At 69.6% G+C, this 57,671-nt stretch carries 44 protein-coding genes and 1 tRNA gene (1 of these 45 cut by a window edge); 24 read left to right on the forward strand and 21 right to left on the reverse strand.

The genetic code is table 11. From position 1 onward, the window contains the following. Positions 1-157: 157 nt before the first annotated feature. Entirely contained in the window at positions 158-1,207 is a 1,050-nt protein-coding gene (locus ACFVU2_RS05800; RefSeq protein WP_387872038.1) for a LacI family DNA-binding transcriptional regulator, read from the reverse strand. A 166-nt stretch (positions 1,208-1,373) separates the two neighbouring features. On the opposite strand from ACFVU2_RS05800, the gene ACFVU2_RS05805 reads away from it, so the two are divergent. Together ACFVU2_RS05805 and ACFVU2_RS05810 are read left to right on the forward strand one after the other, a co-directional pair. Further along, positions 1,374-7,151, forward strand: coding sequence for a GH92 family glycosyl hydrolase (locus tag ACFVU2_RS05805; protein WP_387872040.1), 5,778 nt, complete (start codon positions 1,374-1,376; stop codon positions 7,149-7,151). Continuing rightward, positions 7,151-7,558, forward strand: a complete 408-nt coding sequence (locus ACFVU2_RS05810) for a hypothetical protein (RefSeq protein ID WP_387872041.1) — start codon at positions 7,151-7,153, stop codon at positions 7,556-7,558. The genes ACFVU2_RS05805 and ACFVU2_RS05810 overlap by 1 nt, the downstream gene beginning before the upstream one ends. A gap of 24 nt (positions 7,559-7,582) precedes the next feature. On the opposite strand, the gene ACFVU2_RS05815 is transcribed toward ACFVU2_RS05810, so the two are convergent. Further along, on the reverse strand, positions 7,583-9,286 hold the full coding sequence (locus ACFVU2_RS05815; protein ID WP_387872043.1) for a cytochrome c biogenesis protein DipZ: 1,704 nt from the start codon (positions 9,284-9,286) through the stop codon (positions 7,583-7,585). A 134-nt stretch (positions 9,287-9,420) separates the two neighbouring features. Here ACFVU2_RS05815 and ACFVU2_RS05820 point away from each other — a divergent pair, with 134 nt between their 5' ends. The 4 genes from ACFVU2_RS05820 to ACFVU2_RS05835 all read left to right on the forward strand — a co-directional run bounded on the left by ACFVU2_RS05820 (position 9,421) and on the right by ACFVU2_RS05835 (position 12,394). Further along, positions 9,421-10,083 carry a fasciclin domain-containing protein gene (locus ACFVU2_RS05820; protein WP_387872045.1) on the forward strand — a complete coding sequence of 221 codons (663 nt, stop codon included), beginning with the start codon at positions 9,421-9,423 and terminating at the stop codon, positions 10,081-10,083. Between the two features lie 117 nt (positions 10,084-10,200). Beyond that, positions 10,201-10,821 (forward strand): SagB/ThcOx family dehydrogenase, encoded by a 621-nt coding sequence (locus tag ACFVU2_RS05825; protein WP_387872047.1) that lies wholly within the window; start codon positions 10,201-10,203, stop codon positions 10,819-10,821. 66 nt (positions 10,822-10,887) lie between these two features. Next, the gene (locus ACFVU2_RS05830) at positions 10,888-11,529 is read left to right on the forward strand and encodes a DedA family protein (protein ID WP_387872049.1); all 642 of its coding nucleotides are present in this window, start codon (positions 10,888-10,890) and stop codon (positions 11,527-11,529) included. A 64-nt stretch (positions 11,530-11,593) separates the two neighbouring features. Continuing rightward, the gene (locus tag ACFVU2_RS05835) at positions 11,594-12,394 is read left to right on the forward strand and encodes a hypothetical protein (RefSeq protein WP_387872050.1); all 801 of its coding nucleotides are present in this window, start codon (positions 11,594-11,596) and stop codon (positions 12,392-12,394) included. Positions 12,395-12,446: 52 nt separating this feature from the next. On the opposite strand, the gene ACFVU2_RS05840 is transcribed toward ACFVU2_RS05835, so the two are convergent. Together ACFVU2_RS05840 and ACFVU2_RS05845 are read right to left on the reverse strand one after the other, a co-directional pair. Then, positions 12,447-13,445, reverse strand: coding sequence for a sensor histidine kinase (locus ACFVU2_RS05840; RefSeq protein WP_387872052.1), 999 nt, complete (start codon positions 13,443-13,445; stop codon positions 12,447-12,449). Continuing rightward, positions 13,442-14,107 (reverse strand): response regulator transcription factor, encoded by a 666-nt coding sequence (locus tag ACFVU2_RS05845; protein ID WP_387872054.1) that lies wholly within the window; start codon positions 14,105-14,107, stop codon positions 13,442-13,444. Before ACFVU2_RS05845 ends, ACFVU2_RS05840 begins: the two co-directional genes overlap by 4 nt. A 135-nt stretch (positions 14,108-14,242) precedes the next feature. Here ACFVU2_RS05845 and ACFVU2_RS05850 point away from each other — a divergent pair, with 135 nt between their 5' ends. Both ACFVU2_RS05850 and ACFVU2_RS05855 read left to right on the forward strand, forming a co-directional pair. After that, entirely contained in the window at positions 14,243-15,019 is a 777-nt protein-coding gene (locus ACFVU2_RS05850; protein WP_387872055.1) for a hypothetical protein, read from the forward strand. Positions 15,020-15,054: 35 nt separating this feature from the next. Next, complete coding sequence (locus ACFVU2_RS05855) at positions 15,055-15,729, forward strand: phosphatase PAP2 family protein (RefSeq protein WP_387872056.1); 675 nt, start codon at positions 15,055-15,057, stop codon at positions 15,727-15,729. A gap of 24 nt (positions 15,730-15,753) precedes the next feature. Here ACFVU2_RS05855 and ACFVU2_RS05860 read toward each other — a convergent pair whose 3' ends face one another. After that, positions 15,754-16,296, reverse strand: coding sequence for a putative immunity protein (locus tag ACFVU2_RS05860; protein ID WP_387872057.1), 543 nt, complete (start codon positions 16,294-16,296; stop codon positions 15,754-15,756). Between the two features lie 267 nt (positions 16,297-16,563). On the opposite strand from ACFVU2_RS05860, the gene ACFVU2_RS05865 reads away from it, so the two are divergent. Continuing rightward, positions 16,564-17,397 carry a hypothetical protein gene (locus tag ACFVU2_RS05865; protein WP_387872059.1) on the forward strand — a complete coding sequence of 278 codons (834 nt, stop codon included), beginning with the start codon at positions 16,564-16,566 and terminating at the stop codon, positions 17,395-17,397. Here ACFVU2_RS05865 and ACFVU2_RS05870 read toward each other — a convergent pair. The 4 genes from ACFVU2_RS05870 to ACFVU2_RS05885 form a co-directional block, all read right to left on the reverse strand. Next, positions 17,394-18,707 (reverse strand): DUF1254 domain-containing protein, encoded by a 1,314-nt coding sequence (locus ACFVU2_RS05870; RefSeq protein ID WP_387872061.1) that lies wholly within the window; start codon positions 18,705-18,707, stop codon positions 17,394-17,396. The two genes, ACFVU2_RS05865 and ACFVU2_RS05870, sit on opposite strands and share 4 nt — an antisense overlap. A 70-nt stretch (positions 18,708-18,777) precedes the next feature. Beyond that, the gene (locus ACFVU2_RS05875; protein ID WP_387872062.1) at positions 18,778-20,253 is read right to left on the reverse strand and encodes a deoxyguanosinetriphosphate triphosphohydrolase family protein; all 1,476 of its coding nucleotides are present in this window, start codon (positions 20,251-20,253) and stop codon (positions 18,778-18,780) included. A gap of 62 nt (positions 20,254-20,315) precedes the next feature. Next, positions 20,316-21,440, reverse strand: a complete 1,125-nt coding sequence (locus ACFVU2_RS05880; RefSeq protein WP_387872063.1) for a magnesium and cobalt transport protein CorA — start codon at positions 21,438-21,440, stop codon at positions 20,316-20,318. Positions 21,441-21,449: 9 nt separating this feature from the next. Beyond that, positions 21,450-22,238 (reverse strand): SDR family NAD(P)-dependent oxidoreductase, encoded by a 789-nt coding sequence (locus ACFVU2_RS05885; protein WP_387872064.1) that lies wholly within the window; start codon positions 22,236-22,238, stop codon positions 21,450-21,452. Positions 22,239-22,257: 19 nt separating this feature from the next. On the opposite strand from ACFVU2_RS05885, the gene ACFVU2_RS05890 reads away from it, so the two are divergent. From ACFVU2_RS05890 to ACFVU2_RS05900, 3 genes are all read left to right on the forward strand, one after another. Further along, a complete protein-coding gene (locus ACFVU2_RS05890; protein WP_387872066.1) occupies positions 22,258-23,178 on the forward strand; it encodes an alpha/beta hydrolase in 921 nt (306 codons plus the stop codon). Between the two features lie 102 nt (positions 23,179-23,280). Further along, complete coding sequence (locus ACFVU2_RS05895) at positions 23,281-23,700, forward strand: DUF5684 domain-containing protein (RefSeq protein WP_387872068.1); 420 nt, start codon at positions 23,281-23,283, stop codon at positions 23,698-23,700. 10 nt (positions 23,701-23,710) lie between these two features. Further along, positions 23,711-24,307 (forward strand): DUF998 domain-containing protein, encoded by a 597-nt coding sequence (locus ACFVU2_RS05900; protein ID WP_387872070.1) that lies wholly within the window; start codon positions 23,711-23,713, stop codon positions 24,305-24,307. Here the strand turns inward: ACFVU2_RS05900 and ACFVU2_RS05905 are convergent. Further along, a complete protein-coding gene (locus ACFVU2_RS05905) occupies positions 24,304-25,182 on the reverse strand; it encodes a helix-turn-helix transcriptional regulator (protein ID WP_387872072.1) in 879 nt (292 codons plus the stop codon). The genes ACFVU2_RS05900 and ACFVU2_RS05905 overlap by 4 nt on opposite strands. Before the next feature lie 127 nt (positions 25,183-25,309). Here ACFVU2_RS05905 and ACFVU2_RS05910 point away from each other — a divergent pair, with 127 nt between their 5' ends. Next, complete coding sequence (locus ACFVU2_RS05910) at positions 25,310-26,329, forward strand: aldo/keto reductase (RefSeq protein WP_387872074.1); 1,020 nt, start codon at positions 25,310-25,312, stop codon at positions 26,327-26,329. A 6-nt stretch (positions 26,330-26,335) separates the two neighbouring features. Here the strand turns inward: ACFVU2_RS05910 and ACFVU2_RS05915 are convergent, their stop codons facing one another. Further along, positions 26,336-26,677 (reverse strand): winged helix-turn-helix transcriptional regulator, encoded by a 342-nt coding sequence (locus ACFVU2_RS05915; RefSeq protein ID WP_387872076.1) that lies wholly within the window; start codon positions 26,675-26,677, stop codon positions 26,336-26,338. Positions 26,678-26,759: 82 nt separating this feature from the next. On the opposite strand from ACFVU2_RS05915, the gene ACFVU2_RS05920 reads away from it, so the two are divergent. The 6 genes from ACFVU2_RS05920 (at position 26,760) to ACFVU2_RS05945 (ending at position 39,040) form a co-directional block, all read left to right on the forward strand. Then, on the forward strand, positions 26,760-27,419 hold the full coding sequence (locus tag ACFVU2_RS05920; RefSeq protein WP_387872077.1) for an FMN-dependent NADH-azoreductase: 660 nt from the start codon (positions 26,760-26,762) through the stop codon (positions 27,417-27,419). Between the two features lie 337 nt (positions 27,420-27,756). Further along, entirely contained in the window at positions 27,757-35,232 is a 7,476-nt protein-coding gene (locus ACFVU2_RS05925) for a DUF5979 domain-containing protein (protein ID WP_387872079.1), read from the forward strand. A 143-nt stretch (positions 35,233-35,375) separates the two neighbouring features. Continuing rightward, positions 35,376-36,311, forward strand: a complete 936-nt coding sequence (locus ACFVU2_RS05930; RefSeq protein ID WP_387872080.1) for a helix-turn-helix transcriptional regulator — start codon at positions 35,376-35,378, stop codon at positions 36,309-36,311. Between the two features lie 16 nt (positions 36,312-36,327). Continuing rightward, entirely contained in the window at positions 36,328-37,323 is a 996-nt protein-coding gene (locus ACFVU2_RS05935) for an aldo/keto reductase (protein WP_387872081.1), read from the forward strand. A 36-nt stretch (positions 37,324-37,359) separates the two neighbouring features. Beyond that, positions 37,360-38,355, forward strand: a complete 996-nt coding sequence (locus tag ACFVU2_RS05940) for a diacylglycerol/lipid kinase family protein (protein WP_387872082.1) — start codon at positions 37,360-37,362, stop codon at positions 38,353-38,355. Positions 38,356-38,413: 58 nt separating this feature from the next. Further along, entirely contained in the window at positions 38,414-39,040 is a 627-nt protein-coding gene (locus ACFVU2_RS05945) for a dihydrofolate reductase family protein (RefSeq protein WP_387872083.1), read from the forward strand. 24 nt (positions 39,041-39,064) lie between these two features. Here the strand turns inward: ACFVU2_RS05945 and ACFVU2_RS05950 are convergent, their stop codons facing one another. Next, positions 39,065-39,571: a MarR family winged helix-turn-helix transcriptional regulator gene (locus ACFVU2_RS05950; protein ID WP_387872085.1), complete on the reverse strand. Its 507-nt coding sequence runs from the start codon at positions 39,569-39,571 to the stop codon at positions 39,065-39,067. 109 nt (positions 39,572-39,680) lie between these two features. Here ACFVU2_RS05950 and ACFVU2_RS05955 point away from each other — a divergent pair, with 109 nt between their 5' ends. Continuing rightward, positions 39,681-40,472, forward strand: coding sequence for an SDR family NAD(P)-dependent oxidoreductase (locus ACFVU2_RS05955; protein WP_387872087.1), 792 nt, complete (start codon positions 39,681-39,683; stop codon positions 40,470-40,472). A 10-nt stretch (positions 40,473-40,482) separates the two neighbouring features. On the opposite strand, the gene ACFVU2_RS05960 is transcribed toward ACFVU2_RS05955, so the two are convergent. Then, the gene (locus ACFVU2_RS05960) at positions 40,483-42,378 is read right to left on the reverse strand and encodes a DUF2207 domain-containing protein (RefSeq protein WP_387872089.1); all 1,896 of its coding nucleotides are present in this window, start codon (positions 42,376-42,378) and stop codon (positions 40,483-40,485) included. Between the two features lie 177 nt (positions 42,379-42,555). Next, positions 42,556-42,629: transfer RNA gene (locus tag ACFVU2_RS05965), tRNA-Gly, on the reverse strand. A 262-nt stretch (positions 42,630-42,891) separates the two neighbouring features. Here ACFVU2_RS05965 and ACFVU2_RS05970 point away from each other — a divergent pair. Continuing rightward, positions 42,892-43,434 (forward strand): hypothetical protein, encoded by a 543-nt coding sequence (locus tag ACFVU2_RS05970; RefSeq protein WP_387872090.1) that lies wholly within the window; start codon positions 42,892-42,894, stop codon positions 43,432-43,434. Between the two features lie 246 nt (positions 43,435-43,680). Here the strand turns inward: ACFVU2_RS05970 and ACFVU2_RS05975 are convergent, their stop codons facing one another. From ACFVU2_RS05975 to ACFVU2_RS06005, 7 genes are all read right to left on the reverse strand, one after another. Next, entirely contained in the window at positions 43,681-45,471 is a 1,791-nt protein-coding gene (locus ACFVU2_RS05975) for an AAA family ATPase (RefSeq protein ID WP_387872091.1), read from the reverse strand. Positions 45,472-46,029: 558 nt separating this feature from the next. After that, on the reverse strand, positions 46,030-48,639 hold the full coding sequence (locus ACFVU2_RS05980; RefSeq protein WP_387872092.1) for an AAA family ATPase: 2,610 nt from the start codon (positions 48,637-48,639) through the stop codon (positions 46,030-46,032). A 627-nt stretch (positions 48,640-49,266) separates the two neighbouring features. Next, positions 49,267-49,554: a hypothetical protein gene (locus ACFVU2_RS05985; RefSeq protein ID WP_387872094.1), complete on the reverse strand. Its 288-nt coding sequence runs from the start codon at positions 49,552-49,554 to the stop codon at positions 49,267-49,269. A 719-nt stretch (positions 49,555-50,273) separates the two neighbouring features. Next, complete coding sequence (locus ACFVU2_RS05990) at positions 50,274-51,479, reverse strand: exonuclease domain-containing protein (RefSeq protein WP_387872096.1); 1,206 nt, start codon at positions 51,477-51,479, stop codon at positions 50,274-50,276. A 338-nt stretch (positions 51,480-51,817) separates the two neighbouring features. Beyond that, complete coding sequence (locus tag ACFVU2_RS05995; protein ID WP_387872098.1) at positions 51,818-52,834, reverse strand: lactonase family protein; 1,017 nt, start codon at positions 52,832-52,834, stop codon at positions 51,818-51,820. Further along, positions 52,815-53,441 (reverse strand): SGNH/GDSL hydrolase family protein, encoded by a 627-nt coding sequence (locus tag ACFVU2_RS06000; RefSeq protein WP_387872100.1) that lies wholly within the window; start codon positions 53,439-53,441, stop codon positions 52,815-52,817. The genes ACFVU2_RS05995 and ACFVU2_RS06000 overlap by 20 nt, the downstream gene beginning before the upstream one ends. A gap of 14 nt (positions 53,442-53,455) precedes the next feature. After that, on the reverse strand, positions 53,456-54,199 hold the full coding sequence (locus ACFVU2_RS06005) for a FadR/GntR family transcriptional regulator (protein ID WP_387872102.1): 744 nt from the start codon (positions 54,197-54,199) through the stop codon (positions 53,456-53,458). 117 nt (positions 54,200-54,316) lie between these two features. Between ACFVU2_RS06005 and ACFVU2_RS06010 the strand changes: the two genes are divergently transcribed. The 3 genes in view from ACFVU2_RS06010 to ACFVU2_RS06020 are tightly spaced (at most 37 nt apart) and all read left to right on the forward strand, a layout consistent with a single transcriptional unit that may run on beyond the window. Next, positions 54,317-55,294, forward strand: coding sequence for a 2-hydroxyacid dehydrogenase (locus tag ACFVU2_RS06010; protein WP_387872104.1), 978 nt, complete (start codon positions 54,317-54,319; stop codon positions 55,292-55,294). Between the two features lie 37 nt (positions 55,295-55,331). Next, positions 55,332-56,711, forward strand: a complete 1,380-nt coding sequence (locus ACFVU2_RS06015; RefSeq protein WP_387872106.1) for an ABC transporter substrate-binding protein — start codon at positions 55,332-55,334, stop codon at positions 56,709-56,711. A gap of 2 nt (positions 56,712-56,713) precedes the next feature. Then, positions 56,714-57,671, forward strand: partial view of a carbohydrate ABC transporter permease gene (locus ACFVU2_RS06020; protein WP_387872108.1) — the 5' portion only. It continues 17 nt past the right edge of the window; only the first 958 of its 975 coding nucleotides appear in the window; its start codon is at positions 56,714-56,716; its stop codon lies beyond the right edge, outside the window.

Consider the following 57,671-nt stretch of genomic DNA (forward strand, 5'->3'; position numbering starts at 1 on the left):
TGCACGTGTTCGCGCGGCGTGTCGTGACCAGTAGATCGCGAGCGGGCCTGCGCGGCGGCGTGTCGTGACCACTGGATCACGAGCGGGCCTGCGACGCGCCGCAAAACCCAGGCGCACGCGACCGGCGACCGCCCCCGACACCCACGCCCCGCGCCCCTCAGCTGCGCGGGAGCCGCTCCCCCGAGCCGCGCTGCACGAGACGGGTCGGCAGCACGATGCCGGAGGGGCCCTCGTGGCGGCGGTCCATGGCGCCGAGGGCGAGACGGGCGGCGGTGCGTCCCATCTCGACGGGATCGTGGGCGATCACGGTCACGCCGAGCACGTCGGCGAGCTCGAAGTCGTCGAAGCCGACCAGTGCCGGCCAGGCGTCGAGCTCGATCATGGCGCGCAGGGCGCCGATCGTGATGCGGTTGTTGCTGGTGAAGAGGGCGGTGGGCGGGTCCGGCTGGGTCAGCAGGGCGCGCACCTCCTCCAGGGCCGCCGTGACGTCGTGTGCGTCGTGGCGGACCCACCGTGTCGCGTCGAGGGAGGCCGCGCCCATGGCGTCCTCGAAGCCCGCGAAGCGCTCCCGGTGCGTCTCGAGGCGGGAGAGGTCGCCGACGAAGCCGATCGAGGTGTGGCCCGCGGCGATGAGGTGCTCGACCGCATCCCGCGCGCCGCGGCGGTTGTCGAGGAGCACCGAGTCGGCGTCGATCCCGACGCCGGGGCGGTCGACGAAGACGACGGGGATGCCTCGGGACTGCACGGCCGACAGGTCGCTGTGGTCGGTGATGGTGGAGACGAGGATGAGCCCGCGCACCTGGCGGTCGACGAACTCGCCGATCAGTCCGCGCTCGCGGGCCGGCTCCTCGTCCGAGCTGGCCACGGTGAGCTGAATGCCGTGCGATCGCAGTTCCTGCTCCACGCCCTTCGCGACGGCCGAGTAGAACGGGTTGGCGAGGTCGCCGGTGATGAGGCCGACCAGGTTCGAGGTGAGCCCGCGGGCCAGGAGGCTGGCCGCCCGGTTGAGCTGGAAGCCGAGCTGATGCGCGGCGTCGAGCACGCGCTCGCGGGTCGCCTCGGCGACGCGCGGTTCGCCGTTGACGGCGCGGGAGGCGGTCTTCAGGCTCACGCCGGCGCGCTCGGCCACCTGGGCCAGTGTCGGCGCGGAATGCGGGCGTTCGGACGAGTGCTTCGGGGAGGTCGCACCGGAGGGGTCCGTGGCCATGGGCGTCGCCTTCCTCGTCCAGCTGGATGCGCCGCACGGACCGGGTGTCGGAAATTCGTGCTTGACCGCGGTGACAGCGTAGGACAAAATCTACCAGTGACAGCGCTGTCACATGCGGGGTCACCAGAGTTCGATCGTTCCTTCACCAGCCAGGAGTCCAGCCAGAATGCTCCGCATTTCGCACAACCGGTCTGCGCATCGCGCCCGCCGCTCCCTTCTCCGCACCGCGGCCGTCGCGGCCGCCGTCGCCCTCGTCGGCTCCGGTGCCGGCCTCGCGGCGCTGCCCGCAGCGGCCGCGTCCACGCCGTTCCTCTCGTCGTTCGAGACCGCCGACCCGCAGCCGCTCGCGAGCGTCCCCTACGGCACGCAGACCAACGTCACCGGCAAGTCGCCGACGGGCAGCCAGTCGGCCTACATCGCCGGCGTCACCGCCTCGGCCGAGAACGCGCCGGGGGAGGCCGCGGTCAAGCTGACCGACAACAACTCCACCACCAAGTGGCTCGCCAAGGCGGCGACCGGCTGGGTGGTCTACACGTTCGCCAAGCCGACGCTGGTGACCGACTACGCGCTCACCTCCGGCAACGACTCCCCCGGCCGCGACCCGAAGAACTTCACGGTCGAGGGCTCGAACGACGGCAGCACCTGGAGCCCGGTCGACGCGCAGACCGGCCAGACCTTCACCGACCGCCAGACGACGAACACGTACCACCTGGCGACCCCGGCCACGTTCTCGCAGTACCGGTTCACGGTCACGCTCAACAGCGGCGACGCGTACCTCCAGCTGGCCGACTGGGATCTCCGCGACGCCACCCCGGGCGCGACCCCGATGCTCTCGGTCGTCGGTTCGGGCCCGACCAACGGCTACAACGCCAAGGCGGGCGCCGGCTTCAACGGCACCCATGCGCTCCGCTACGGCGGCAAGCACCTCGCCGACGGCGCCGCCGCGGCGACGAGCCTGCTCTACGACGGCGTCGGCGCGACCATCGGCGCGAAGACCGAGCTCTCGTACCTGGTCTTCCCCGATCGCGGCACCGACCTCGCCGTGCCGTCGTCGTGGGTCGCCATCGACCTCGTGCTGGACGACGGGACCACGCTGTCGAGCAAGCAGAACCTCACCGACGCCAACGGCTTCGGCGTGACGGCCCGCGCGCACGGCGAGCAGAAGTCGCTGTTCGAGAACGAGTGGAACAACATCCAGATCGACCTCTCCAGCCTGGCCGGCCGCACGGTGCAGAAGGTGCTGCTCAGCTACGACTACCCGACCGGCAGCGCGAGCACCGTCTTCTCGGGCTGGATCGACGACGTGCGCATCGGCGACGCCGCCCCGGCCGCCGACGCCTCCAGCAAGGTGAAGCTCGTCGACACCCGCCGGGGCACGCTGTCCAGCTCGTCCTTCTCGCGCGGGACGAACATCCCGGCGACCGCCTGGCCCAACGGCTTCAACTTCTTCACCCCGTTCACCAACGGCGGCAGCCAGGGCACGCTCTACGAGTACCAGCGCGCCAACAACTCGGACAACCTCCCCACCCTGCAGGCCATCGGCATCTCGCACGAGCCGAGCATCTGGATGGGCGACCGCGATCAGCTCGGCATCATGCCGTCGACCTCGAGCACTCCGAACGGCGACCTGACCAACAGGCAGCTGGCGTTCAGTCACTCCGACGAGATCGCCCGGCCCGACCTCTACAGCGTCAAGTTCCAGAACAACCTGGTCACCGAGGTCACTCCGACCGACCACGGCGGCATCTTCCGCTTCCAGTTCCCCGGCACCACCGGCAGCGTGATCGTCGACCGCGTCGGCGGATCCTCCTCGCTCAGCGTCGCCGCCGACGGCACCGTCTCGGGCTGGACCGACGGCGGCAGCGGCAGCGGTGTCAGCCGGATGTTCGTCTCGGGCGCCTTCGACAAGACCCCGAGCGCGGTCGGCACCGCCGCGGGCAGCCGCACCGGCGCCCGCTACGCGGCCTTCTCGACCACCGCGGGCGAGACGGTGCAGCTGCGTCTCGCGACCTCTTTCATCTCCGCCGCGCAGGCGAAGAAGAACCTCGACCTGGAGGTCACCGGCAAGAGCTTCGACGACGTGAACACGGCGGCCGCGAACGCCTGGAACGACCGCCTCGGCGTGATCGACGTGGAGGGTGCGACGGCCAACCAGCTGACCACCCTGTACTCGAACCTCTACCGCATGAACCTCTACCCGAACTCGCAGTTCGAGAACACCGGCACCGCCGGGGCCCCGGTCTACAAGCACGCCAGCCCCGTCGCACCGCAGACCGGCAGCGCCACCGACACCGCGACGAACGCCAAGGTCGTCGACGGCAAGATCTACGTCAACAACGGATTCTGGGACACCTACCGGACGGTCTGGCCGCTCTACTCCCTGCTCTACCCGAAGCTGACCGACGAGCTGGTCGACGGCTTCGTGCAGCAGTACCGCGAGGGCGGCTGGGTCTCCCGGTGGTCGTCGCCGGGCTACTCCGACATCATGACCGGCACGAGCTCCGACGTCGCGTTCGCCGACGCCTACATCAACGGCTCGGTCTCCACAGCGGTCGCGCTCGACGCGTACGACGCGGCCGTCAAGAACGCGACCGTGCTGGCCCCGTCGAACAACGTCGGCCGCAAGTCGCTCGACACGTCGATCTTCCTCGGCTACACGCCCGACTCGCAGGGCGAGAGCGTCTCGTGGGGGCTCGAGGGCTACATCAACGACCACGGCATCGGCCAGATGGCGGCGAAGCTCGCGGAGGACCCGGCCACCCCGGACGCCCGGCGCGAGCAGCTGAAGGAGGAGTCGACGTACTTCCTCGACCGCGCCACCAACTACGTCCAGATGTTCGACCCGGCGACCGGCTTCTTCCGGCCGAAGACCGCCTCCGGCGCGGTCTCGGGCGACGCGAGCTTCGACCCGAAGACCTGGTGGGGCCCGTACACCGAGACGAACGCCTGGAACTTCGCCTTCCACGCGCCGTTCGACGTCGACGGCCTCGCCTCGCTCTACGGCGGCTCGCAGGGTCTCGTGGACAAGCTCGACCAGTTCTTCGCGACGCCCGAGGACGGCGGCGGCGGCTCCATCCACGAGATGATCGAGGCCCGCGCAGTGCGCATGGGCCAGCTCGGGATGAGCAACCAGCCCTCGCACCACATCCCGTATCTGTACGCGGCGGCCGGTGCGCCGAGCAAGACCCAGGCGGTCGTGCGCGAGGTGCAGAAGCGCCTGTACGTGGGCAGCGAGATCGGCCAGGGCTACCTGGGCGACGAGGACAACGGCGAGATGTCGTCGTGGTACATCTTCTCGGCCCTCGGCTTCTACCCGCTCCAGCTCGGCAGCGGTGACTACACGATCGGTTCGCCCCTCTTCACCAAGGCGACCGTGCACCTCGCGGGCGGCAAGTCCCTGGTGGTCAACGCGCCGAACAACAGCGACAAGAACGTCTACGTCGCCTCGGCGAAGCTGAACGGCACGGCGCTCGACACGGCCGCGCTGCCGCACGACATCCTGAGCACGGGAGGCACGGTCGACTTCACGATGAGCGCCACTCCGACCTCGTGGGGTGCGCACACCAGCTCGACGCCCGTCCCGACTCCGGCGACGGACGTCACGAAGACCGGCTACGGCACGACGACCGTCTCCGACGGCAGCCTGATCGGCTCGCTGACGGACGACAACTCGCGCAGCGTCACCACCTTCGCGACGGCGACGCCCGCCATCCAGTGGACGTCGGCCAGCGGTTCGGTCTCGGTGAGCGGGTACACGCTGACCTCGCCGGCCACCGGCGCGGTCCCCACCGCCTGGCACCTGGAGGGCTCCTCCGACGGCGCCAGCTGGATGCCGCTGGACACCCGCACGGACCAGACGTTCACGTGGGCGACCCAGACGCGGCCGTTCGAGCTCGCGCATCCCGGATCGTTCACGCACTACCGCCTGACGATCGACGCGACGACCACCGGCGCTCCCGCGTCGCTGGCCGAGCTCGAGCTGCTCGCGACGCCCGGCACGGTGGGCGACCTGGCCATCACGCCTGCTGAGGGTGTGAAGGCGTCCGTCGGGGCCTCGGTCGGGGCGACGCTCGCGACCGTCTCCGGCGGCGCGGCGAAGGACGCGACCGATCTCACGGTGACCGCCGACTTCCACGACGGGTCCGGCCCGAAGCCGGCCACCGTCTCGAAGACCCCGCTCGGCACCTGGGCGATCACCGCGCCGCACGCGTTCGACGCGGTCGGCGAGTACACCGTCACCGTCACGGCGGGCGACGGCACCTCGCAGGTCAGCGCCGACGTGCCGGTCTCGGTCAGCAGGGACAACACCCTCGTCGGCTCCTTCGACAGCACCTGCATCGGCGATGCGGGAGTGGGCGCGAACTGCGACGCGAAGGCGTGGGCCTTCAACCGCGCCCTGCTGAAGAACACCGGGTTCGTGCAGGGCACGACGGTGACGGTGCCCGGCACCGCGCTCACCTTCGACCTGCCTGCCGCGGCGGCCGGCCAGCCGGACAACGCGACCGGCAACGGCCAGACGATCCGGGTCGACCTCGGCCAGGGCGCCACGAAGCTGTCGGTCATCGGCACCGCGACCCAGACGGCGCAGCACGTCACCGCGACGATCACCTTCACCGACGGCAGCACCGCGCCGCTGGCGATCGACTACGGCGACTGGGTGGGCGCGGCGAACAGCCCGATCAACGGCGGCATCTCGGTCGGCAAGTCGGCCGGGCGCCTGAGCGGATCGAGCGCGGCGGACGGCCAGACCGCTGGCATCTTCTCGACCGCGCCGGTCAGCATCCCGGCCGGCAAGACGGTGCAGTCGATCACGCTTCCGGTGCAGACCGGGGACCCGGGATCGGCGGGCCGCATCCACGTGTTCGCCTTCGCCTCCGACGGTGTGCGCACCGCGCTGCCGGCGCTGACGGCCACGGCGGCCGCGCTCGACGCCCAGAAGACCGGGGTGGCGTTCACCGCCTCGCTGGCGACGGCGACGGGCGGGGCTCCGAGCGCCCGGGGCGCCTACACCGCGCGCGTCAACTGGGGCGACGGCTCTCCGGTCGCCGACGCGACGGTCACCCCAGGCGCCGGGACGGACCCGGCGACGATCGCGGGAACCCACACCTACGTCGCCGCCGGTGACCACACGGTGTCGGTCACGGTCGACGACGGGCTGAAGAGCGCGGTCGTCACGACCACGGTCCACGTCGAGCAGGCCTACCAGCCGGTGCTCGACGCCGTAGCCGGCACCTTCCTGCCGGGAGCGGACGTCGCCATCACCGGGCACGGGTTCGCCCCGGGCGAGCCGGTGACGGTCACCCTCGGCACGACGCCGGCCGCCCCGGTGGCGACGACGGCCGACGGGTCCGGCGCCGTCAGCGCCACCGTCACGATCCCGGAGGGCGCGGCCGACGCCACCTATCCGGTGACGGCGCGCGGTGATACGTCGCAGACCGACGCGACGACCTCGGTCGTCGTCACGGCCCCGGTCGCGCCCGGTGCGGACGCCACGCTGAGCCTCTCGGCGGGTTCCGCGGTGCGCGGCGCGACGGTGGTCGCCTACGGCGACCACTTCCCGGCCGGTGAGACCGTGTCGTTCACCCTCCACTCCGACCCGATCGCGCTCGGCACGGCCACTGTGAACGGTCAGGGCGTCTTCACCGCCGCCCTCGTGGTCCCGGCCGGTGCGGCCAGTGGAGCGCACGAGATCGAGGCGACGGCCGGCGGGGTGAGCGTCCGGGTGGCGTTCACCGTGCTCGACGCCCTCCCGGTCGACCACGGCACCGCTCCCGCGCAGGGCGGCACGTGGAACGGGCTGGCCGACACCGGCTCCGACGCGCACGGCGCGCAGACGGCGGCGACGGTCGGCGCCTGGCTCGTGCTCGCCGGCGCGCTGCTGGCGGCGGGCGGGTACGTCGTCAGCCGCCGCATCCGCCGCACGCGGGGAGGGACGGCCGAGTGATGGAGGCGACGACTCACGACCGGAGCGCGACCGCCGTCGGAGTGCTCGAGCACTCCGCGGACGCCGCGACGGAGACCTCGGCGGGGGAGGGGGAGCGCCCGTACGCGTGGGTGCTCCCCGCCCTCCCGGCCGAGGCCGAGCGAGTCGTCGTCGCCCTCGAGCAGCGGCAGCGGGAGTGGAGCCGGAGCACCTGGTGGCGTCGGGCCGCCTCCCTCCGGCTCGGACCGCTGGACCGCGAGATGGCCGCCGTGCGCGAGCTCCGCGAGCTCGCCACGGCGGTCCTCGACCGGCGAGGCGGCAACCGCTACGGGGCGATCGTCCCCGTGTCGGAGGTGCTGCTCCTGCTGGCGGATCCGCAGGCCCGGCGCGAACTGCTGGACCTCAGCGGCCTGCCGTCCATCGCCTGACCGCTCGGTCGCGGAGGCGCCGGTTTATCCGAAGGTGAAGGAGTAGGCGGTCACTCCGGCCGGCACCGTCACGGTCAGCGTCCCGGAGCCCGTGTCCTTCGTCGACAGCAGCTGTCGCGCGTTCGGCACTCCCGAGACATGGACCGTCTGCTTCTTGCCGTCCCGTTCGACGGTGACGTCTCCGGTTCCCGAAAGGACCATCTGCACCACTTTCGCCGTGTACGAGAGGCGGATGGTCGCCGGTCCGGCCGACGGGGTGATGGACTGCGTCCCGACGTTCCAGCCGCCGTCCAGCGCGAAGGTGTTCGCGTTCTGCTTCGCCGGAAGGCTGAACGTCTGCGTGCCGCTGGTGTACTTCTCGGGGCCGTCGTAGTTGCGCACCTTGGTGTAGCCGAGGTAGCTCTCCGGCGTGATCTTGCTGACCTGCGGGGTCGAGTCGGCGACCTCGGTCGGGGCCGGCAGCTTCACCGACGGGTTGGCCTGCTGCAGCAGCTGCCGGATGAGCGACTCGGTCTGGGCGTAGTTGCCCTCGCCGAACTGCACGTTGCGCACGGTGCCCTTCGCGTCGATCAGGTAGTGGGCCGGCCAGTAGCGGTTGCGGTAGTTGGTCCACGTCGAGAGGTTGTTGTCGATCGCGACGGGGTAGGTGATCCCGAAGCCCTTCGCGGCGGACTCCACGTTGGCAGGCACCTTCTCGAACGCGTACTCGGGGGAGTGGATGCCGATGATCTGCAGGCCCGCCGCCTTGTACGCCTTCTCCCATGCGACGACGTGCGGGATGGAGCGCTCGCAGTTGATGCAGGAGTACGCCCAGAAGTCGATCAGCACGACCTTGCCCTTCTCCTGATCCAGCGCGATCGGCTTGTTGCCGGGCGTGTTGAACCACTGCTGGATGCCCGTGATGTCGGGAGCCGTGCCGCACGACTGCAGCGTGGAGGCGTCGTTGCTGCACTTCGAGAGGTCCTTGTTCTGGTCGTTGACCAGACCGCCGAGGTTCAGCGCCTGACTCACCTGGTCGGACGACGAGAAGTTGTCCTGCAACGCCGACGTGTAGTCGGGGATGAGCCGCTGCAGCGCCTGCGGGATGTTGAAGAACAGCCCGACCGCCAGCGCCACCATGAGCACGCCGCCCGTGATGCGGATGCCCTTCTGGTGCTTGCGGAACCCCTTCACCCGCTCCGAGACGCGCCGGCCGGCGAGCGCGAAGATCAGCAGCGGGATGGCCGCGCCGATCGCGAACGCCAGCGTCAGCACGATCGTCTCGACGCCGATCCTGCCGGTCGAACCGGCGACCGTGATGGCCGCGAGCACCGGTCCCGCGCACGGCACGTAGACCGCGCCGAGGGCGATGCCGAGCACGAACCCGCCCCGGTCGGTGCCGACGTTGCGCTGCGGGATCCACGAGAACGGCTTCTCGAGGTACTCCTCGAACTTCGGCACGATCAGGCCGATGCCGATCAGCACCAGCACGACGATGCCCGCATAGCGGAGCACGTCCTGCGGGAGGTGCAGCAGCGCGAGGAGGAGGGAGCCGAGGAGCGTGAACACGCTGAACGACACCACCAGGCCCAGGATCACCTGGTACGGCCGCCAGCGGGATGCGCCCGCCGCCCGGTCGCTCTGCGCGCCGCCGGAGAAGAAGATCACCGGCAGCACGGGAAGGATGCAGGGGGAGATCCCCGTGATGAGGCCGCCGAGGAATCCGATCAGCGCGAGTGTCAGGTACATGCCCTGCGTTCGGCGGAGGCGCGCCGATCGGATTGGCTTCGGATCCGTCCAATCCGATCGTGAGCGAGGCTCCGAAGCCCCGTCGTAGCAAGCACGTCGAAGTACGTCACATCACTGCACGAAGGAGTCTCACAATGCGCACTTCCAAGATCTCACTCGCCGTGGCGGGAACGGTCGCGGCCCTCGCCCTCGCCCTCACCGGATGTTCGTCCGGCTCGAGCACGGGCTCGTCCTCGACCTCGTCCTCGGGCTCGTCGATGACGACGCCGTCCGCCTCCGCGACCGCCGACCCGGCCGCCGACCTCGTTGGCTCCGGCTGCGCCGCCTACGCCAAGCAGGTCCCGAGCGGTGCCGGCTCCGTCGCCGGCATGTCGCAGGACCCGGTGGCGACCGCCGCCTCCAACAACCCGCTCCTCACCACCCTGGTCGCTGCCGTCTCCGGCAAGCTCAACCCCAAGGTGAACCTGGTCGACACCCTGAACGGCGGCGAGTTCACCGTCTTCGCCCCGGTCGACAGCGCCTTCGCGAAGATCGACTCCGCGACCATCGACACCCTGAAGACCGACGCGGGCGCCGCAACGCTCAGCAAGATCCTCACGTACCACGTGGTCCCCGGCCAGATCTCCCCGTCTGACATCGATGGCACCCACAAGACGGTCGAGGGCGGCGACGTCACGGTGACCGGCTCGGGCGACTCGATCAAGGTCAACGACGCCAACGTCATCTGCGGAGGCGTCCACACCGCCAACGCCACGGTGTACCTCATCGACTCCGTGCTGATGCCGCCGGCCCAGTGACCCTGAGCTGACCGAAACGACGAAGCGCCCGGACCCGTGCCGGGCGCTTCGTCGTGCGCGGGGATAGTTCCGGGACACGCGGGCGCAGTGGTCGCGCGGCACGGCTTGACTGGGGTCGTGACGACCGTGCGAACCATCCCCCTCCCCTCGCCCGAGCTGTACTACCCGGCCTCCGGGGTCAGCGTCGTCACCGCGCTGCGCGAGCGGCGGTCGCAGCACGCGTTCGCCCCCGGGGCGCTGTCCCTCACCGCGCTGGGCACGCTGCTCAACGAGTCGGCGGGCGTCACGGAGCTCTTCGGCCGGGGCACGCCGTCGCCGGGACGCGCCTATCCGGTCGCGTGCGTGGTCGCCGCGTGCGCGGTCGAGGGGGTGCCGCCCGCCTTCTACCGGTACGACGCGAGGGGCCACGCGCTCTCCCCTCTCGGCCTGGACATCGCCCCGCGCGAGTGGCTGACCCGCACTCTCGCCAACCGCGCCATCGCCGAGACCGAGGCCGCGCATGTCTTCGCCGTCGGCGAGGGCTACGCCGCCGAGCAGCACTTCGGCCCCGACGCCCAGCGGTTCCTGATGCTGGAGGCCGGGCAGCTGATCCAGAGCATGCTCCTCGTCGCGCAGCACCAGAAGATCGGTGCGTGCACCATCGGCCGGTTCGATCGTGCCGAGGCGGATGCCCTGCTCGCAACCACGACCGCAGGAGGGTCGGTGCTGCACAGCGCCGCCTTCGGCCGCCTGCCCTGACGAGTCTCGACGGCTGAGGGCCGCCCTCTTGGAGGTTTCTGGGGACGGCGCGGATTGACTGGGCCCATGACTCATCTGGGACTCATCGACCCGCAGGGCATCATCCAGGCCGCAGGCCCCTGGGCACTGCTGGGAGTGTGCGCGATCGTCTTCGTCGAGACCGGCCTCCTGATCGGGTTCTTCCTGCCGGGGGACACCCTCCTCTTCTTCACCGGGGTGCTCACGCTCACGGGACACTTCTCCGAGCCGCTCTGGGTCGTGATCGTGGCCGTGATCGCGGCCGCTGTCGTGGGCGATCAGGTCGGCTACGCGATCGGGAGGCGCACCGGCCCGGCCGTGTTCGAGCGCCGGGAGTCCGGCTTCTTCAGCCGCGCGAGCGTGGAACGCACCCAGCGCTTCTTCGACCGCTTCGGCGGCGCCGCCGTCACCGTCGCCCGCTTCGTGCCGGTGGTGCGCACTTTCGCGCCGGTCGCCGCCGGCGTCGGCCGGATGCACTGGACGCTCTTCACCGTCTTCAACGTCGTCGGCGCCGCGGTCTGGGCGACGGCCGTCATCCTCCTCGGCTACGGGCTCGGGCACATCCCGGGCGTCGCGGACTTCGTCGCCCAGTACCTCGATCTCGTGCTGATCGGCATCGTGGTCGTCTCCGTCGTCCCGGTGCTCGTGCGGGTCGTCGTGCTGCGCCGCCGGGCGCGTGCCGATTCTTAGCGGCGGCTGGGGACGCGCCTCGTAGCGTTCGACGGGTCCGACCCGATCGACCGAAGGGATCCCCGTGACCGAGCCGAACCGCCTCCGCGCCAACAAGGTGCCGGAGCCGACACCGTCGTTCTGGACGATCAAAGTCCTCGCCACGACCGTCGGCGAGACCGCCGCCGATCTGCTCGCCACCAGCCTGCACCTGGGGACGCAGCTCACCTCCATCGTGATGGCCGCGCTCTTCCTCGTCGTGCTCGCGCTGCAGTTCCGCAGCCGCCGGTACGTCCCCTGGCTCTACTGGCTGACGGTGGTGCTGATCAGCGTGGTGGGCACGCTCATCACCGACAATCTGACGGACGGGCTCGGCGTGCCGCTCGCCGTCTCCACGACCGTCTTCGCCGTCGCGCTCATCGCCACTTTCGCCGTGTGGTTCGCGGTGGAGCGCACGCTCTCCATCCACGAGATCGTGACGCCGCGGCGGGAGGCGTTCTACTGGCTCGCGATCCTCTTCACCTTCGCGCTGGGCACCGCCGCCGGCGACCTGCTGGCCGAGCAGCTGAACCTCGGCTACCTGGCCTCGGTCGGGGTGTTCGCGGGGGCCATCGCCCTCGTCGCGGTGGCTCATTTCGTGTTCCGGCTGAACGCGGTCGTCGCGTTCTGGATCGCCTACGTGCTCACGCGTCCCCTCGGTGCGTCGCTGGGCGACCTGCTCTCCCAGCCGGTGGACTCCGGTGGACTGGGGCTGGGCACGATCGTGACCAGCGTGCTCTTCCTGCTGGCGATCGTCGCCCTTGTCGTGTTCCTCACCTCGTCCCGACGTGGACGGTCGCGGACGCTCTCGGTCGACGCGCCGTCGAGGCAGGTCGGGCTCGACTGACGCCGGGTGCGGGACGCCGGGTGCGGGTCACCGGGTGCGGGTCCTGCGGCGGTCAGGCCGCCGGGACCCGCATCGCCAGCACGGTCCCCTCCGGCCCGGTGGCCTCCACCACCACGGTGCCGCCGTGCCGGGCGGCGATCTCGCGCACGAGGGCGAGGCCGATCCCGAAGCCGGCGCCCGTGCGCCGGGGCGACTCGGGCTGGGAATGGGCGAAGCGGTCGAAGATGCGGGCCGGATCGATCCCGGTGATGCCCGGCCCCTGGTCGGCGACGACGAGCACCGCGCTCGCGCCGTCGCGACGCACGGCGACGGTCACCCGGCCGCCCGCGGGGGAGTGGGCCAGAGCGTTGTCGACGAGCGCGGTCGCACAGCGCTGCAGGCTCGCCGGAGGGATCGTCGTCAGCACGTCGCGCTCCGTCTCGAGCACGAGCTCCACCGCCGCATCGTGGGCGAGCACCTGCAGCGAGTCGACGGCGCGCTCGACGTGATCGGCCAGCGGGGACGGCGCGACCGCCGCCTCCCGCTCCGGGTCGGCGGCGAGCAGGAGGTCGTTCACGACGTCGATCAGCGTGCGGGTGTCGGCACGCAGCTCGGCGACCGTCGCCGTCGACGGGTCGTCGTCGGCCAGCCCGCGTTGCAGCACCTGCAGTCGGGCGTCGAGCACGGCGAGCGGAGTCCGCAGCTCGTGGCTCGCATCCGCCACGAAGTCCCGCTGCAGCTGCAGGGCCCTGCCGAGCGGGCGCACGGCCCGCCGCGTCACGACCATGCTGAGCACGCCGGCGATCGCCACGGCGAGCAGGCCGACGACCACGAACGCGATCATCGCCTCGGTCGTGTCGATGTAGATCTTGTGCTCGCCGGGCTTCGGCGCCTCGTTCACCTCCGCCGGCCGCAGCTGGTCGAGCACGAAGAAGAACGCCACCCCGATGGCGGCGACGACGAGGGCGCCCGACGCGATCGCGAGCTGCAGACCCACCGACCGGGAGGCGGCACGCACCTCCCGCAGATCGGCGTCCTGTCCGGCGCGGTCCGCCGGGCGGCGCCCCGTCACAGCTGGCCCAATCGGTAGCCTTGGCCGCGGACGGTCGTGATGATGTCCTGATCCGTCTTGCGGCGCACGTAGTGGACATACGTGTCGACGGTGCCGTCCTGCTCGTCGGCCTCGAACACCGCCGCGAGGATCTGGCGCCGCGAGAACGTGCGCAGTGGATTCTCCGCCAGCAGCCGCAGCAGGGCGCTCTCGCGATCGGTCAGCAGGATGCGGCCCTCGTACGGCGAGTAGATGGCACGGCTCTCGGGGTGGAACCGCCAGCCGCCGATCGGCAGCTCCTTGCCCTCGCCGGTGAAGGTGCGCGTCAGGGCCCGCAGCCGGGCGAGAAGCTCGTCGAACTCGAACGGCTTCACCAGGTAGTCGTTGGCGCCGGCATCGAGCCCCTCCACCCGGTCGCCGACCGCCCCGAGGGCCGTGAGCATCAGGATGGGCGCGACCACCCGCCGCTCCCGCAGGGCCGTCACCACCTCCGTGCCGCTCAGCCCCGGGAGGCGGCGGTCCACCACCAGCGCGTCGTAGTCGCCGGCCAGCCCGGCGGCGAGCCCCGCGTCGCCGTCCACGACGCGCGTCACCTCGTAGACCTCGGCCAGCACCTGCTCGATGAGTGGTCCGAGCCGGGGGTCGTCCTCGATCAGGAGCACGCGCAGCTTCGCTGTCGCCATCCGCCCCACCTCCTGCCGCTCGGGCCTCCAGTCTGGCGGAGACGCTCCCAGACTCCTCTGAGGATCGGGCACCTCGGAGGAAGCGCGCCCCTCCATCTCAGAGAATTCTGGGAACCCCTCGTCCAGGATGCGACCATGCTGCGCAACAAAGTACCCGAGGTGACCGCGCTCTTCTGGGTGACCAAGCTGCTCACCACGGCGATGGGCGAGACGGCGTCCGACTTCCTCGTCAAAACGTTCGACCCGTATCTGGTGGTCGGCCTGACCTCCCTGGTCTTCGCCGGCGCGCTCGTCCTCCAACTCACCGTGCGCCGCTACATCCCGTGGATCTACTGGCTGGCCGTGTCGATGGTCGCCGTCTTCGGGACCATGGTCGCCGACGTCCTGCATGTGCAGCTCGGCGTGCCCTACCTCGTCTCGACCGCCGGGTTCGCGATCGCGCTCGCCGTCGTGTTCGTGCTCTGGTGGCGCACGCAGCGCACGCTCTCCGTGCACCGCATCGACACCCGCGCACGGGAGCTCTTCTACTGGTGCGCGGTGCTGGCGACCTTCGCGCTCGGCACGGCGGTGGGCGATCTCACGGCGGTGACGTTCGGCCTCGGCTTCCTGGCGGCGGGCATCCTGTTCGGCGTGCTGTTCGCGATCCCGGGCGTCGCCTACCGGTGGTGGGGGATGGGCGCGACCGCCGCCTTCTGGTCGTCGTACGTGCTCACCCGCCCGTTCGGGGCCTCCTTCGCCGATTGGTTCTCGCGGTCGCCAGCGCTCGGCGGGCTGGGGCTCGGGACGGGGCCGGTGAGCCTCGTGCTGTTCGCCGCGATCCTGGTCTGCGTCGCCGTGCTCTCCGCGCGTCCTCGCGAATCCTCAGGCACCCGGGCGACGTCCTTAGAGGTTCCTCAGCAGCGCTCCGCTTGACTGTCACGATCGAGAAGCCGTCGAAGGGACCTGACGTGAACACCGCTCTGCTGCGCATCCCCCGCCATTGGATCGTGTGGGCGGTGGTGCTCTTCGCCGCGACCTTCGCGCTGGGGTTCGCGGCCAAGGCCGCCCCTGCGCTCCGTTTCGCCGGTCTCGACGATGCGCTCAACCGGCTGAACTCCCCCGCTTTCGATCAGGTCGCGCTGCTGCTGGACGGGCTCGACCGACCGGTCGTGGTCGCGGCGATCCTGGCCGTCGTGTTCGTCGTGCTCCTGTTCGTGCGCGGGTGGAGGCTCGCGCTCGGCGTGTGCGCCGTGACGGGCCTGGGATGGATCACCACCCTCGTCGTCAAGGCGATCGTCGCCGAACCGCGGCCCTCCACCGCGGGGCTGACCCACATCCTCCACGTCAGCCCGGCGACGCTGAGCTACCCGAGCGGCCACGTCGTGTTCGCGACCGCCCTGGCGACCACGCTCGTCCTGGCCTGCCGCCGTCCCGCCGCGCGTGCCGTCGTGCTCGTGCTCGGCGTGGTCTTCGTCGTCGTGGTGGCCTGGTCGCGGCTGTACCTCGGGGTGCACTACGGCTCCGACGTCGTCGGCGCCGTGCTCAACGGCGTCGGCGGAGCGCTGCTGTTCGCGGGACTCTGGAACCTCGCGGCAGCGCGCGTGTTCGCCGGGCACCGGGAGGCCGCGCGGGCGCTGGTCTGAGCGACCGTCGGCGGAGGCCCGGGGTCAGCTCCGCCCGGCGCCGATCTCCGTCTGCAGCCGCGCGATGACGGCTCCGAGGATCCCGGTCGCGAGCAGCCCGGACCCCAATGGTCCTGCCGGGTCCGATCCGAGTGCCGGGAGGTGTGCGAGCGCCGCGCGTGCCTCCGGCTGCAGCCGGTCGAGCTGCCAGCGGATCTCCGCGTCGAGGGCATCGGGGTCGCCCGGGCTCGCCTCCGCTGCCGCCTTGGCCGCGTACGCGGCGGCGCCGAGCGCGTGCGCTCCCATGTGGGCGACGCCGGCGGCCTGAGCGGCGGCTCGGGCGGCGGCCACCGCGGCCGTCGAGTCCGCGCTGCCCGCCGCACGTCCCGCGACGAAGCGGCGCCGGACCTCGCCCGCCGCATCCAGCTCGCCGCGCGAGAACGCCCGCGTGCGCTCGATCGCGTCGCGGGCGCGGTCGTCCTCCGGCGCCTCCGCCTCGAACAGGGGCAGGACGTGCTCGGCGCAGTCCGCCGCCCACACCGCCACGATGCGGCGCTCGTACTCGCTCAACGACTGCGGGGAGGCCATCCCGACACGATCTCACATCGCCGTCGGCGCGGGCCGGAGCCGCGGGCCGATCCCCCCGAATCGGCCCGCGGTCGCGCGGCGGCGCCCCGGCCACATCGGGCCGGACCCCCGTCGAGGGCGCCGCGAGCGAGGCCGGCGTTCCCTCTCGGCTCGCTCTCATCAAGGAATGTCCGGACGGCCTCCGGGGTTCCGTGCCGCTGCATCCCGGGCGTGTCGCAATCGGCGGGCGTCGCGGCGTTCGGCCGGCGCGGGGGTAACGTCCTGCGTATGAGCGCCTCCTTCGACGACCAGGTCGTCGTCACCGACGGCCCGTCCACGCGCGACTCCCGGCTGTATCACTGGGTGCTGGACCATCTGGCCAAGTTCCCCGGGCGCGTGACGGTGGTGACCTTCGTCGCGGGCGTGATCGTCACCGTCGTCGTCGTGCTGTTCGGGGGCGACGGGAGCCCGACTACGGTCGTCGGGCTCGTCGCGACGCTCTGGGCGCTCTTCTTCGCCGTCATGATCTACCTGCTGACGGCCCGCGACACCGACACGGTGCTCGAGCAGATCGCGGATCTCCACGAACAGCTCGCGACCGCGCTGGCGTCGCCGGACGAGGATGCGGGCGACGGCGAGGAGGAGAGCGCCGGCGAGGAGGCGTCGTCGTCCGCCGTGGGGGAGCCCGCGACGCAACGGCCGCCCGCACCCGCTCCTGAGCCCGCACCTGCTCCTGCGCCCGCACCTGTTCCTGTTCCTGCTCCTGCCCCTGCCCCCGTGCCCGCACCCGGTCCCGCCGTCCCGGGTCGAACACGGCGGGAGAGCGGCCAGCACGGCGGCCCGCACGGCGGGTCGCAGGTCGTCTCCGGAGCGGCGGAGATCGCCGCCGCCGTGCCGCGCGAGCTCCTCGACGCGTGGAAGACGGCGACGGGAGGCTCCGCCGACGACCTCGAGCGCGCGTGGACCCGGGACCCGCGATCCGATCGACAGTGGGTGCTCGAGACCGGCGAGGGTGAACGGTGGGTCGTCTTCACCCGCGGAGCCCAGGGCACCGGTGTGATCTCGCTGTCGAACCCGCCCGGCTTCGGGCGCGGCCGTCGCCCGGCCCGACCGGCCCGTTAGACCGCAGTACCGTTCGCGGATGCGGCCCGCCGTATCCGCGGGTACGACCATTCACCATCGAGGATCGCCTCGCCAGGCACGTAGAGGCGGAAGACGAGCCGGAACGCCGCATCCGGTGCCGGCAGCCAGTTCGCGCGCGCCGTGGCGCCGACGGGCTCGTCGCGCGCGATCGTGATCGTGAGCGAGCCGTCGTCGTCGTGACGGATCCCAGCGGTGCGGTCGCCGAGCGAGTACCGGTCGATGGGGTTGTCGACCAGGTAGTAGCTCGGGATGTCGTAGAGCGTGATCGACCAGAACGCGCCGACCGGGGGCGGCGAGGGCAGGGTGATCGTATAGGTGGCATCGCCGGTCAGGGGCGCGCCGTCGATGTCGGTGAAGGCCTGGGCGTACACCGCTTCGTAGGCGTGGTTGCCCCAGAGACCGAGCCGGCACGCGATCGCGCGGACGAGGATGCGCTCCTTCTCGTCCGGGATCGTCCACTCGGGCTCGTCGATAGTGCCGAGCCCGAGAGCGTAGGTGTTGTAGTCGAACGTGTGCAGTCCGACCGTCCAGCCGTCGAACACCGGGGCGTGACCGCCCTTCGTCGCCTCTTCGAGCCCGGCGGTCCCTGCCGCGTATCCGGCGGCACGTGCGTCCGCAGCGTCGTCCGCCCACAGCGGCCGAAATCGCTCCGCGTACCCGCTCTCGGCAGCGGGGGCCGGGAAGACGGCCGACCATTCGCGCGCTTCCGCCCAGAACACGGCGGCCTCATCACGAGGATCAGCGGCAGGATGCGGGATGCCGGCGAGCGCGCGCTCCGGTTCGAGGCGTTCGAGTCGCACCGCGTCCTGCAGCGCGACGACGGCGGGGATGTCGTCCGGGCCCACGCAGGCGAATCGGCCGACGATCGACACGATGTCGGTGGATGCTCGGACGACGGGCAGCTCGGAGGAGCCCTCCCATCCCGGCGGAACGATCAGGAAGGCGCCCGCTGCGTTGCCCGTGGCCCGGGTGCCGATGTAGGCGATGTTGTTCGTCCACGCGTCGACGAACTGGAGGACGTAGTAGCGCTCGCCGACATCCGGGACCTCCAGCCGCAGGGGCCCGCCGGAGAGGTCGAGCTGTGCCATCGAGTACACGGTGTCGTTGTTGATGGTGACGAAGGTGTCCTCGGGTCCCGCGAGCTTGCGGGCGTGCGAGAACGCGTTGAACGGCGCCGCCGGGTTCGACCCCACCCCGGTGGTGACGTACCGCTGCACTTGCCGCAGGTTCTCGACCAGGGGGTAGTAATAGAAGTACGCGGCTGTCGCCGTCTCGGTCTGATCGCTCAACGTCGGGTCCTCTCGCGGAACGGCTGGTGGTCGCAATCTACCTACTGCGGCATCCGCCCCGCCAGGGGCGTCAGACCCGGTGCCCGATGGACCAGATGCGGTCTCCGCGCCCGGAGAGCGCGTCGGAGAGGTCGGCCGCCTGCGCGTCCGAGAGCGACGCGACGTAGTCGATCACGCCGCGCCCGCGCGCGAGGTCGTCGACCGGGCGCCAGGCGGCGATCGCACGGTAGCGGGCCTGGTCCATGGCCGCGTAGTCCTCGTGGGCGAGCTCGATCAGTTCGCGCAGCCTGCGGGGGACGCGCTGGCGGTCGCGCTCGTCCTCCATCCACTCGATCAGCGAGCGGACGGTCCGCGAGATCACCGTGCTCAGACCGCGCTGCTGGATGGCCAGGTCCGGGCGGCTGAGCACGAACTGCCGGTGCAGGAACTTCAGGATCTCGACCCGGTGCCACGCGGCGGTGCCCAGACTGACGGGCCCGGTCCGCAGCGAGCCCACCTCGGTGACGCCGACGGACTCCACGAACGAGCGGATCCACCGGCCGGTGAACGCCGCCAGCTCGCGTTCGAGTGCGAGCGAACCGTCGAACGGTCGCAGCAGGAGGGCGTCGACCAGCTCGGCGTTGACCGCCCAGACCGCGTCGTAGAAGGCGTCGTCGGTCGCGATCCAGGGGTCGTCGCGGTCGATCTTGCGTCGGAGGCGCTCGAGTGCCGCGCCGGGCGCCGAGCTGGCTGCGAGGTCGCGGCCGTCGGCCGACGCCCAGGTCGGCACGTCGTCCAGCCAGCCGTGGAACTCGGCCGTGACCGAGGCGTGGTCGAGCACGCCGGCGCGGTAGAAGTCGTCGATGTCGTGCACCGAGTAGGCGATGTCGTCGGCGATGTCCATGACGGCGCCCTCCACCGTCTGCCGCAGCGGCCGGGCGCCGACCTGCCCGCGCGCCTCGTCGAGGTCGGCCTCGTCGACGAAGTAGGTCGAGTACTTGAACACGTCGTAGTCGGCCCCGGCCCGGTGGATGCCGCGCGGCACCCCGTCCGCGTGGTGCAGCTCCCGCGCGTCGGCCCGCGGCGACCACGGGTACTTCGCGATCGCCGCCCGGGTGGCGGCCGTGAGGTCGAGCCCGCTCGGAGAGTGCTCCACGACATCCAGCGACGCGATGATGCGGTAGGTCTGCGCGTTCCCCTCGAACCCGTCGGTCAGGCCGAGCTCGTCGCGGGCGATGCGGTTGAGCACCGCCTCGCCGAGGTGCCCGAACGGCGGATGCCCGAGGTCGTGAGCGCAGGCCGCCGCCTCGACGACGTTCGGGTCGCACGGTCCGGCCGCGGTCGTCCCGATGCCGTCCGCGATCGAGCGGGCGACCGAGGCGACCTTCAGCGTGTGGGTCAGCCGGTTGTGCACCGGCGCCCCCGCCGTCGACGGCGAGATGACCTGCGTCACCGCCGACAGGCGCGAGAAGTACGGCGAGAACTGCACACGCTCGAGATCGAGCACGAAGGGGCCCTGCGCGGGCTCGGCGTCGCCTTCGGCGAACCGGCGGGTCTCTCTGGCCACGGCGTATCCGATCTTTCGTCCTCCCGTAGATCTACCACGATGCGCGGCCGGGCGCAGCGGGCCTACATCCACTTGCTGCGTTTGAAAATCCAGTACAGCAGCGCGGCGAACGCGACCATCAGGAGGATGGCGAGCGGATACCCGAAGGCCCAGTGAAGCTCGGGCATGACGTCGAAGTTCATCCCGTAGACGGCGGCGATCAGCGTCGGGGCGAAGAGGATGGCGGCCCAGCCCGAGATCTTCTTCATGTCCTCGTTCTGCCGCTGAGCGACCAGGGTCGAGTTCACGCCGACGATCTGCGAGAGGGCGTCCCGCAGCTCGGTCACACGGGTGTTGACGCGGGTGAGGTGGTCGGAGACGTCGTTGAGGTAGGCCTGGAGCTCGTCCGGGATGTCGTACTTGGCGAAGCCGCCGGTCAACGCGTCGAGCACCTCCGACAGCGCCGATGTCGAATGCTGGAGGTCGATGACCTCCTGGCTGAGCCGGTAGATGCGCTCGGCGGCCGCCGCGTCGCCGCTGAACACCTGGCGCTCGATCTGCTCCTTGTCGATGGCGAGCCCCTGGAGCACCGGTGCGTAGCCGTCGACGATCGCGTCCAGCAGGCGGTAGACCACCGCTTCTGGTCCGAGCCGGAGCAGGTGCTCGTCCGAGAGCAGGGTGCGCTCGGGGCGGGCGGAGTTCTCGATCTCGGCCTCGTCGAAGCTCGCGCCGGCGGTCCCGTCGATCCAGCGGCGGTCCTGGCAGAGCACGACGACGGCGCCCGGGCGCACGAGCATGTGGAACTCGGCGAAGTCGACCTCCTCGCTCTCATCGATGTACCGGGCGGAGCGCACGACGAGGAAGAGCACGTCGCCGTACCGGTCGAGCTTCGGGCGCTGCCCGGCGTGGAGCAGATCCTCCACCAGCAGGGGATGCAGCTGCCAGGCGTCCGCCAGCTCCCGGATCCCCGACTCCGTGGGGGCGGGGTAGAGCGACATGGTCATCCGGCCGGGTGCGGCCCCGGCGAAGCGGAGGCCGTCGGCGACCGAGTCGTCCGCGGGTGCGGGCGCCGGGCGACCGCCCGTGACGTACCGGGTGAGATGCACGTCGTCCTCGTCCACGACCGCGAGCGGCTTGCCCGCCGGGCCCCGTCGCCGCAGCAGGCTCGAACGGCGCGGCGGGGTGGGATCGTCCGGACGGTTGCTCACGTGGCGAGGCTACCGCGCGGTCCAGCCTCCGTCGATCGCGAGCGTCTGGCCGGTGACGAGGGAGGCCGCGGGCGAGGCCAGGAACGCGACGGCGCCCGAGACCTCGGCGGGCACGCCGATGCGGTGCAGCGCGGCGATGCGCTCGATGGTGTCGGCGCGGAAGCCGTCGTCGGAGAGGGCCGCCGCGGTGCCGTCCGTCTCGATGAAGGTGGGCGCGACCGCGTTCACGCGGATCCCGTACTGTCCCCACTCCACCGCCAGGCAGCGGGTGAGGTGCACGACGGCGGCCTTGGCCGCGCAGTAGGACGCCTCACCGGGCAGCGCGACGAGTCCGGCCTGCGACGCGACGTTCACGATCGCGCCGCCGCCGGTGGTCCGCATGCTCTTCGCGAGGTGCTGGGAGAGGAAGAAGGTGGAGCGCGTGTTGAGGTTCCAGACCCGCTCGAAGTCGTCCTCGGTGATCTCCAGGGCGGGTGCGTCGATGCCGCCGCCTGCGTTGTTGACGAGGATGTCGATGGGGCCGAGCTCGGCCGTGACGGCGTCGATGGCGGCCCTGCTGGCGTCGAGGTCGAGGACGTCCATCCTGATCGCCGTCGCGCGGACGCCGAGGGCGGCGAGCTCGTCGACGAGCCCGGCGGATCCGTCGGGGTCGCGCACGCCGAGGACGACGTCGGCCCCCTGGCCGGCGAGTTCGAGGGCGATCTCGCGGCCCAGCCCGCGGCTCGCCGCGGTCACGAGGGCGCGGGAGCCGGTCAGATCGAAGGGGCGGCGGGTCGTGGAGGGCGATGCGAGGGTCATGCTGCGACGATACCGAGCAATGGACATCGAGCTGGTCGACCCGGCGCTCCGGGAGGCGACGCGCAGGCTTCCCGCCCCCGACGCCTCCAAGCGCCTGACGCGGACGCTGATCCGCACGGCGACGCGCTTCCTCCCCTCCTCCCGCGTCGACGGCGTCGTCGTCGCCGACGAGAATGTCGGCGGGGTCAGGCTCCGCGTGTACCGCCCGGCGGCGCACCGCAGCGACGCCGGCCTCTTCTGGATCCACGGCGGCGGGCTGGTCTTCGGCAATCCGCGTCAGGATGAGGCACTGTGCGCTCAGACGGCGGCCGACCTCGGCATCACGGTCGTCTCCGCGCGGTACCGCTTCGCGCCCGAGCACCACTTCCCGGAGCCTCTGGACGACGTGCACGCGGCGTGGAGGGCCGTCCAGGCGCACGCGGGCGAGCTCGCGATCCGACCCCACCGCGTCGTCGCCGGGGGCGAGAGCGCCGGCGGCGGGCTCGCGGCGTCGCTGGTGCAGCGGCTGGCCGACGAGGGCGGCGTCCAGCCGATCGGGCAGTGGCTCTTCGCGCCGATGATCGACGATCGCACCGCGGCCGACCCCTCGAAGGACGAGACCGATCACTGGATCTGGAACAACCGGGCCAACCGCTACAGCTGGCGGAGCTATCTCGCCCAGGAGCCGGGGGTGGAGCACCTGCCGCCCTACGCGGCCGCAGCCCGGCGGGCGGATCTCAGCGGACTCCCGCCCGCCTTCATCGCGGTCGGCGACATCGAGCTCTTCCACGACGAGGACGTCGACTACGCACGCCGGTTGACGGGTGCCGGGGTGCCCGTGCAGCTCGACGTCGTCCCGGGAGCACCGCACGGCTTCGAGAACTGGGCGCGCGAGACAGCGCCGGCCATCGAGCTGATGGCACGTGCCCGCGGCTGGCTGCAGACGGTCCTCTCCGCCTGACACGCGGTCGCCCGGTCTCCACGCGACACGCCCGGGCTCCGACATACTGGTCGGGAGGGCGCGCACGCGGCACGCCCGGGGGTGGGGGATCCGGTGGATGCAGTGACGACGACGGACATGAGCGTCGCCTACGCGTGGTCGGGCGTCAGCGGGCTCGTGTTCTACCTCTTCTACGGCTTCGCGCTGATGGGGATCTTCCGCAAGGCGGGGCTGAAGGCGTGGCCCGCGTGGGTGCCGTTCTTCAACACGTGGCGGGTGCTCCAGCTCGGCGGCCAGCGGGGCTGGCTGGTGCTGATCGGGCTCATCCCGGTCGTCGGGACCCTCGTCTACCTGGTGTTCCTCATCATCGCGGGCGTCAGGATCCAGTCGGGCTTCGGCAAGCCCGGGGTCTTCTACCTGCTCGCGATCCTGATCACGCCCGTCTGGTACGGGATCCTCGCCTGGGACGGCTCGCGCTGGGCCCCGAAGCACACTCCGATCGTGCCGCCGTCGGGCTACGCGACCCCCGTCGCCCCCGCCTGAGAGGCAGCCCGTGCTCGCCGTCCTCACCGTCCTGGCCTTCGCCGGCGTCGCGGTCACGCTCGGAGCCCTCGTCGTGCTCCATCTCGCGCCGACGGGCCTGTCGCCGCTGCGCGACCCGGTGAGCGCCTACGGCATCTCGCGCTTCAGCGTCCTCTACCGCGTTCAGACCCTGGGGACGGCCGTCGCGGCCGCGGCGCTCGCCATCGCGCTGGCGGGCAGCGGTGTCACCGCGGCGACGCCCGCCGTCGCGGCGCTGATCGTGCTCGCTGTGGCGCGCGGCGTGATCAGCTGGGTGCCGATGGACGCCGGGGGTGCACCCACCACCTCCACCGGCCGCGCGCACAACCTGCTGGCGTTCGGAGCCTTCGCCGCCGCGTCGGTCGGCGGTTTCATGGTGGGCATCGCCTTCGGTTCGACCGACGGCCTCACCGCGGCCGCACCCATCGCGACGGCCTGCGGCTGGGTCATGACGGTGGCGAGCGCCCTCACCATCCTCGCCGCGGCGACCCGGGCGCTCCGCCCGGTCTTCGGCCTCGCCGAGCGCCTCATCTACGTCGGGATGCTCACGTGGCTCGCCTGCACGGCGGTCGCGCTGATGGGGTTCTAGCGCTCCGGCGCCTCCGCAGCCGTCGCCTGCTCCTGGGTCGCCGCCCAGCTGGCGAGCAGCTTGAGCGCATCCTCGGAGGGGGTGCCCGGGTCCGCCGTGTAGACGTTCATCCGCAGGCCCGGCTCGCCCGGCAGCTCGAACGCCTCGAAGGCGAGGTCGAGGTCGCCGACGATCGGGTGGTGCACCCGCTTGCGTCCGGTGCGGTGGTAGCGCACGTCGTGCCGCGCCCAGCGGATGCGGAACTCCTCGCTGCGCGTGCTCAGCTCGCCGATGAGGTCGGTCAGGTCGCGGTCGAAGGGGTTGCGGCCCGCGGCCGAGCGGAGGATCGCCACGATGTCGTCGGCGGCCTGCTCCCAGTTCGCGTAGAACTCGCGCGCCTTCGGGTTGAGGAACGTGAAGCGGGAGTTGTTCGGCGGCTGCACGGTTTCGGCCAGGAGGTCGATGTAGAGCGCCCGACCGAGCTGGTTGGCGGCGAGGACGTCCCCGCGATCGTTCCGGATCCACGCGGGGGCGGTCTCGATCGCGTCGATGACGCGCTGGAGCCCCGGCCGCACGGTCGTCGGGCTGCGCTTGCGCCGCACCCGCGGTGCGGCGGTCGCCGCGCGGGCCAGGTCGTACAGGTGGGCCGTCTCGGCGTCGTCCAGCTGCAGGGCGCGCGCGAGGGCCTCGAGGACGCTGTCGGAGGCTCCCGACAGGTTGCCGCGCTCGATCCGCGTGTAGTAGTCGACGCTCATGCCGGCGAGCATCGCGACCTCTTCGCGGCGCAACCCGGAGACGCGGCGGTTGCCGCCGTAAGCCGGCAGCCCGGCCTGCTCGGGGGTGATCTTCGCGCGGCGGGAGGTGAGGAACTCCCGCACATCGTCGGTGTGGGCCATGCGCCGACCCTACGCCGCGGGCCGCAGCCGAGGGAGGCACTGACGCGCCCTCCCTGCGCACGGGACCGGCTCCTAGCGTGGAGATCACGGGCGATCCGCGCCCGACCGTCCGGAGAGAAGGACCCCCATGCAGCACCGCACCCTCGGCCGCACCGGCGTGCAGGTCAGCCCGCTCTGCCTCGGCGCGATGATGTTCGGCCCCTGGGGCAACGACGATCGCGCCGACTCGATCCGCATCATCCACCGCGCGCTGGATGCGGGCATCGACTTCGTCGACACGGCCGACGTCTATTCGGGAGGCGCGTCCGAGGAGATCGTCGGCGAAGCGCTCCAGGGGCGCCGTGACGACGTCTTCCTCGCCACCAAGTTCTTCATGCCCATGGGGGACGACCCCAACCGGCGGGGAGGCTCGCGCCGGTGGATCATGCGCGAGGTCGAGGACTCCCTCCGGCGGCTGCGCACCGACCACATCGACCTCTACCAGGTGCACCGCCCCAGCGTGGACACGGATGTGGAGGAGACGCTGGGTGCGCTCACCGACCTCGTCCGCCAGGGCAAGGTCCGGTACATCGGGTCGTCGTCGTACTCCGGATCGCAGATCGTCGAGGCCCAGTGGGCGTCGCGCGAGCGCAACCTGGAGCGGTTCGTCACCGAGCAGCCGCCGTACTCGATCCTGGTCCGCGGCATCGAGGAGGACGTGCTGCCGACCATCCAGCGGCACGGGATGGGCTCGCTCACCTACAGCCCGCTGTCGGGCGGCTGGCTCTCCGGCCGCTGGCGCAAGGACGCGGCTTCCGCACCCACCTCGTCCGCCCGGCCGAGTGCACGGTTCGACCTGAGCAGCCCCGCGAACCAGCGCAAGCTCGAGATCGTGGAGGGGCTGGCCGTCCTCGCCGAGGAGTCGGGGCTCACCCTCATCGAGCTCGCGATCGCGTTCGTCCTCACCCATCCGGCCGTGACATCAGCGATCGTCGGGCCGCGCACGATGGAGCAGCTCGAGTCGTACCTCCCCGCGGCCGAGGTGACCCTGTCGGCCGACGTGCTCGACCGCATCGACGCGCTCGTCGCCCCGGGGACGACGCTCAACCCCGACGACAACAGCTACGGCGCGGCGGAGCTGCTGCCGCACGCCCGGCGCCGCGGCTGAGCGTGGTCAGGAGCCCGTGTCCGCCACGAGGTTGGCGGACGCCCAGGCGCCCAGCTGTCCGAGCACGGGGAGGAGCTTCTCGCCGCCGGGCGTGAGTGCGTAGGTGACGGCGACCGGCGGCCCGGGATCGACGGTGCGCGTCACGAGCTGCGCCTCGGCCAGCTCGGCGAGCCGGTCGGCGAGCACCGCATCGCTGATGCCCGTGACCGTCCTGCTCAGGCCGGTGAAGGTCGTGGGGCCTCCGCCGAGGGCGTCGATGATCATCCCGTTCCAGCGCTTGCCCAGGATCGAGAAGGCGAGGCTGACGGCGGCATCGCACTGATGCAGTCCGTTCGTCTCGGGATCCATCCCGCCATCCTATCGTGCTAATGTTCGCGTAGTCACTCTGAAAAACAGAGTGACTACGAAAAGACGATAGGAGATCCCCCCCGTGTCGCTGTTCCGCCTCGACGCCAGCCTGTTCCCCGCAACCTCCGCCAGTCGTGCGCTGGCCGACCTCGTCGAGGAGCAGTGGGTGACCGCCCACCCGGACTCGGGTGTGGTGCGCCGCGACCTGACCGCCGACCCGATCCCCGCCACGGCGTGGCAGAACGCCGTGACCGGAGGATTCACCCCCGAGGGCGACCGGACCGCCGACCAGCGTGCCGCGATCGAACTGGCCGCCGCGCTCTCCGACGAGCTGGTGGAGGCGGAGGCGCTGCTCTTCGCCGTTCCCCTCTACAACTACGGCGTCTCGCAGCACTTCAAGACCTGGTTCGACCTGGCGTACACCGACCCGCGGACCAATCCGCAGGGCACGGCGCTGCAGGGCAAGCCGGCCACGCTGGTCACCGTCCTCGGCGGCAACTACAACCCCGGCAGCCCGAAGGAGGGCTGGGACCACTCGACGCGGTGGCTGCGCCGCGTGCTGGCGGACGTGTGGGGGCTCGACCTCCGCGTCGTGGAGCGCCCGTTCACCCTCGTCGGCGTGAACCCGGCGCTGGATGCGTTCACCGAGACGGCCCAGGCGATGAAGGCCGAGGCGGAGACCGGCGCCCGCCGGTCGGGACGCGAGATCGCCGAGCTGCGGGGCACCTCCTCCGTCGCCTGACCCGCCTCGCTCGACCCGCACCGCTTCCCCATTCGGGGTACAAGATAGTCCCCCAAGCAACGGACTGGCCCCTGCAATGGGGTGATCGATCCGCTACAGCTGTGATCGAAATTCCGATAGGAAAGAGAAGAAGGATTTCTCACCGGACCCGACCGGCGAGCCGCTACCCGAACCGACACCCGTCGATCTACCCGGATCGTGTGTCGAGCGGACTGGGATCCTTCGTCCTGCCTGGGGGACTGTCTTGCTTACCCGAATCCGCGCTATTTTTGCGCGCCCGCGCGGCCGTCACACCGCCGCCCGACTCACTCTGCGGACGCCTGCGAGCGTCGCCGCCGTGCTCGCCCTCGTGCTGCTCGGCACCTCCGCGATCGGTGTCCAGGCGGCCAACGCCGACGACCTCGGCTCCGGCGTCCTGAACCTGTCGAAGACGACCACGGTCACGGATGTCGAGCCCGGACAGCAGTTCGTCTACACGCTGAACTTCGGCTGCTCGTCCACGACGACCGGCTGCGTGGACGCGACGATCACCGACCCCATCCCGGCGCCGCTGACCGTCGTCGGCACGCCGACGGTCGTCGGCGGCAGCGGCACGGTCACGGTCGACGGCGGCACCCTGAAGGTCGTCTTCGGCGACGCGGTGCCCAACACGACCCCGGCCAGCACCGGGCTCGCCGCGGGCGCGACCGGCACGGTCCAGTTCATCGTCAAGGTGCCGGACGACATCGCCAAGTCGTACGACGCGAAGGCGCTCACGAACACGGCGACGTTCACGGCCGCCAACGCGGCGACGGTGCAGGCCTCCGTCCCGGTGACCGTCCATGTGCCCGACGTGCTGAGCGCGACGGCCTCCAAGACCTGGACGCCCGCCGCCACGCAGTACACCGCCGGCGAGCAGTCGACCGCCACCCTGAAGGCGGCGAGCGCGTCGAACATCGACGCGAGCACCCTGACCATCTCCGAGCCGGCCGACCCCTCGGCAGCAGGAGGCGTCTTCGACTTCTACGACTTCGCCGGCTTCGGCGACGTGACCTTCCCGGACGGCGCCGACCAGGTGCAGATCGTGGCCGTGACGGCCGGCGGCGAGGTCGCCGGACCGGTCGGCGCCAGCCCGGCCCTGCCCGCCACCGTCGCCGCGGGCGACGTGATCGGCCTCAAGATCGTCTTCAGCTCGTCGCAGGGCGGCCCCACCATCACCCCGGGCGCGCACGGGTCGGCCGGCATCGTCTTCGCCCAGCGCGCGACCGACCGGCACACCGGCGCCGCGCTCGTCGCCGGCGGCACCCGGGTCAACACGATCACCTCCACGATCGCGACGCCGAAGGGCGACGCCACCTCGTCTCCCGCGAGCGCGTCCCAGGAGATCGCGCCGCTCACGGTCAGCGTCTCGGCGGACAAGAGCTTCAGCGTCCAGCAGCTCCCGGCCGGTCAGTCCACGACCGCCACGCTCACCGCGACGAACACCTCGACCGGTGCGCTGACGAGCCTGTCCGTGCGCGAGCCCGGCACCGGCACGTTCTTCTCCGACAAGATCTCGTTCGGCGGCTTCGCCTCCGGATCCGCGTGGCCGGAGGGCGCGACCGGCGCGACCGTCTCGTGGTCGGTCAACACCGGTGCCGCCCCCGCGGACTCGTCGTTCACCTCCTCCTCCGGCGTCCCCAGCACGCCCACGCTCGCGCCCGGGCAGTACATCACCGCCTTCACCGTGACCTACACGGGCACGATCGCCACCGGCGCGACGGCGACGCTGCCGTTCCGGGTCGGGACGACGACGGATGCCGGGCCTGCCGGCTCCGGCTTCGTCACCTATCCGAACGCGGCGACGGTGACCGGCACGAACGCGGCCGGCACCGCCGAGGACGCCGCGACGGCGAACCTCGAGGTCTACTTCCCCGAGGTCATGCTGACGCTCGACAAGACCATCACCCCGCAGACCGTGATCCCGGGCGGTGCCAGCCTCGTCCAGCTCTCGGCGCAGACCCCCTCCGGCACCAGCTCGGTGCGCCCGGACACGATCGTCGTGACCGAACCGCAGGACACCGCTGCCGCGCCTTACTGGAACGCGTTCGACGCCACCGCGATCGCACCCACGTCGGTTCCCGCGGGCTCGAAGCTCACCATCGAGTACACGACCGACGGCACCACCTGGAAGACGCTCACCACCGTCGACGCGACCTCCGGGGCGAAGAGCTACTCGGCCGTCCTCGACGACGTGCTCCCGAGCGGCACGAGCCACTCCGACGTGCGCGGGCTGCGCTTCACCTTCACCGACCCGGCCGGATTCGGCCAGGCCACCAATGTGAAGCCGGGCATCGTCTTCGTCGCCCGCGGCACCCTCCGCGACGGCACCGGCCCGACCAACCCGGGAACCTACCCGGCGCTCACCGCCTACGAGAACTGCTCCGTGAGCAGCGCGAGCGGCAACGTGAACGGCGGCGCCACGATCACGAGCAAGCCGGCCGTGGACTGCGCCAGCGCGAACGTCCAGGCCACCGACGGCGGCCCCGGCCCCCTGATCGCGAGCAAGTCGTGGGACGGCACCAAGGTCCTGCAGGCGCAGTCCGGCACGACCACCGGCGTCACCCTCGGCTGGGGAACCCAGACCACCGGCATCCGCTCGATGGCCGTGCAGGACCCGGCGACCCCGTCGCCCGTCTCGAGCAGCGTGTTCTCGGCCTTCGATCTCGTCCGGATCGACGCGATCACTCCGACCTCCACGGGAGGCGCGACCTACGACCCGCTGATCCGCTGGGACAAGGTCTCGAAGGTGGAGCTGTTCGACGGCACCGCCTGGAACGACATCACCGCGAAGGCGTGCACCAGCGCGAACGCGTGCGACGGGACCTTCCCCGGCTACACGCTGAGCACCGCCGAGCGCAGCACGACCCAGGGCGTGCGCCTCACCTTCGTCGAGAGCCCGAACCGTGCCGCCGCGATCGCCGCGACCGCCGACCCGACCGCGCCGACCGTGGGCAGCGGCGTCGCCAGCGCCTCCGCCGGGGCCTTCCCGGGCGCCGACGCGAACGCGCGCACCATCCACCTCGACCTCAAGCTGCGCAACACCGTGCGCGGCAGCACGGCCACCGACTGGGTCACCGGCACCCGCGAGTACAACATCGCGGGCTCGCCCGGTGCGGTCGACAACACCGTGCTCGTGCAGGGCGTCCCGGTGACCGGCGACCCCTTCGAGCGCACCGCGTCCGACCACGTCACGATCATCGACCCGACCTTCACCACCAAGGTGACGAAGACGGCCAACCCGACGACGCTCGTCATCCCGCAGCCGGACGTGCCCGCCGCCTCGTACCCGAGCACCGTCTACACGACGACGATCGCGAACACCTCCACCAGCAGCACCTGGCAACTGCGCCTCAGCGACCCGGCGGACTGCACCAACGCGGCCACCACGGCGCCCTGCGTCTTCGGCGCCTACGACCCGGCGGCCAACCCGCTGGACAAGCTGAACCTGACGAAGCTCGCGATCGATCTCGGCTCCGCGGCCGGCGTGCAGACCTCGCTCAGCGTGGTCTCCCTGCAGCACCGCGCCGCCGACGGCACGCTCTCGACCACCACGCACACGATCGCGCAGGCCGTCGCGATGACGGCGGCCCAGCTCTCCGACGTGGTCGGGGTCAGCGTGCTGCTGCGCGGCACCAACGCGCAGGGCGCGGACGGCACCGGCGCCACCATCGCGCCCGGGCAGAAGGCGACCATCACGCTGACGACGCAGCTGCGGCCGACCAGCCGTGCAGCGGGAGCCGCGCCGACCGCCGGCGCCTTCGTCAACACGGTCTACGGCGCCCTGCACGACGACGTCTACCCGACCGTGCAGGCCGCGGACACGCAGAGCGCGACGGTCACGCTGGCGAACGGCAACCTCCAGGTCGCCACGGCCAAGACCTTCACGCCAACCAGCACCCTGCAGGCCAACCCGACGAACCCGATCCAGGTGAACCTGCGCGCCCGGGCGACCGGCACGATCGCCCCGAAGACGCTCGTCATCGAGGATTCGGCGCCCACGTTCTGGAACGCCTTCACCCTCACCGGCTTCGCCATCCCGAACGTGCCCACCGGGGCCGATCGCGTCACGATCGACGCGCAGACCGGTCAGGGCGCCGCCGCGAACTGGCACCTCGGCACCGCGACCACCATCGCGACCGCCTCCCTGCCCGCGGGCACCGCGGCGGCCGACGTCACGGGCCTCCGCTTCACGTTCACGAAGGCGGACGGCTCCAGCTTCGCCGCCTCCAACAACGCCGACAACGTGCGCCTGAGCGTGAGCCTGCGCTCGCTGCTGCGCGACGGGTCCGGACCGGTCGCGTCGACCGCGGTCAGCACCCCGATGCCCGGCGAGACCGCGACCGGGACCATCACTGACACGGTGCTCGCCGACGCCGCCTACAACGAGGTGCACGCCACCCAGGCGAAGGCGACGGCGACGTTCACGGTCAACCCCGGCACCGCCGCCATCGCGGTGGAGAAGACGAGCCCCGGTCAGGCCGCCTCCGGCAGGGAGGTCAACTGGACCCTGCGCTTCAAGAACACCGGCACCGGCTACCTGCCCAACCCGGTCGTGACCGACACGCTGCCGGCCGACGGCTCGCTGCTCTACGTGCCGACCAACGTGCCGATCTTCAGCACCTCGACCGGAGGAACGCTGCCGACCGACGCGACCAAGGTGACCCGTACGTACGACCAGGCGGCGGGGACGATCCGCTTCACCTGGCCGGCCGGATCGCAGCTCGCCCCCGGTGAGACCTACAGCATCACGATCGCACTCCAGATCAAGCCGGGCCTGGCGCCGGGCAGCGTCGCGACCAACCGCTTCGGCGTCAGCACGGACCGCACGCTGACCTCGGGCGTCTGCACCGCGCTGAACCCGGGCAACGGCCGTCCCGTCACGTTCGCCGCGAACACCTGCTCGACGAGCAACGTCGTGACGACCCTCTCGCAGGGCTCGTTCACCGCCTCGAAGGGCGTCCGCTCCGACAGCGGCGCCGCGCAGAACATCAACAACCCGGCCCTCCCGTGCACCTCGGACGCCGACGGCTACTACCGCTACCCCTGCGCCGCCGTCAGCGCGATCGGCGACACCGACCACTGGAAGCTCGAGATGGTGAACGGCGGGAACGTCGCCGCCAAGAACCTCACGGCGATCGACGTGTTCCCCTACCCGGGCGACGTCGGCGTGGTCGACCCCTCCCTGCGCGGCTCGGTCTACACGCCGCGGTTCAACGGCGACCTGGCCTTCCAGAGCTCGGGAGGCGAGGACGGCACCCGCATGGACTGGTACGTCACCACCTCCAAGACGCCGTGCACCCAGGAGATCACCCCCGGCGCAGCCGCCTGCCCGGCGGGCTCGTGGCTGCCGTCGAGCGCGGTCGGCACGACCGTCGACGCTGCCGCGGTCACCGCGGTCAAGCTGGTGTTCGACTTCTCCGGCGCCCCCGGTGCGGTCCTCCCGGCCGGCGGTTCCCTCAAGGTGACCTACTCGACGACCAACGTCCCGACCACCGTCGCCGGTGACAACGGCGCCCCCGTCACGGCCCCCGTCACGGGCGTGCGCGCCTGGAACTCGTTCGGCTTCTACCCGACCTACGTGTCGGGCTCGCAGCCGGCGGGACCGCAGGAGCCGATCAAGTCCGGCGTCATCCTGACCGGAGGCCCGCTGCAGATCAGCAAGACGATCACGGGTGCGGCGGCTGAATACGCGCCGACCAGCTTCGTCGCCGACATCGCCTGCACGATCGACGGCGTGAAGGTCGCCCTCGGCAGCGCCTCGTCGGTGACGCTGAGCAAGGCGGGCGGGTACACGGCCCGCGTCGACGGCATCCCGGTCGGCGCCTCGTGCGCGGTCACCGAGCACGGCGCCGCCGGGTCGTACGGCGAGTCCAGCCGCACGGTCAGCCCGGAGAGCGTGGTCATCGCGACCGCGGCCGACGCGTCGGCGGCCGTCCCGGCCGGTCAGAGCGTGACCATCGCGAACGATTACGCGACGACCCAGCTCACCGTCACCAAGCACGTCGAGACCGCGGCGACCGCCGGCTCCTTCGGGCCGTTCGGGATGACGCTGGTCTGCACGAGCGCGCTCGGCACGCCGATCCCGCTCGCGGCGGGCGACGCGGCCTTCACGCTCGCCGACGGCGCATCGCGCACCGTGACCGGCCTCCCGGTGGGAGCGAGCTGCGTGATCAGCGAGACCGACGCCGACGGCGCCGCGACCACTCCGAACCACGTCGGCATCACGTTCGACGGCGCTGCGGAGACGACCGGCGACTCGACCACGGTCATCCTGACGGGCGCGGACGGCGGCGACACCGCCGTGGTGAACAACCACTACGCCGCAGGCACCCTGACGATCGCCAAGACGGTCGACGGAGATGCCGCGGGCGACTACGGCACCGGCCCCTTCACCGTCCACGCCACCTGCGTGTACGACGGGGACCAGACGCTGTTCGACGGCGACGTGACCATCCGCGGCGGCGAGACCGTCACCATCCCGGGCGTGTACCCGGCGGGCACCGTCTGCGACGTGCAGGAGACCGCGACCGGAGGCGCGACGGGCAGCACCGTCGACCAGCCGTCCGTCACGATCCCCGGCGACCTCGACGGCAGCGTCCAGAACGTGACGGTCGATGTGACCAACACCTTCTCCGCCGGCTCGGTCACGATCGAGAAGGTGCGCACCGGCGACGGCGCGGCGACCTACGGAGCCGGGCCGTTCACCGCCCAGCTCACCTGCACCTGGGTCAAGGACGGCGTCACCCTCACCATCCCGCTGCCCGATGCGGGCCGTGTCGTGCTCGACGAGGCGAACGGCTACACGGCGACGGTCACCGGCCTCATCCAGGGCGCGCACTGCTACACCACGGAGACGGCCTCGGGCGGCGCGACCTCGGTCGCCATCGCTCCGGCCGCCGGGGTCACGGTCCCCGCGGGCGACCCGGCGACCGTGACGATCACCAACACGTTCGACACCGGGTCGCTCACGATCGACAAGAAGCGCGTCGGCTCCGGCGTCGCCCTGTTCGGTGCCGGGCCGTTCACGGTCCAGGTGACCTGCACCTACCCGGTCGACGGCGTGACCACGCCCGTGGACCTCGGCACGGACGGGACCCTGACGCTGTCGAAGGCGAACGGGTACACCGCCACCATCGACGGTCTGATCGCGGGCGCCTCCTGCTCCGTGGACGAGACGGATGCGGGTCTCGCGACGAAGACAACCCTCGACCCGGCGGACGGCACGGTGACGATCCCGTCCGGCTCGGCGGCCACCGTCACGGTGACCAACCGCTTCGACGTCGGCCACCTGTCGATCATGAAGAGCGCGGACCGGCCCTCGGTGTCGGTGGGCGACACCATCGTCTACACGATCGTCGTGACCAACGACGGCGAGATCGACGCGGTGAACGCGACGGTCACGGACCTCCTGCCGAAGGGCCTCCGAGTGATCAGCACCAGCCCCAGCTCCACCGCCTCGGCCGGCAGACTGACCTGGACGATCCCGGCGCTGGCGGTCGGAGCATCGACCACTTTCACCGTGACCACCGTGCTCGACCAGCCCCTCGACACCACCAACCGGGCGACCGTCACCACGCCGCCCGGGCCGTGGACGCCGTCCACCGGCGAGGGAGGCTGCGGCGACCCGGGTGTGGCCTGCGCCGTCGTGATCGACCCGCCGCGTGCGGCCGGTCTCGCGAGCACGGGCTCCGACCAGCGCACCGGGATGCTGTGGGCGCTCGGCCTGCTCGTCGCCGGCGCCGCCGGCCTCGCGGCCACGCGGTTGCGCCGCCGGACCCCGCGGCACGGCTGACCCGGACGACGGACACCGTCGCGGCGGGACGAGGGCGACACCCGTCGCCCCGCCGCGGCGGAGCACCGACGGGCGGGAGTCCCCGGTGAGAGGTGTTCCAGCAGGGCACCCCACGGAGGCCGATCGGCTCGTACGGTGGGGACATGAGCACGCAGAACCGCGACGAGGTCCGTGAGTTCCTCACGACCCGCAGGGCGAAGGTGCGGCCGGAGCAGGTCGATCTGCCCGCCGGGCCGAATCGTCGAGTGCCGGGCCTCCGCCGCACCGAGGTGGCCATCGTGGCCGGCGTCAGCGTCGAGTACTACTCCCGGCTCGAACGGGGGAACCTCGCCGGGGCGTCGGAGTCCGTCCTGAACGCGGTGGCGTCGGCGCTCCTGCTCGACGAGGCCGAGCGCGACCACCTGTTCGATCTGGCGCGCACCGCGAACGGGTCGCCGTCGCGTCGCCCGCGCGCACGGTCCCGGAGCACGACGGTGCGGCCGTCCCTCCAGCTCCTGCTCGACGCGGTCACGGGGGGCCCGGCGCTGATCCGCAACGGGAGGATGGACATCCTGGCCACGAACCTGCTCGCTCGCGCGGTGCACGTCGAGGCGTACGCGGCCGTGCCCGAGCGTCCGGTGAACCTGGCCCGCTTCGCCTTCCTGCACCGCGAGAGCGCCGAGCGCTTCTATCCCGACTGGGATGTCGCGTCCGACATCATCGTCGCCATCCTGCGCGTGGAGGCCGGCCGTGACCCGTACGACCGCGACCTGCAGGATCTGATCGGCGAGCTCTCGACCCGCAGCGACGAGTTCCGCACCAAGTGGGGCGACCACAACGTTCGCCGCCATGTCACCGGCGTGAAGCGGTTCCTGCATCCGGTGGTCGGCGACCTCGAGTTCCTCTTCGAGGGGACCGAGCTCCCGGGCACGCCGGGCTGGCATCTGAACGTGTACCTGGCCGAGCCGGGGACCCCCACGGAGGACGCCATGCGGCTCCTCTCGAGCTGGGCGGCGACTCAGGAGGAGCTGCACATCCCTGCGGTCCGGGACGATCCGCGTTCCGCGACCGCGACGATCACACCGCGCGACGCGGACTGACAGAGGAGGAGCGACCATGCGCAAGCGGACACTGGGTGCGGACGGGCTCGAGGTCTCGGCGATCGGTCTCGGCTGCATGTCGATGACCGGCGGTTACAGCGGGCGCCCCGACCGGGACGAGATGATCGCGGTCATCCGGGGAGCCGTCGACCGCGGCGTCACCTTCTTCGACACCGCCGAGATCTACGGTCCCCACGCCAACGAGGAGCTCGTGGGGGAGGCGCTCGAACCCGTCAGGGATTCCGTCGTCATCGCCACGAAGTACGCGCAGGACATCGACCCGGTCTCGCGGACCCCGCGCGGCAGGATGCTGCTCCCCGATGAGCTCGCTGCCGCCGTCGAGGGGTCGCTGCGCCGGCTGCGCACCGACTCCATCGATCTCTACTACCAGCACCGGGTCAACCCGGCGGCTCCCATCGAGGACTTCGCCGGCGCCGTCGGGCAACTGATCGAAGCGGGCAAGATCGGCGGCTGGGGTCTCTCCGAGGCGTCGGCGGCCACCATCGAACGGGCGAACGCGGTCACACCCGTGACGGCGGTGCAGAGCGAGTACTCGCTCTGGTGGCGACGCCCGGAAGACGACGTCCTCGCCGTCTGCGCGGCCGCCTCCATCGGGTTCGTGCCGTTCAGCCCGCTCGGCAAAGGCTTCCTCACCGGGACGATCGACACGACGACGACCTTCGAGGACGGCAACGACCTGCGAGCGCAGATCCCCCGTTTCGCGCCGGAGGCCCTGGCGCACAACCTGTCCCTCCTCGACATGGTCACCGACGTCGCGACGGCCCACGGGGCCACGCCGGGCCAGGTCGCGCTGGCCTGGCTCTTGGCTCGCGAACCGTGGATCGTCCCGATCCCCGGCACCACGAAAGCGCATCGCGTGGAGGAGAACATCGCCGCCGCCGACCTGGTTCTCACGGCGGACGACGTGGACCGGCTGACCGACGCCTCCGATCGTGCCGAGATCGTCGGCGGGCGGTACCCGGACTTCCTCGAGCAGCAGACGAACCTCTGACAGTCCGGTCGGAGGCGGCGCGCGTAGCCTGGGCGGATGAGCGCCGATTCCGCCGGACCGCTGCGCCGGCCGCGCGCCGCCATCGTGGTGAACCCCAGCAAGGTGCGGATGTCCGCGCTCGAGACCGCGATCGCCGCGCAGGAGGCGAAGGCCGGCTGGGCGGAATCCGCGTGGTTCGAGACCAGCGCGGACGATGACGGCCGCGACGCGGTGGAACGCGCCGCCGCGACCTCCCCCGAGCTGATCGTCGTCGCGGGCGGGGACGGCACCCTGCGGGCCGCCGCCGCGGTCCTGGCCGGGTCGGGCATCCCGATCGGGGTGATCCCCTCCGGTACCGGCAACCTGTTCGCGCGTGAGCTCGGCCTGCCGGTGAACAACCTCGGGTCCGCGACGGCGACGGCGTTCGGCGGCCACGGCCGGCCGATCGATCTCGGTTTCGCGCGTCTGGAGCGGGCGGACGGCGAGAGCGAGGAGCGCGCGTTCCTCGTCATGGCCGGCATCGGGCTCGACGCGCACATGGCGGCGCACACCAACCAGAAGCTCAAGAAGCGGATCGGCTGGCTGGCGTACTCGGACCCGATCGCGCGCAGCATCCTCGGCAACCGCCGGTTCGACATGGTCTACGGGCTGGACGACAAGCCCGACGTCGCGATGCGGGCGCACACCGTCATCGTCGGCAACTCGGGCAGCCTCACCGCCGGGATGCTGCTCATCCCGGACGCGGTCATCGACGACGGCCTGCTCGACGCCGTGGTCATGCGCCCGAAGGGCGGGGGAGGCTGGACCAACATCGGCTACCGTCTCGCCTTCAACCGCGTGCTGCACCGCACGCGATTCGGCCGGTTCATCCGTCGACTCACGCCGAAGCCGCGTGCCATCCTCTTCGCGCAGGCGAAGACCCTCCGCGTCCGCTTCACGGAGCCGCAGGAGATCCAGCTCGACGGCGACCCCAACGGCTCGGTCGTCTCCGCGAGCCTGCGCGTCCAGCACCACGCGCTGACGATCCGCGTGCCGCAGCAGGGAGGCGGTTGACCCGCTCGCGCCGTTCTGTCAGGTTGGGGTGCGTCCGCTCAACTCCCAGGAGGCTTCCATGGCCGTTCGCATCGACCTCAACATCTCACTCGACGGCGTCGCCGTTCCCGAGGACCCGATGGGCGCGGAGTGGGGGCGGCTCGTCGAGCACTACACCGCCACCCGGACCTTCCGCGAACGCGTCTTCCACGACACCACCGGCGCCGGGACGACGGGCGTCGACGACCGCTACGCCGCCGCCTACTTCGAGGGCATCGGCGCCGAGGTCATGGGCGCCGGGATGTTCGGCCTCCACACCTACCCCGACGACCCCGACTGGAAGGGCTGGTGGGGCGACGAGCCGCCGTTCGGCTACCCGGTGCTGGTGCTGACGCATCGCGAGCGCGCACCGCTCGAGTTCGACAACGGCACCCGGTTCGAGTTCCTCGCGACCACTCCCGAGGCCGCTCTCGCTCGCGCCCAGGAGCTGGCGGGCGACGCGGATGTGCGCGTCGGCGGGGGTGCGACCCTCGCCCGCGACTTCCTGGCCGCCGGGCTGGTCGACCGCCTCCATGTCGCCGTCACCCCGATCGTCATCGGAGCCGGGACCCGGCTCTGGGACGGCCTGAGCGACCTCGACCTGGGCTACACCGTCACGTCGGAGATCGCCGAGAGCGGCGTCGTCCACGTCACGTACGCGCGCTGAGGTCCCGTACCCGGCGACCGCTCGTCAGGGAGCCGGTGGCCGCCAGGCCGGTGCCGCGTCGATCGCTTCGGAGATCCGCCGGCTGATGGCCGTGAGCTGCCGCACCTGCGCGGCCGTGAGCGCGTCGAAGACGAGCCGTTCGACGAGCTGCTCGTGCCCGGGGGACGATGCGGCGACCGCGTCGTGGCCTGCATCGGTGAGGATCGCGAGCGTGAAACGTCCGTCGGTCGGGTCGATGACGCGACGGGCCCAGCCCTTCTTCTCCAGCCGGGTCACGGCGCGGGACAGCCGGGAGAGCGTGGAGCTCGCGTATCCCGCGAGCACGCTCATCCGCAGCGTGCGATCCGGTGCGGTGTCGAGCGCGTAGAGCACGCCGTGCTCGAAGTGGGACATGTCGCTGTCTCGCTGCAGCTGGGCATCGAGAGCCGCCGGGAGGCGCTCCAGCAGAGTGGCGAGGGATGCCCACGCCTCCAGCTTCTCGCCACTCAGCTTCTGCCCGCTCAGCGCGGCCTGGTCCGAGGGTGACGACATGGCACCATCCTAGGCGCTCCTGACTTGCTCAAGCAAGTCAATCGGCGTACATTGACGTGCCTGAGCAAGTGAACGGGCGCTGCGGGCGTCCGCATGGACAGGAGACGGCATGGACCTCGGACTGCAGGGCAGGACGGCATTCATCAGCGGATCGACCCAGGGCATCGGGTACGCCGTGGCCTCGGCGCTGACCGCCGAAGACGTGCGCGTGACGCTGAACGGCCGGGACGCCGGGCGCGTGGAGGCGGCCGTCGAGCGGCTGCGTCGCGAGCATCCGGGGTCGGAGCCGCGCGGCCTCGTCGCCGACTTCGCCGATCCCGCACAGGTGGAGGGGCTGCTCGGCGCGCTCGGACCGGTCGACATCCTGGTCAACAACGTCGGCCTCTTCGGCCTCGCCGACTTCGAGGCCGTGGACGACGATGAGTGGGGGCGCTACTTCGAGGTCAACGTGATGAGCGGCGTGCGCCTGTCGCGCCACCTCCTCGGCGGGATGCTCGAACGCGGCTGGGGGCGCGTCCTCTTCATCAGCAGCGAGTCCGGCGTGAACGTCCCGGCGGACATGATCCACTACGGCGTCACGAAGGCCGCGATGCTCGCGCTCGCCAACGGCCTCGCCAAGCGGACGCGCGGCACGGCTGTCACGGTCAACACCGTCCTCGGCGGCCCGACGTACTCGGACGGCGTCGCCGCCACCGTCGAAGCGATCGCGGCCGCGCAGTCGATCCCCGCCGATGCGATGAAGGAGGCGATCATCGGCCAGAACCGCACCTCCCTCCTCGAGCGCTTCATCGCGCCCGACGAGATCGCACACCTGGTCGCGTACCTCGCGAGCCCCTTGGCCTCCGCCACGAACGGCGCGGCCCTCCGCGCGGACGGGGGAGTGCTGACCGGGATGCTCTAGCGGCGGCGGGCTACACGCCCCCGCCGCCTCCTCCGCCGCCGCCCCCGCCGGAGAACCCGCCGCCTCCGGTGCCGCCGGACGACGAACTGCTCGCGATGGTGGTGCTGGAGGAGATCCCGCTGACCATCTGCGACAGCACGGCGGCGTTGAAGGCCGTCTGTCCGGCGTACCAGGTGGGCGTCTGGCCGGTCTGCTCGTAGAACCTCCCGAGCTCGGCCAGCCACTTCTTCTCCTCGCCGAGCAGCACGGCCCACGGCAGGAGGCGCTCGGTGAGCTTCAGCATCTCGCGCGGGTCGTCGGCGGCGACCGGCACGCGCTCCGCCCCCTGAGGCGACTGCAGGTAGCGGATGCGATCGGCCTCGGCGAGCTCCACGTACATCCGCAGACCGTCCACGTACTCCCGGAGCGCGGTCCCCGTGCTGGTCAGCGGCGCGTGCGACAGCAGGATGGCGGTGCCGACGAAGAGCAAGGCCGAGCCGATCAGGATCGCGATGGGCACCCCGCCGCCGTAGACCCCGACGATGCAGAGCACCGAGCTGACGACGGCCAGCACGGTTGCGCCCAGCCCGGTGAAGAACACTGCGCGCACCGGTCCGCGCGGGCCGGTGGTGCGGTAGCCGTAGCCGGTGGCGTCCTTGTGCACCCGCTTCAGCAGGGCGGTGAAGGCGCGCGCCACCCGCGGGTTCGACGACCCGAGCTCGAGCGTCGTGCCCGGGGCGACCGTGTCGCCGAAGAGGGCCTGCAGGGACTGCAGCTCGTCCTGCGTCGGATGCGGCTCGCGCAATGCCTGCCGGCCGGTGGCCTCCGTCGAGACGAGTTCGAGCGTGTACTTCGGGCGGCCCAGGAATCCGGTGGTCTGCAGGATGCGCACCCGGCCCGCCACGGCGAGATCGAGCGTCTGCGCGGCGACCGCCTTCGCGGTGCGCCCGGTCAGGTCCGCCGCGAGCAGCAGCCCTTCCTTCGGCGGGACGTACTCGGGGATGATCGTGCCGCGCCCCGGCGCGTCGCGCAGCAGGCGCACACGCACGACGATCGCGCCGATCAGCGTCAGGATGCAGAGCAGCAGCAAGCCGACGGCCGCGTAGCCCCATCCGGTGTCGAAGAGCCCGTCGGCGCGCGCGGTGAAGGTGCCCGGTGCGAACCCGATCGCGAACGTGAGGTTCTCCCGCGCGCCGAGCTGGTGGGCTGTGAAGCGGAATCCGTCGTCGGTGCGCTCGACGCTCGCCGCATCCGTCGAACCCTGTGCGCCGCGATACGCGGACGCGGTGCCCTGCAGGGCTCCCGCCAGCCCCGCGCCGAGGTGCACCGTCGCCGTGACGCGGTCGAAGGGCTGCGCCCACGCCGTCCCGTTGGCATCCCAGTAGAACTCGTCGTCGTCGGTGTCGTGGAAGTAGCGGGTGACGTTCGTCTGCCGATAGGTGATGACGTAGGTCTGGTCGCCGTGCACGTAGTCCTTCGCCGCGATCGTCAGCGACAGGATCCCGTCGTCGGAGTCGCTGCTGTACGGGCGCGGGGTGCCGTTCTCATCCGTCACCGACACCACCTGCAGGCCGGTCGGCTGGCCGTCGTAGTCCTCGACCAGTTCGCGCCGGATGCCGTGGTTCTGGTCGGTCTCGGGAAAGCGCGCGACCAGCGTCTCGACGGTGGTGAGCGTCGAGTGCCCCTCGGCGTCGCGGCCCAGCCGGTAGTCCCCGTCGAAACTGGCGAAGGTGAAGTCGTCGACGCCGGCGGGGGCGATGGCGGAGGGCACGCGCTCGGCGTGCCCCGCGTGCTGGGCCTGCGCCGGCGCGACGTTCGCATTCAGGACGCCCCCGGTCGCGACGAGCACGCACAGCGCGGCCGCGACGATGGTCGCGACCAGTCTTCCGGCCCGACCCTGCCGCCGGTTCCGAACGCGGACTCCCACCTGCCCCGCCGTCCTCCGCCCCGCCGGACGGCTCGCCTCGGCCGCCGGCCCGTCCGGTGGCACGCGTCCCATCCTGACATGGCGGGGGTGCTGCCCCGGGCAGGGGAGTGGGATCAGCTGGTCTGACATCGCGTCGAGGTGCCGGGGCGTATGCGAGTGGCCGCTAGCCGGAACAAGTGGAGCGAGTGACGGGAATCGAACCCGCGCTATCAGCTTGGGAAGCTGAAGTTCTACCATTGAACTACACTCGCGAGACCTGAAATCCCAGCAAAACACTGGGAAGTGAGGCTGCCGCCCAGACTACCCGGTCAATGGTTTTTGGCCAAACTCACCGTTTACTCACCGCTTTGGGATTTGGCTCCTTGGCCTGAGCTCTTTAGTCATTGCTGTCGGTGCTCTGAAGCCGGCACACTCGGGGCCGCGGCGGCAACAACGCTGACCCTCGCATTGGGCGTCGGGCGATCAGAGCTTATGCAGCCAGCCGCCTGAGGTCTCGGCCGCTAGGCTGCGCGGATGGACCTGCTTTCGGGACTGATCGGCGCAATCATTGGTGGTCTGATCGCGTCATTGACCACCCTCTTGGTATTCGGTCTTGAGCGAAAGCGACAGCGTGACAGCAACACGGCGGCGCTGAGGCGCGAACTCACCGTCTCGCTCGTCCGTTCGTTCGAACACTTCCGCGACGTCCAGGCCAACCCGACCGCTAACGCCAATCGTGCGCGCGAAGTCGTGAGCACCTTCGAGGCCGACTCGGCGCTGTTCCGCGCAAACATCGACACGACGTCCCCCGTCGCGGTGTACGTCGAACTGGTGAAGCAGCAAATCGAATCCGCACGTCTCCAGTGGCTCGATCCACACATCTTCTCGACCTACCTCGCGGAACCGCTGCTGCGTTGGGGTATCGGAGACCCAGCCTGGACAGACGGCGCCATCGGTTTGTTGCTCGACCAGATGAGGAAGAACAACCTCGGGCCGCCCTCCAGCTACCCAAGCAAGGCAGAGCGGCTCAAGGCTGTGGTTGTATCAAAGTCAAATAGCGACGGTGTTCCGATCTAGCCAGAGGCCATCCGCTCTCTTACCGGAGGGCCCACTTGCCTCATCCGATCAGCATCGACCGGCCGCTCCACCTGATCAGCCCTAGCCGGCGTACGACGGTGTGAGTCGCGGGTCGTTCACAGGATGATGTCGGTGGCCTTGTTTTCGATGCCGCCGTCGTGACCTCCTGATACGGAAGCCAGCCCCGGCGGCACTATACGCCTCCGTGCTTGCTCTCTAAGTGAACACGGTGGGGCGTCGAGGGACTCAACTAGGCTCGGAAATCTCGTCTGACAGCAGGCGTTCGAAGACATCCACAATTGCCCTCGGAACAGCCCACGGATGGTTGAACCAGGCGTGGCTGATCACATGGTCCCCGAGAAGCTGACGATGGGACTTGAGCTCTGGAAAAACTTGTAGAAGTCGGTCGTTCAGGTCGTGCCCGCGCAGCTCGAACCAGAAGGCCTGCACCTGGAGTTCGAGCCCGTCTGCATACGCTGTCGTCCGTTCCGTGGTGTCGTAATCATCGTGAGCGACCGCCGCTGTGAGCCAATTCACGAGCTCCTGAGCCTCCTCCGGTCTTATCGACGTCGTCGTCATATCCGGGAACCGCCCGATCAACCGCTTGTGTCTGTCCTCCAGCATTAGAAGTGCTAACGGCAGCGGGTCCAGAAGGACATTCTCTATTGAGTGGCGAGAGCCGTCGAATACGATCGCCGTCTCGGGTTCCTTGCTCCGGTAGTCACGATCGATCAAGCCGAATACCAGATCGTTCCCGTTCTTGCGCAGCCTGCCCACCAGGTCGATGACCGCGTCGCACCCGTTCGTGTTCGCGCTGCCCCCGGCCGCCATGAACTGGAGGGACCGCTCGGAACCGATCCGTGCTGCGAGCAGGGTATGCATTTGGGAGTACCGCCGTTCGTCGACAGGGCTTTCAACCAGCACGGTCCGACGATGATCCGCCCGAACACTCAATGTTGGAACGCCGACCAACAGAGAGCGTAGTGCGGCGTCTTTCGTTGCCTTGGCCAGCCTCGGGCTTCCCGTGCGGGACATCAGGTAGATCGATGCCTCGTCGGCCAGCGCGACCGTGGTCGGGGAATGGGTGGTCATAATCACCGGCACTCCCAAGCCTTCGACAATGAGGTCCGAGACGAGGCGGAGCAAACTCCTCACCATCGACGGGTGCAGCGCCGCGTCCGGCTCGTCCAGAAGGATCACCGCCGGCTTCTCGATCGCCAGGCGTCGATGGTCAGCGGAGTACGCGGCCAACGCTATCGTCAGGAGTGTCTTCTCGCCCGACGACAGCTCTGTGAGCGGTACGTCGAAACCGGAGTCCATGTCGAGTAGGCGGGGCTGAGGGTACGGCGGCAATACGAAGGGTTCGGGGCGCTCGAATCTGTATCGCATCCCCACGTCGGCCAAAACGTCGTTGAGCGCGTCCCACGGCGGGGACCCATAGGAATCGACGAACTCGTCCTCCTTCAGAAAGTCCACCTCATCGCTGAATTTCTCTGCTCTGAATCGCTTGAACCCGTTGATCGTGTGCAGGTAGGTGTACGTCGAAAAGATATCCGCCATGAAAACGCTGAATAGGTCGCGTCTGCCAGTCTCGATTGGGGTGAATTTCTCGAAGTCGCTGTTGGTCCATTCGCCCAGCCACTTACCCGAACGTATTTCGAGGCGGCTTAACCCGTCAGCATTCAGGAGCCCCTGCCCTAGAACGAAGGCGGTCAGCTGTTCTCTCGCTTCCGGTCGGCCTCGGACCTGGGCGAGGTGCCCAATGATCTGCTGACGAAACATATCCACCCGCTGCTCGTGCGTTTCATGCGCGACGGCAACCTGATCGACCGCCTGGAGGTCGGCGGTCGACAGCATCCGGGGTCGCCGGTTCGTGTAATCGAAGTCAACCCACTGCGTCACAAGCTCGCGCATCGACTCCAGGAGGTGTGTCTTTCCAGCCCCGTTCTCTCCGGTGATGAGCGTGAAGCCCGGAAGATCATCTGTGGTCGGCGTTTCAACAATCGACTTATGGAAATTAAACGTTCTGATCTGCAAGGCACCCCTCCTGCCGAAAGGCTAGCGTTGCCGGCAACTCTTATCACGTACGAGGCGCCGCAGTCTTTAGGTAGCGCTGCTGCTCACGGCTTTCGTTTAGAGGCGGAGTGCGTCACAACCGCGGGGGCCTGCTGGACACTTAAGTCGTGACGTCTCAAGAACCAGCGCCCAGACCGTTCGGGGTCTCAGATGAGGAAGCACTAGAACTTTGCCGTGAGTGGATGGTCTACCTTGGCGCTTCGGATACGGTCATCTCGGTGGGGGCGGCGCGCGAATCGTGCGATCTCTATAGCTCTCAATACCTTGGTTGGGTCGACAACACCCGCGGAAACCTGGGGGTCGAAACGGTAGAAAAGGCGGCAAAGCTGGCAGCGGCGGATGGACGTCGCGCGCTGATATTCATCAGGGGAGGTGTGCGGCCGGTGGCGCAACAGCGAGCTGACGCCCTCGGTGTCGCACTCCTGAATTACCGCGCGAGGGACAGTGCGCTCGATGGTAGGAGCTACCTCGGCAGAGAGATCGTCGCAACCGGCCTCGAACGGCGATAGCCCTAGAGCGTCAGCGCGTGATCGTTGGCGTCGTCGACTCCGTTGATGTGATCGGACCTGTGGCATCGATTCGCGCGGCTCGTCCAAGTTCCAGCCGAGCTGCGGCGCGGGACTTCTCAATCGTCTCTTCGCTCAGCTGGCGCTGCATAGTTGTTGCGAGTCCCGTTTTGGCTGCATCGGCGGAACCCGCGATCACGACGACATCATTTTGTGCCCGTCCCCTGGTGAGCCCTACATAGAGGCCGGCCGCGTCGACGCCCGGGCCAACGATGGAGCGTTCGGTGGTTTCCCCTTGGACACCGTAGACGGTGGTGGCGTAACCGAGGTGGACGTGTGAACTTGCGTAGTCGCGTGTGATCCGACGGAGCGCAGACGAGTCGCTGATCGATGCGAGTGTGACGTGCTCGTCCGAGATGGTCCGAACGACCCAGTTCTGCCGATTCTCGACACTAGAGCTGTTGTCGTTTCGGCGGGTCTGCACCACGTCCCCGACGAAGAGTGGCTGTCCCGATTGGCCAAGCGCAAAGCGGAGAGTACTGAGTTCGCCGGACTGGATGCGTCGAGCCTGAATGGCTTCGCTGACCTGCTGTGCTTCTGCGTGCGTAGCGGTTACGAGGGCGATTGTCTCCGCCTTCCGCGAAGACTCTAGCCAAGCGGTGATCATCGAATCGCGAGCTTCTGCCTCAGTGGTCACGTGCTTGAGATGCCCTGTCCGCTCAAGCTCCTCCGCGATTGCCCTCGATTCGGCGGGGCCGCTTGAGTCGCGCAAGCGGGCAGATAGGTCTGCCCATTCGGGGTCGCGGAAGCGGTGAACCTCGGTGAGCTCGATCTTCTCAAACGCGGACCGGCGGAAGAGTGCCATTGCCCCGGAGTGCCCAACGGGCAGGGCTTGGTAGTCGTCGCCTACGACGGCGACGGTCGCGCCGGTGCGGTGGATCACCTCGATGAGGGCGTTGGCGGCTTCGAGGTCGAGCACGCCGGCCTCGTCGACGACGATCCGATCACCAGGACGAATCCGCGTTCGCGGACCCCGATACGGCTGTCCCGTTGACGGGTCGGTGTCGCCGGGATTGAGGCAGGTCCATTCGGTGTTGCCGGCTGCGCCTGTGTTCCATCGCCAGCCGAAGTCGTGCAAGAGCTGGTGGAGGCTAGACGCTGCGCTGTTGGTTTCGCGTCCGGCGACGGTGGACGCCTTCTTGGTGGGGGCGACGATGATCATGTTGCGTCCATGGCGGCGAAGCGTGGCGACGGCGACCTTGAGCATCGTGGTCTTGCCGGTGCCGGCGGCCCCCGTGATGGCGACCACGGAAGCAGTTCCTGCGATGGCGGAGGCTCCGTCGGTTTGGTCGCTGTCCAGCACGCGGTTCGGGTCGAGGGCGTGGGCGATCGCCGTGATCTCCTCGACTGGGGCCGGTACGCCGGGTGCCGAGAGCGCTTCGATGCGGCTGGCGATCGTGGCCTTCAGCGCTGCGGTAGAGGTAGCCATCCGGGACTTGGTGTGTCCAGGGACATCGGGTTCGTCGAGCAGGGTGACAGTGAGCGCACGTGTTGAGGCGACGACGTGGTCAGCTAACTCCGCCAGTTCTGCGCGCTCGGCGACAACGCCTGTGGCGGCGATAACACGGATGGTCCCTGCTCGCAGGTCCATCATGCTGAAGCGTCCACCGGTGCCGGTCGATCGGGCGTCTGCGTCGACGATGGCTTTCGCGGCGAGGAGTTCGAGGTCGAGATCCGCGAGCGACGCTGAGGGTACATCGATTGAGGTGCGCTCCTGTCGGAGAGCGGGGTCCGTCGTCAGGAGTTCTTGTTGGATGAGCTCTGCCCAGTCCTCCTCGTTCAAGTCGGCGGGCTTGTTGGGTCGACCGGCGGCCCACGCCCATCGGTCGATCTGGTTCAGGACATCGTGGGAGGGCTCCTGTCCCGGATGCTGTTGCTTCCACCAAGCAATTCGGGCGACCTTGTTGGCTTCGATCTGAGCGGACCGCTTCGACAGTGGACGCACCAGATGCTGCAACTGGCTGATCTCCCCGTCGTCGTTGAGGGTGAACCCTTTGGCGGCGAGTGCGTTGATCCAGGTGGGGTCGGTGCGGGAGGCGAGGTCGCCTTCGGCGTTGATGACGTTCTGGAACCGCAACGCGACCCGGGTGTCGATGTTGGACCATTTGCCGTCCACGCCTTGGACTTTGACGTTCAGCCAGAGGTGACGGTGCTTGTGCGGGTCCAGGGAGCGGGAGCGTTCGTGGCGGAGTTCGACGACCTCGATCCGGGCCAGGTCTTCGCGGATGGCGCCGCCTTTGCCGCGGCGGGCGTTGAGCTCGGACTGCCACAGCTTCACAATCCGGTCCCGGAGGCGGTCTTGGAGGTCTTCGTATGCGGCGGACAGCTCGGGGTCGAGCATGGCGGCGATCGAGAACGACTTCGGTGCGTTGATTGTCGCATCCAGAATCAGGTCCGCGACGGGAGACTCCAGGTCCCGACCGCGGCGTTCGCCGGTGATGGGGTCGAGTCCGTCCACCCAGGCATTGAGTTGGTGGCGGGTGAGGAGGTCGTCGCGGATGGCGCCGTTCTCGACGATGTACCGGGTCATCACGGCGTCGGCGTAGCCGACGGCGGCGATCACACCGTCCGCGGTCTTGGCGGTGAGGGTGGCGTCACAGACTCCGGAGAAGGCGTAATTGACCGCTTGCTTGACGCCGTGGGACTGCTGTCCCCGCTTCCATCTGGCTACTCCGCCTCGCACCTGCACTCACCTCCCGCTAACCTCGCCTTGGGCTTCCCGAAACTGGACGGTCTTGTCCTTTCGAAAAGAGTTCCTCTACTTATTACTTCCGGTTCGGCGAGCGTTTTGGCGCGCAAATGGCGCGCGCTGCTGCTTTTCCCCGAATCCGTCCCCTCCCCGGCCAACGATGACAGGCCAGATCTGGCCTGTCTTTCCGGGCATTTGAGCGGGCCACCCGCCGTCACACCTGTGAATTTGCAGCCTGTGACGATTCCTGAGCGCACATCGAGTGCAAATCCGGCCGTTTCGCAGCGGCGACGGCTCACGCCAAGGAGGCCCCGCGCGGCTGTCAGAGAGCCGCGCTGTGCTGTCCTGTCCGAATCGAATGCCCTCATACCTACACGTTGTGTCTCCGAGCCGGTTTTGACGCGCGAACCCCTCAAATGTCCGGAACCCGCTAGGAATCGCGGGAATCGTGGCGGAAGCTCGGCTCGAACCGTGCTGGGGAATCGCGCCGCCATCGTGCGTCTAGCCACTGACGCCGTCGCGCATTGACTGCGGCTCGCTCTCTTCGATGGCCAGGCGGGTGAGGTTGACGAACGGCACGCACGCCGTCTCCGCGGTCAGAGCAGCGAGCCACCCGATCGGCGTGTGCGGGTCGGCGGCGATCGACCATCCGTCCGTCACGTAGGTGCTGACGGTTTCCACGCATTCGTGCTTCTCTGAGGCATCTGGGGTCGAGGACCCTTGCACGCCGATGAGTCCGCCTTGCAGTTCCGGTGCCATGTTGCTGGTGTCGATGATGAATACCCGCATCCCACTCACTCCCAAGAGTCGATCGTTTTTGAGTGCCTTTCCGGCGGGTGATCGAGAGCGAGTGGGAGGTGTGGTGTGCTGGGACCGTGGAGTACCGGGGGAGCGAAGCGGGGGAGGATACGCCGCGAAAAGCCCGGCACGGAGCACCGGGAGGGAGCTACGATCGGGCGACGGAAAGGCCCTCAAACCTCACCAGGGCAGCGCCGCGTACGGCGACAACGATGGCGAGGTCGCAGTGCACCAGAGTTATCGAGGGACCCCTCGGTGGGTACGCCGGAGGGTGCGTCCGCGCCGAGCAATCTGTGTTGTGGCACCGCTTTCCTCGGCGTACGCCGCGAGCCACACGGTCGCTCGTACGCGTCGTTCCTGAGTTATTAGCGCGTGTGCTGCGAAAGGTGTGAGTGCGATTGCCGCGAGGATTCCGAGCACAACCCCGGTGAGGAGGTTGCTCGGCCAGGGGACCTGTTCCAGGTGTATCGGACTTGTCGGCGCGACTAGGAGCGCGATGAACGCGATCACGAGTCCAGCGAGTGCGAGCTCAATGTTCGATGAATCATCGGACGCCCGACGTTGCAGCTCGGCCTGGACCTGAAGGCGCAAGCTGAGAGGTTCGCGTTTCAGATCTCGGATTCGCGGAAGTGTGACGTTGGTGTCACGGTGGATATGCCGTTTGACGTCGTTCGGTAGTCCTGCCATGGGCCGGCTAACTCGGGCGCTTGTTAGACATCGAGGAGCCTCTCGAGGCCGGCCTCGTTGACGATCGTGATGCCGTAGTCGCGTGCCGTTTTGGCCTTTCCCGAGAGGGAGTCGGGATCGGCGGCGACGAGGAGCTTGGTCTTCTTGACGACGTTGTTCTTCACGATGAGCCCGAGACGGGTGAGGACTTCCGCCCAGGCCTCTCGTGGCTTGGACATCTCCCCGGTGAGGACGACGATGTCGCCTGGCTCCAGTCGGAAGCCGGTCGTCATCGGTGGCGCGGGTACGGCCGGCGCTTCGGCCAGCGACGAAACCACGACGTCTTCGTCGATGGAGAGAACGTCGCCGATGCTCCGGATCTCTGCGGATTCGGCATCGGTGAGGACGTGGTCCTCCCATGCCGTCGCGACGAGCCCATCAAAGTATGCGCGGTGTGCGAGTTGAACATCCTCGGGGGTTAGACCGAGTCCCTGTGCGAGCGCTTCCAGAGCCGAGGCTTCGGACACCGAGACGACCCGATCAAGGAGAACCCGGTCGAGGAGGGCTAGATAGTCGACGTTGAGCTGCGCTCCGAGACGTGTGGCAGTGAGCGAACCCACGAGTCGGTCGACGAAGGTGTGGTCTTGTTCGAAGGCCTCTGTTCGAGCGGTCCATCGGACGCTCGGGTCGACCGCGAACGGACCGTAGTGTCCAGCTGAGGCAAGCCAGGAGTCCCAGTAGGGCCGATTCGACACGGTCCGCATGTAAAGGCTGAGGAGCTGCGCCGTCGCAAGGGCGTCCCCGCCCGCGCTGTGGGCGGCGGTCAGTTCGACTCCGACAGCCGTGCAGCATTCAGCCAACCTTCGATAGCCAGATACGCCTTCGCTCATCCGCATTGTGCAGAGCCAGCGCTCCGGTTCCGCTACGCGCAGGCCGGCCTGAGCCATCTGAAAGCCGAGGAACCTCGAGTCGAACGATGCGTTGTGCGCGACTGGGACGCGGTCATCTAGGAGGTCAGCGACGCTCGGCGCGATCTGTTCGAAGAGAGGCGCCCGCGCCGCCGCCGCGGCCGTGATGCCGTGGATGTGCTGCGGACCCATGTCGCGATTCGGGTTCACAAGAGTCTCGTGCCGAGTCTCGATCTCGCCCTCCGGTGACACCAAGACGATCCCGATTTCCACGATGCGGTCATGCTTCGTGGGGAACAGGCCAGTCGTCTCCAAATCGACGACTGCGAACCCTTTGCCCATGCGTCACCCCCTCAGCGAGGCTAGCGACCGGGGCCAGGCGCCCGAAGCCGCCAAAACGGGTGACACTTACCCGGAGACATCTGCGTTTGAGGTCGCCGACGGGCGCTGAAGAGAGTGCCAAGGCGGGCGACCTTCACTTAAGTGCCTGCGTGCATCGTCTTCGATTGTGTCTTGCTTCGATCCATTCGGCCTCTTCGCTCATTGCTCTGGTCTCCCATTGAGTTTCTTGCACTTTGGATCCTCGTTGCCTTCCTTTGGTGGTCTCTCCCGCGCTTTCATCACTCCCGCCCCAGCTTCATGTCGAACGCTCGAGGACAAGACCAGATCGCGCATCGACGTCAGGGTATGAACGCCGCGACGGAGGCTGGTGTCCCCGCCGGGATGCTGAACGCATGCTTTGGGATTCCTTGCTTCAGGTCGAAGACCCCGACGGTATTGGTTCTGCGGTTGGCCACGAAGAGCCTGTCGCCGACCAGGCAGTGGTCGCGAGGCTCGTCGCCGCCCGTCGGCGTCTCGCCGATGATCGTCAGCGCGCCTTGCGCGTTGGAGCGGAGTGATACGAGGACGTTGGAGCCGCGCACCGCGGCGTGCAGGATGGTTTCGCCCGCGACGATCGTCGACGTGATGGAGGAGGGGGAGTCCGCCGGGCTCGGATTGGCTCGCACCGGTGACGACGCGATCACGGCGAGGCCGTGCCGGCGGGAGGGCTCGAGCGTCAGGACTTCGGACGACTGCTCGGTGAGCACATGGACGCGACCTTGGGCATCCTGAGTCAGATGCCGGGGCCTGCACCCGGTCGGCAGGTCGACATCCCCCCGCGCCGCCACGGCTCCTGCGTCATTGACCGACCAAACCCGCAGGCGATCGAGCCCCGGGTCCGTCGTGACGATCATCGCGTCGTCCAAGACCAACGCCGCGTGTGCGCGCGAGCCGTGCCCTCCGCCCGGGAATCTGACCACACCGCCCATGCGAGGAACGCCCCCCTCGTCCAGATGGACGAAGGTGACGCCGCCAGCGTGCCAGTCGCTCACGACAAGGAACCGGCCGGCGGGATCAATGGCGACGTGGCACGGTTGCCGCCCGACGAAGCGAGCGTCGACGCACTCGAGTTCACCGGCCGAGCCGACCATGAGGGTGCGCAGGAGGCCCGTCCGTTCCTCGACGGCGTAGCCAGGCCCGCCAGCGCGTGCGGCCGCGACGAACGCGGGCGAGTTGCACCGGAAGAGCGTCCCATCGATGATCGTCCCCGCGGACCGCTCCAGGACGAGGCGGCTCACGCCGACTCCAGTTCCGCCGAGATCGGCCGTATAGCTGCCGACCCAAACTACGTGCCGCTCAGCCGGTGCGTCGGCCACCGAATCCGGCTGACGCTTCGGCGAGCCAGGCTTCCGCGATGAGGCGGTGGCCGAGAGGGGAGGGATGGACGCCGTCCGGCGCGAGTTCGCTCGCGCCGAGCTCGGACGCCGCCTCGTTCAAGAGCTGGTGCAGCGGCACGACCGGGGCGCCGTAGGCGACGCCGAGCTCGTTGACTACGTCGATCTTCTCGCGGAGCTCGGGCAGCCACGCCTGTTGGCCGTCTGCGACCGGCAGGAGGAACGGTTCCATGAGGACGACCTCGCCGCCGGACGCGGCAGCGCCATCCAGGATCGAGCGGAAGTCGTCGGCGAAGACGTCGGTCGGTGTGTAGTCGTCGCGGTCGGAGTGACGCCAGACGTCGTTGATCCCGACGAGGATCGTGAGCACATCCGGGCGTGCTGCGACGACCTCGCCCCAGCGCGCGCGAAGATCGCGGACGCGATTGCCGCCGATGCCGAGGTTGATGACGTCCGGCGCTGCGGGGACGTCAGCGAGCTCGTCGGCGATGATTCGGACGTACCCTTCCCCGAGCGCGCCGACCTCGGGTCGGTGTCGGTTAGCCTGCGTGACACTGTCTCCGAAGAACACGAAGGTCCGGGGTCGCAAGGGAGTCGCCGGCGTCACGAGAGCGCCCCGCGGTGGTCCCAGTGCCCGAGCGCCGTGCGGGCTTCGCTGTGCGCGTCTCGGATGAGGGTGCGAGACGTCGTCTCGACCTCCGGATCCGCCGCCGCGATCTGCTCCACCAGGCGCTCATGCATCTGCAGCCCCTTGTGGGTCTCCTCGACGAGCGGGAATACCAGCGTCTCGCGGGTCCTCACCGCCGCGGCGATCACGGTGCTGAAGCAGCTGAACATCTTGTTCCCTGAGCGGAGGAGCAGCTCGGTGTGGAACTCGACGTCGGCTTCGGTGAAGGCGTGCAGATCGCGCGCGACCATCGCTTCGCGCATCCGTGCGATGAGACGGCGGAGGTCTCGGACCGCTGCGCCGTCGGAGAGTCCGGCGATCAGCCGGGCCGCGACAGGTTCCACGGCCAGCCGGGTCGAATACAGCTCCTCGACCTGCTCGAGACGGTCCTCCCCTTGCAACCGCCACGTGATGACCTGCGGATCGAGGAAGTTCCACTGGTCGCGCGGGGCCACGCGGGTGCCGATCCGGGGGCGGGCTTGAACGAGCCCTTTCGACTCCAGAGCACGGAACGCCTCGCGGAGGACGGATCGGGACAGGCCTAGATCTTCCGCCAGCTGATCGGGGAGGATCGTCTCTCCGACCCCCAGTGCGCCTTGGACGATCGAACGGCCCAGCTGTTCGACCGTCTGGTCGTACAGTCGCGCGCCCGAGGTGGGCGAGATGGTCACAACGCTCACGTCACTCCATTCGTTTAGTCCGGTTCGCGTCGCCCCCAAGAAATGGGAGTTGACGTAGGCCTAGTAAATCAGAATAATCAGATTAGTCATACTCACAAACTCACCGAGGAGAACCCGTTGCGCGTTGTCGTCGCCGACCCGATGCAGGTACGCCTGGCCGCAGACCTGCGCGCCGAGCTCGGCGCGGGCGTGACCTGGGAGTTCCTCGACCGGCCCGAGCACATCGATACGGCGAGCAGGGACGCCGATGTCTTCGTCGGATCCCGGCTGAGCTCGGATCAGATCCGGGAGCGCCCGCGTCTGCGACTCATCCAGGTCGCCGGCGCGGGTTACGAAGGAATCGACCTGTCCGCCGTTCCTCGCGGAGTCACCGTGGCCAACACGTCGCATCACGGGCGGGCGATCGCCGAGTACTGCCTCATGTCGATGCTGGTCTTCTCCCGTAGCCTTCTGGCGGAGGACAGGGCTCTCCGGGAAGGGACGTGGCTGTCCGTGTTCCAGGACCCGGGGTCGCCCGTGCACGACACGCTCGCCGGCCGCACCGTCGGAATCATCGGGTACGGCGAGATCGGCAGCGAGGTCGGACGGCTCGCACGCGCGCTGGGCATGCGGGTCGCCGTCGTGCGCCGCACACCGCACGCCACACCCTCTTCGGACGTCGACTGGGTGGGGTCGCTTGATCAGCTTCCGTACCTGCTACGCGTTTCGGACTTCGTCGTGGTCACGGTCCCCCTCACCGAGGCCACGACGAAGCTGATCGGGCCGGAGGAACTCGCTGCGATGCCTTCGACCGCCGTGCTGATCAACGTGGCCCGGGGCCCGATCGTCGACGAGGAGGCGCTGTACGCGGCGCTCCGCGACCGTGCGATCCGCGGCGCCGCGATCGACGTCTGGTGGCAGTACCCCACCGACGGCAACCGGGGTGAACCCTCCCGGTTGCCATTCGGGACGCTTCAGAATGTCCTCCTCACACCGCATACCTCCGGGGTGACGACCGACGTCTTCCGCAATCGCATGAAAGACGTCGCCGCGAACATCGCGGCATTGCGAGACGGCCTCCCGCTTCGCAATGTCGTCTTCCCGGCGCACCACTAACACCCGAGCACCACACCGCACACAACAGGAGCAATCGATGAAGATGAACCTCAGATGGGGAGCGGCCCTCGCCGCGTCGGCAGCCGTCGGGCTGGCGCTCTCCGCATGCACCGCGTCCGGCAGCACCGCCACGAGCACGTCATCCGGGCCGGTGACGATCACGGTGATGGGAATCCCTGCCACCACCAAGCCGGCTGCCCGGCAGGCGTTCATGGACGACATCGCCGCGTTCGAGAAGGCGAACCCGAACATCACCGTGACGCCGACGGACGAGAAGTGGAACCCGCAGTCCTACGTCACCGAGCTCGCGGGCGGGACGGCTCCCACTCTGCTGTGGGTGCCCCTCACCGATCCGCCCGGGCTGATCGCCCGGAAGCAGGTGGCCGACCTCACCGACGACTTCGCCCAGCTGCCCGCGTCGAAGCAGTTCAACACGAAGACGCTCGAGCCGCTGAAGGGCGACGGAAAACTGTACGGGATCCCGACCGCGGAGTACGCGCTCGGCTTGGCCTACAACCGTGACCTCTTCACCAAGGCGGGCCTGGACCCGGACAAGCCGCCCACGACCTGGAAGCAGGTGGAGTCCGCCGCCAAGAAGATCACAGAGGCCACCGGCGTCCCCGGCTTCGCGGAGATGACGGCGAAGAGCTCCGGCGGATGGCACCTGACGGCCGGCACCTATTCCTACGGCGGAACGATGGAGACGCTCGGCAAGGGCGGCAAGTACTCCGTCCAGGTGGACAACCCTGACGCCGTCTCGTATCTCAAGCAGCTCCAGACGATGCGCTGGAAGGACAAGTCGATGAGCGAGAACGCGCTGCTCGGTTACGACGACATCAACAGCGGGTTCGCCGCCGGGAAGTACGCGATGATCATCTCTGCGCCGGACTACTACACGAACTACATCCAGCAGTATCAGGGCGACCCGAACTCGTTCGGCATCACGGCGTACCCGCAGGCGGGAGGCAACACCACGCTCGCCGGTGGAAGCGTGGCCATGGTCAACGCGAAGGCCACGAAGGCCCAGACGGCCGCGGCCGTCAAGTGGATCGACTACCGCTGGCTCCGGCCGCAGTACGACACTAAGGCTGCCTCAAGCCTGGCGAAGTCGAATGCTGCCGCGAACATCCCGGTGGGTATCCCGGCGGTCCCGCTGTTCAACACCGCGACCCAGGACAAGATCGCCGCGGCGATCAATCCCTACGTCACGATCAAGACAGCGAACTTCGCGCCGTTCATCAACGGAACGGCGAAACTCCAGCTCCAAGCCGAACCGCCTGTCGCTGCGCAGCTCGTCTACCAGGCGCTCGACCCGGTGATGCAGGCGGTCCTGACCCGTCAGGACGCCGATCCCGAGACGGAGCTGAAGAAGGCCCAGTCCGCCGCTGAGCAGGCTGTCGCGCAAGCGCAGCAGTGACCGTGGACATCGACATCCTCGGGGAGGCGCCGGTGGCCACGCCGCCGGCGGCCTCCCCGGGAGGGGCCCCGAAGCTGCCAGCATCCCCCGCCCGGCGGACGAAGCGGGCAGGTCGCTGGCGGCGTGACCTGAGCGCGCTCCTCTTCCTGCTGCCGGCGCTCGTGCTCTTCGGAGTGTTCTCCTGGTGGCCGATCCTGCGCAGCCTGCTCCTGAGCCTCCAGTACAACAACCTGGTCGATGCGCCGAAGTGGGTGGGCCTGGAGAACTTCGCGCACGTCTTCGCGGATCCGATGCTGCTCACAGCGGTCGGCAACACGCTCAAGTTCGGGGCGCTGTCGGTGCTCATCGGCTTCCCGCTCCCGCTGCTCCTGGCGATCGTCATGTTCGAACTGCGGCGGCTCGGTGGGGTGTTCCGCGTGCTCGTCTACATCCCCGTGATCATCCCCCCTGTCGTGTCCGTGCTGCTGTGGAAGTTCTTCTACGACCCCGACAATGGGCTCTTCAACACCGTCCTCGCGACGTTCGGACTCGGTCCGTTCCCGTGGCTGCAGACTCAGGAGACCGCGCTTCCTAGCCTGGTCCTGCTCATCGTGTGGGCGGGGGCCGGCAGCACGGTCCTGCTGTTCCTCGCAGCATTGTCGGGAGTGCCGCCGGAGCTGTACGAGGCAGCGGAGGTGGACGGCGCCTCCATCTGGCGCCGCGTCTGGCACATCACCCTCCCGCAGCTCAGGGGGATCATGCTGATCCTCCTGCTTCTGCAGATCATCGGAACGCTGCAGATCTTCACCGAGCCGTACGTGATGACCGACGGCGGCCCGGAGAACTCCACCGTCACCATCCTGATGCTGATCTACCGGGCGGCGTTCCTCAACGGGGACTTCGGCTACGCGACCGCGCTGAGCGTGCTGCTGGCCATCGCCCTCGGCATCATCTCCGCCGTCTACCTCCGCCTCACCCGCT

The sequence above is a fragment of the Leifsonia sp. NPDC058194 genome, from assembly GCF_042883605.1.
In the GTDB taxonomy this organism is placed as follows: domain Bacteria; phylum Actinomycetota; class Actinomycetes; order Actinomycetales; family Microbacteriaceae; genus Leifsonia.

What these genes read in the sequence shown, in the direction of transcription:
- ACFVU2_RS05815 (WP_387872043.1), bottom strand. Translation starts at nt 9,286, where the DNA reads ATGTACCTGACACTCGCGCTGATCGGATTCCTCGGCGGCCTCATCACG.
- ACFVU2_RS05940 (WP_387872082.1), top strand. Translation starts at nt 37,360, where the DNA reads ATGAGCGCCGATTCCGCCGGACCGCTGCGCCGGCCGCGCGCCGCCATC.
- ACFVU2_RS05850 (WP_387872055.1), top strand. Translation starts at nt 14,243, where the DNA reads ATGCTGCGCAACAAAGTACCCGAGGTGACCGCGCTCTTCTGGGTGACC.
- ACFVU2_RS05845 (WP_387872054.1), bottom strand. Translation starts at nt 14,107, where the DNA reads ATGGCGACAGCGAAGCTGCGCGTGCTCCTGATCGAGGACGACCCCCGG.
- ACFVU2_RS05945 (WP_387872083.1), top strand. Translation starts at nt 38,414, where the DNA reads ATGGCCGTTCGCATCGACCTCAACATCTCACTCGACGGCGTCGCCGTT.
- ACFVU2_RS05985 (WP_387872094.1), bottom strand. Translation starts at nt 49,554, where the DNA reads ATGCGGGTATTCATCATCGACACCAGCAACATGGCACCGGAACTGCAA.
- ACFVU2_RS05890 (WP_387872066.1), top strand. Translation starts at nt 22,258, where the DNA reads ATGGACATCGAGCTGGTCGACCCGGCGCTCCGGGAGGCGACGCGCAGG.
- ACFVU2_RS05865 (WP_387872059.1), top strand. Translation starts at nt 16,564, where the DNA reads ATGAGCGCCTCCTTCGACGACCAGGTCGTCGTCACCGACGGCCCGTCC.
- ACFVU2_RS05990 (WP_387872096.1), bottom strand. Translation starts at nt 51,479, where the DNA reads ATGGGCAAAGGGTTCGCAGTCGTCGATTTGGAGACGACTGGCCTGTTC.
- ACFVU2_RS05820 (WP_387872045.1), top strand. Translation starts at nt 9,421, where the DNA reads ATGCGCACTTCCAAGATCTCACTCGCCGTGGCGGGAACGGTCGCGGCC.
- ACFVU2_RS05935 (WP_387872081.1), top strand. Translation starts at nt 36,328, where the DNA reads ATGCGCAAGCGGACACTGGGTGCGGACGGGCTCGAGGTCTCGGCGATC.
- ACFVU2_RS05830 (WP_387872049.1), top strand. Translation starts at nt 10,888, where the DNA reads ATGACTCATCTGGGACTCATCGACCCGCAGGGCATCATCCAGGCCGCA.
- ACFVU2_RS05955 (WP_387872087.1), top strand. Translation starts at nt 39,681, where the DNA reads ATGGACCTCGGACTGCAGGGCAGGACGGCATTCATCAGCGGATCGACC.
- ACFVU2_RS05805 (WP_387872040.1), top strand. Translation starts at nt 1,374, where the DNA reads ATGCTCCGCATTTCGCACAACCGGTCTGCGCATCGCGCCCGCCGCTCC.
- ACFVU2_RS05885 (WP_387872064.1), bottom strand. Translation starts at nt 22,238, where the DNA reads ATGACCCTCGCATCGCCCTCCACGACCCGCCGCCCCTTCGATCTGACC.
- ACFVU2_RS05970 (WP_387872090.1), top strand. Translation starts at nt 42,892, where the DNA reads ATGGACCTGCTTTCGGGACTGATCGGCGCAATCATTGGTGGTCTGATC.
- ACFVU2_RS05910 (WP_387872074.1), top strand. Translation starts at nt 25,310, where the DNA reads ATGCAGCACCGCACCCTCGGCCGCACCGGCGTGCAGGTCAGCCCGCTC.
- ACFVU2_RS05950 (WP_387872085.1), bottom strand. Translation starts at nt 39,571, where the DNA reads ATGTCGTCACCCTCGGACCAGGCCGCGCTGAGCGGGCAGAAGCTGAGT.
- ACFVU2_RS05930 (WP_387872080.1), top strand. Translation starts at nt 35,376, where the DNA reads ATGAGCACGCAGAACCGCGACGAGGTCCGTGAGTTCCTCACGACCCGC.
- ACFVU2_RS06015 (WP_387872106.1), top strand. Translation starts at nt 55,332, where the DNA reads ATGAAGATGAACCTCAGATGGGGAGCGGCCCTCGCCGCGTCGGCAGCC.
- ACFVU2_RS05810 (WP_387872041.1), top strand. Translation starts at nt 7,151, where the DNA reads ATGGAGGCGACGACTCACGACCGGAGCGCGACCGCCGTCGGAGTGCTC.
- ACFVU2_RS05800 (WP_387872038.1), bottom strand. Translation starts at nt 1,207, where the DNA reads ATGGCCACGGACCCCTCCGGTGCGACCTCCCCGAAGCACTCGTCCGAA.
- ACFVU2_RS05915 (WP_387872076.1), bottom strand. Translation starts at nt 26,677, where the DNA reads ATGGATCCCGAGACGAACGGACTGCATCAGTGCGATGCCGCCGTCAGC.
- ACFVU2_RS05860 (WP_387872057.1), bottom strand. Translation starts at nt 16,296, where the DNA reads ATGGCCTCCCCGCAGTCGTTGAGCGAGTACGAGCGCCGCATCGTGGCG.
- ACFVU2_RS05905 (WP_387872072.1), bottom strand. Translation starts at nt 25,182, where the DNA reads ATGGCCCACACCGACGATGTGCGGGAGTTCCTCACCTCCCGCCGCGCG.